The 56139-nt window shown below is 66.8% G+C and carries 53 protein-coding genes (2 of these 53 cut by a window edge); 28 read left to right on the top strand and 25 right to left on the bottom strand.

The window, feature by feature from the left end:
* From HB681_RS20035 to HB681_RS20020, 5 genes are all read left to right on the top strand, one after another.
* Positions 1-413, top strand: the 3' portion of a protein-coding gene (locus tag HB681_RS20035; RefSeq protein WP_213956626.1) for a sigma-70 family RNA polymerase sigma factor. It extends 193 nt beyond the left edge of the window; the window shows 413 of its 606 coding nt (coding positions 194-606); its start codon lies beyond the left edge, outside the window; it ends in the stop codon at positions 411-413.
* On the top strand, positions 410-1081 hold the full coding sequence (locus HB681_RS38160) for a zf-HC2 domain-containing protein (RefSeq protein WP_345944703.1): 672 nt from the start codon (positions 410-412) through the stop codon (positions 1079-1081). Before HB681_RS20035 ends, HB681_RS38160 begins: the two co-directional genes overlap by 4 nt.
* Positions 1078-2331 carry a S8 family serine peptidase gene (locus HB681_RS20030; RefSeq protein WP_345944702.1) on the top strand — a complete coding sequence of 418 codons (1254 nt, stop codon included), beginning with the start codon at positions 1078-1080 and terminating at the stop codon, positions 2329-2331. Before HB681_RS38160 ends, HB681_RS20030 begins: the two co-directional genes overlap by 4 nt.
* Before the next feature lies 1 nt (position 2332).
* Positions 2333-3025 (top strand): TorF family putative porin, encoded by a 693-nt coding sequence (locus tag HB681_RS20025; protein ID WP_213956624.1) that lies wholly within the window; start codon positions 2333-2335, stop codon positions 3023-3025.
* A gap of 216 nt (positions 3026-3241) precedes the next feature.
* Positions 3242-3766, top strand: a complete 525-nt coding sequence (locus tag HB681_RS20020) for a tetratricopeptide repeat protein (RefSeq protein ID WP_213956623.1) — start codon at positions 3242-3244, stop codon at positions 3764-3766.
* A gap of 18 nt (positions 3767-3784) precedes the next feature.
* Here the strand turns inward: HB681_RS20020 and HB681_RS20015 are convergent, their stop codons facing one another.
* The 9 genes from HB681_RS20015 to HB681_RS19975 form a co-directional block, all read right to left on the bottom strand.
* A complete protein-coding gene (locus HB681_RS20015; RefSeq protein ID WP_218628262.1) occupies positions 3785-4492 on the bottom strand; it encodes a hypothetical protein in 708 nt (235 codons plus the stop codon).
* The gene (locus HB681_RS20010) at positions 4492-4986 is read right to left on the bottom strand and encodes a hypothetical protein (RefSeq protein WP_213956622.1); all 495 of its coding nucleotides are present in this window, start codon (positions 4984-4986) and stop codon (positions 4492-4494) included. The genes HB681_RS20015 and HB681_RS20010 overlap by 1 nt, the downstream gene beginning before the upstream one ends.
* Positions 4983-5588 carry a hypothetical protein gene (locus HB681_RS20005; protein WP_213956621.1) on the bottom strand — a complete coding sequence of 202 codons (606 nt, stop codon included), beginning with the start codon at positions 5586-5588 and terminating at the stop codon, positions 4983-4985. Before HB681_RS20005 ends, HB681_RS20010 begins: the two co-directional genes overlap by 4 nt.
* Before the next feature lie 375 nt (positions 5589-5963).
* On the bottom strand, positions 5964-6647 hold the full coding sequence (locus HB681_RS20000; protein WP_213956620.1) for a MotA/TolQ/ExbB proton channel family protein: 684 nt from the start codon (positions 6645-6647) through the stop codon (positions 5964-5966).
* Complete coding sequence (locus HB681_RS19995; RefSeq protein WP_213956619.1) at positions 6620-6970, bottom strand: high-potential iron-sulfur protein; 351 nt, start codon at positions 6968-6970, stop codon at positions 6620-6622. The genes HB681_RS20000 and HB681_RS19995 overlap by 28 nt, the downstream gene beginning before the upstream one ends.
* A 10-nt stretch (positions 6971-6980) precedes the next feature.
* Entirely contained in the window at positions 6981-8780 is a 1800-nt protein-coding gene (locus HB681_RS19990) for a PQQ-dependent methanol/ethanol family dehydrogenase (protein WP_213956618.1), read from the bottom strand.
* 507 nt (positions 8781-9287) lie between these two features.
* A complete protein-coding gene (locus HB681_RS19985) occupies positions 9288-12113 on the bottom strand; it encodes an Hsp70 family protein (RefSeq protein WP_213956617.1) in 2826 nt (941 codons plus the stop codon).
* Positions 12114-12185: 72 nt separating this feature from the next.
* Entirely contained in the window at positions 12186-14039 is a 1854-nt protein-coding gene (locus HB681_RS19980; RefSeq protein WP_213956616.1) for an Hsp70 family protein, read from the bottom strand.
* Positions 14036-14632, bottom strand: coding sequence for a DUF2760 domain-containing protein (locus HB681_RS19975; protein WP_213956615.1), 597 nt, complete (start codon positions 14630-14632; stop codon positions 14036-14038). The genes HB681_RS19980 and HB681_RS19975 overlap by 4 nt, the downstream gene beginning before the upstream one ends.
* A 250-nt stretch (positions 14633-14882) precedes the next feature.
* Between HB681_RS19975 and HB681_RS19970 the strand changes: the two genes are divergently transcribed.
* A complete protein-coding gene (locus HB681_RS19970) occupies positions 14883-15101 on the top strand; it encodes a hypothetical protein (RefSeq protein WP_213956614.1) in 219 nt (72 codons plus the stop codon).
* Between the two features lie 89 nt (positions 15102-15190).
* Here the strand turns inward: HB681_RS19970 and HB681_RS19965 are convergent, their stop codons facing one another.
* Positions 15191-15658, bottom strand: a complete 468-nt coding sequence (locus HB681_RS19965; RefSeq protein WP_213956613.1) for a GAF domain-containing protein — start codon at positions 15656-15658, stop codon at positions 15191-15193.
* 257 nt (positions 15659-15915) lie between these two features.
* Here HB681_RS19965 and HB681_RS19960 point away from each other — a divergent pair, with 257 nt between their 5' ends.
* Positions 15916-16398 carry a C40 family peptidase gene (locus HB681_RS19960; RefSeq protein ID WP_213956612.1) on the top strand — a complete coding sequence of 161 codons (483 nt, stop codon included), beginning with the start codon at positions 15916-15918 and terminating at the stop codon, positions 16396-16398.
* A 21-nt stretch (positions 16399-16419) separates the two neighbouring features.
* On the opposite strand, the gene HB681_RS19955 is transcribed toward HB681_RS19960, so the two are convergent.
* Positions 16420-17721 (bottom strand): lytic murein transglycosylase, encoded by a 1302-nt coding sequence (locus HB681_RS19955; RefSeq protein ID WP_213956611.1) that lies wholly within the window; start codon positions 17719-17721, stop codon positions 16420-16422.
* Positions 17722-17892: 171 nt separating this feature from the next.
* Between HB681_RS19955 and HB681_RS19950 the strand changes: the two genes are divergently transcribed.
* Positions 17893-18105 (top strand): hypothetical protein, encoded by a 213-nt coding sequence (locus HB681_RS19950; protein ID WP_213956610.1) that lies wholly within the window; start codon positions 17893-17895, stop codon positions 18103-18105.
* A gap of 8 nt (positions 18106-18113) precedes the next feature.
* Here HB681_RS19950 and HB681_RS19945 read toward each other — a convergent pair whose 3' ends face one another.
* From HB681_RS19945 to HB681_RS19905, 9 genes are all read right to left on the bottom strand, one after another.
* Positions 18114-18767 (bottom strand): FHA domain-containing protein, encoded by a 654-nt coding sequence (locus HB681_RS19945; protein ID WP_213956609.1) that lies wholly within the window; start codon positions 18765-18767, stop codon positions 18114-18116.
* Between the two features lie 199 nt (positions 18768-18966).
* Positions 18967-20163, bottom strand: a complete 1197-nt coding sequence (locus HB681_RS19940) for a DUF1501 domain-containing protein (protein ID WP_213956608.1) — start codon at positions 20161-20163, stop codon at positions 18967-18969.
* The gene (locus HB681_RS19935) at positions 20160-21575 is read right to left on the bottom strand and encodes a DUF1800 domain-containing protein (protein WP_213956607.1); all 1416 of its coding nucleotides are present in this window, start codon (positions 21573-21575) and stop codon (positions 20160-20162) included. The genes HB681_RS19940 and HB681_RS19935 overlap by 4 nt, the downstream gene beginning before the upstream one ends.
* A gap of 28 nt (positions 21576-21603) precedes the next feature.
* Entirely contained in the window at positions 21604-22041 is a 438-nt protein-coding gene (locus HB681_RS19930) for a CBS domain-containing protein (protein WP_213956606.1), read from the bottom strand.
* A gap of 43 nt (positions 22042-22084) precedes the next feature.
* Positions 22085-23140 carry a 2-oxoacid:ferredoxin oxidoreductase subunit beta gene (locus HB681_RS19925; protein WP_213956605.1) on the bottom strand — a complete coding sequence of 352 codons (1056 nt, stop codon included), beginning with the start codon at positions 23138-23140 and terminating at the stop codon, positions 22085-22087.
* Positions 23137-24999: a 2-oxoacid:acceptor oxidoreductase subunit alpha gene (locus HB681_RS19920; RefSeq protein ID WP_213956641.1), complete on the bottom strand. Its 1863-nt coding sequence runs from the start codon at positions 24997-24999 to the stop codon at positions 23137-23139. The genes HB681_RS19925 and HB681_RS19920 overlap by 4 nt, the downstream gene beginning before the upstream one ends.
* 145 nt (positions 25000-25144) lie before the next feature.
* Positions 25145-26974, bottom strand: coding sequence for an FAD-dependent oxidoreductase (locus HB681_RS19915; RefSeq protein WP_213956604.1), 1830 nt, complete (start codon positions 26972-26974; stop codon positions 25145-25147).
* A 124-nt stretch (positions 26975-27098) separates the two neighbouring features.
* Entirely contained in the window at positions 27099-27512 is a 414-nt protein-coding gene (locus HB681_RS19910) for a thioesterase family protein (protein WP_213956603.1), read from the bottom strand.
* 79 nt (positions 27513-27591) lie between these two features.
* Entirely contained in the window at positions 27592-28878 is a 1287-nt protein-coding gene (locus HB681_RS19905; protein WP_213956602.1) for a LysR family transcriptional regulator, read from the bottom strand.
* A 155-nt stretch (positions 28879-29033) separates the two neighbouring features.
* On the opposite strand from HB681_RS19905, the gene HB681_RS19900 reads away from it, so the two are divergent.
* The 6 genes from HB681_RS19900 to HB681_RS19875 all read left to right on the top strand — a co-directional run bounded on the left by HB681_RS19900 (position 29034) and on the right by HB681_RS19875 (position 33945).
* The gene (locus HB681_RS19900; RefSeq protein ID WP_213956601.1) at positions 29034-30080 is read left to right on the top strand and encodes an amidohydrolase family protein; all 1047 of its coding nucleotides are present in this window, start codon (positions 29034-29036) and stop codon (positions 30078-30080) included.
* Between the two features lie 2 nt (positions 30081-30082).
* Positions 30083-30766, top strand: coding sequence for a 4-carboxy-4-hydroxy-2-oxoadipate aldolase/oxaloacetate decarboxylase (gene ligK / locus HB681_RS19895; protein ID WP_213956640.1), 684 nt, complete (start codon positions 30083-30085; stop codon positions 30764-30766).
* Between the two features lie 73 nt (positions 30767-30839).
* Positions 30840-31724, top strand: a complete 885-nt coding sequence (locus tag HB681_RS19890) for a gallate dioxygenase (RefSeq protein ID WP_213956600.1) — start codon at positions 30840-30842, stop codon at positions 31722-31724.
* Positions 31721-32080 carry a protocatechuate 3,4-dioxygenase gene (locus HB681_RS19885; protein ID WP_213956599.1) on the top strand — a complete coding sequence of 120 codons (360 nt, stop codon included), beginning with the start codon at positions 31721-31723 and terminating at the stop codon, positions 32078-32080. Before HB681_RS19890 ends, HB681_RS19885 begins: the two co-directional genes overlap by 4 nt.
* A gap of 587 nt (positions 32081-32667) precedes the next feature.
* Positions 32668-33498: a M12 family metallopeptidase gene (locus tag HB681_RS19880; RefSeq protein WP_213956598.1), complete on the top strand. Its 831-nt coding sequence runs from the start codon at positions 32668-32670 to the stop codon at positions 33496-33498.
* 60 nt (positions 33499-33558) lie between these two features.
* The gene (locus HB681_RS19875; RefSeq protein WP_213956597.1) at positions 33559-33945 is read left to right on the top strand and encodes a hypothetical protein; all 387 of its coding nucleotides are present in this window, start codon (positions 33559-33561) and stop codon (positions 33943-33945) included.
* Between the two features lie 147 nt (positions 33946-34092).
* On the opposite strand, the gene HB681_RS19870 is transcribed toward HB681_RS19875, so the two are convergent.
* On the bottom strand, positions 34093-34314 hold the full coding sequence (locus tag HB681_RS19870) for a hypothetical protein (RefSeq protein WP_213956596.1): 222 nt from the start codon (positions 34312-34314) through the stop codon (positions 34093-34095).
* Positions 34315-34742: 428 nt separating this feature from the next.
* Complete coding sequence (locus HB681_RS19865; RefSeq protein WP_256353976.1) at positions 34743-35918, bottom strand: acyl-CoA dehydrogenase family protein; 1176 nt, start codon at positions 35916-35918, stop codon at positions 34743-34745.
* A gap of 161 nt (positions 35919-36079) precedes the next feature.
* Here HB681_RS19865 and HB681_RS19860 point away from each other — a divergent pair, with 161 nt between their 5' ends.
* Positions 36080-37924 carry an acyclic terpene utilization AtuA family protein gene (locus HB681_RS19860; RefSeq protein ID WP_213956595.1) on the top strand — a complete coding sequence of 615 codons (1845 nt, stop codon included), beginning with the start codon at positions 36080-36082 and terminating at the stop codon, positions 37922-37924.
* 174 nt (positions 37925-38098) lie between these two features.
* Here the strand turns inward: HB681_RS19860 and HB681_RS19855 are convergent, their stop codons facing one another.
* A complete protein-coding gene (locus HB681_RS19855; RefSeq protein ID WP_213956594.1) occupies positions 38099-38404 on the bottom strand; it encodes a high-potential iron-sulfur protein in 306 nt (101 codons plus the stop codon).
* Between the two features lie 176 nt (positions 38405-38580).
* On the opposite strand from HB681_RS19855, the gene HB681_RS19850 reads away from it, so the two are divergent.
* The 8 genes from HB681_RS19850 to HB681_RS19815 all read left to right on the top strand — a co-directional run bounded on the left by HB681_RS19850 (position 38581) and on the right by HB681_RS19815 (position 47102).
* Positions 38581-41271: a bifunctional acetate--CoA ligase family protein/GNAT family N-acetyltransferase gene (locus HB681_RS19850; RefSeq protein WP_213956593.1), complete on the top strand. Its 2691-nt coding sequence runs from the start codon at positions 38581-38583 to the stop codon at positions 41269-41271.
* 49 nt (positions 41272-41320) lie between these two features.
* Entirely contained in the window at positions 41321-41707 is a 387-nt protein-coding gene (locus tag HB681_RS19845) for a DUF4345 domain-containing protein (protein ID WP_213956592.1), read from the top strand.
* Positions 41708-41789: 82 nt separating this feature from the next.
* The gene (locus HB681_RS19840) at positions 41790-42290 is read left to right on the top strand and encodes an STAS domain-containing protein (protein ID WP_213956591.1); all 501 of its coding nucleotides are present in this window, start codon (positions 41790-41792) and stop codon (positions 42288-42290) included.
* Positions 42290-42727, top strand: coding sequence for an ATP-binding protein (locus tag HB681_RS19835; protein WP_213956590.1), 438 nt, complete (start codon positions 42290-42292; stop codon positions 42725-42727). The genes HB681_RS19840 and HB681_RS19835 overlap by 1 nt, the downstream gene beginning before the upstream one ends.
* 84 nt (positions 42728-42811) lie before the next feature.
* Entirely contained in the window at positions 42812-43432 is a 621-nt protein-coding gene (locus HB681_RS19830; protein WP_213956589.1) for a hypothetical protein, read from the top strand.
* A gap of 67 nt (positions 43433-43499) precedes the next feature.
* A complete protein-coding gene (locus HB681_RS38765; protein ID WP_213956588.1) occupies positions 43500-45365 on the top strand; it encodes an OmpA family protein in 1866 nt (621 codons plus the stop codon).
* A gap of 16 nt (positions 45366-45381) precedes the next feature.
* Complete coding sequence (locus HB681_RS19820; RefSeq protein ID WP_213956587.1) at positions 45382-45876, top strand: Rab family GTPase; 495 nt, start codon at positions 45382-45384, stop codon at positions 45874-45876.
* Positions 45877-45881: 5 nt separating this feature from the next.
* The gene (locus HB681_RS19815; protein WP_213956586.1) at positions 45882-47102 is read left to right on the top strand and encodes a SpoIIE family protein phosphatase; all 1221 of its coding nucleotides are present in this window, start codon (positions 45882-45884) and stop codon (positions 47100-47102) included.
* A 47-nt stretch (positions 47103-47149) separates the two neighbouring features.
* Here HB681_RS19815 and HB681_RS19810 read toward each other — a convergent pair whose 3' ends face one another.
* Complete coding sequence (locus HB681_RS19810) at positions 47150-49387, bottom strand: NADP-dependent isocitrate dehydrogenase (protein WP_213956585.1); 2238 nt, start codon at positions 49385-49387, stop codon at positions 47150-47152.
* A 199-nt stretch (positions 49388-49586) separates the two neighbouring features.
* Here HB681_RS19810 and HB681_RS19805 point away from each other — a divergent pair, with 199 nt between their 5' ends.
* Complete coding sequence (locus tag HB681_RS19805) at positions 49587-50777, top strand: serine hydrolase domain-containing protein (RefSeq protein WP_213956584.1); 1191 nt, start codon at positions 49587-49589, stop codon at positions 50775-50777.
* On the opposite strand, the gene HB681_RS19800 is transcribed toward HB681_RS19805, so the two are convergent.
* The gene (locus HB681_RS19800; protein WP_213956583.1) at positions 50758-51162 is read right to left on the bottom strand and encodes a phasin family protein; all 405 of its coding nucleotides are present in this window, start codon (positions 51160-51162) and stop codon (positions 50758-50760) included. The two genes, HB681_RS19805 and HB681_RS19800, sit on opposite strands and share 20 nt — an antisense overlap.
* 130 nt (positions 51163-51292) lie before the next feature.
* On the opposite strand from HB681_RS19800, the gene HB681_RS19795 reads away from it, so the two are divergent.
* From HB681_RS19795 to HB681_RS19780, 4 genes are all read left to right on the top strand, one after another.
* Positions 51293-51757, top strand: coding sequence for a ferritin-like domain-containing protein (locus HB681_RS19795; RefSeq protein ID WP_213956582.1), 465 nt, complete (start codon positions 51293-51295; stop codon positions 51755-51757).
* 223 nt (positions 51758-51980) lie between these two features.
* A complete protein-coding gene (locus tag HB681_RS19790) occupies positions 51981-52640 on the top strand; it encodes a peroxiredoxin (protein ID WP_213956581.1) in 660 nt (219 codons plus the stop codon).
* A 6-nt stretch (positions 52641-52646) separates the two neighbouring features.
* Positions 52647-53687, top strand: coding sequence for an MBL fold metallo-hydrolase (locus HB681_RS38760; protein WP_213956580.1), 1041 nt, complete (start codon positions 52647-52649; stop codon positions 53685-53687).
* A 1-nt stretch (position 53688) separates the two neighbouring features.
* Positions 53689-56139: the beginning of a GAF domain-containing protein gene (locus HB681_RS19780; protein ID WP_213956579.1), read on the top strand. It continues 8625 nt past the right edge of the window; the window shows 2451 of its 11076 coding nt (coding positions 1-2451); the start codon lies at positions 53689-53691; its stop codon lies off the right edge, out of view.

Genomic DNA, 56139 nt, shown 5'->3' with positions numbered 1-56139 from the left:
AACTGCTCAACGACACGATGATGGTCGTCTGGAACCGGGCCGGTACCTACAACGGCCAGTGCAAGGTATCGACCTGGATCTTCGCGATCGCCTATCGCAACGCCATCAAGGCACTGAGCCGGTTGGACGAACCCGTGCCCGACGCGCCCGATGACGCGCATCCCGCACCGCAGGAAGCCGGGCCCGAGTACCGCGCCTCTCAATCGCAACTGCGCGCACACCTGGCAAAGGCACTGGACCATCTGTCGGTGGAACAACGTGCGGTGGTCCAGCTCACCTACTTCCACGGCATCGACTACCGCGAGATCGGCGAGATCGTCGGCTGCCCCGTCGACACCGTGAAGACGCGCATGTTCCACGCAAGGCGCCGCCTGAAGGCCATGCTGCCCGGCACGATGGAGGACTGGCTGTGAGTGGGCGCGTGGTCCATCTCGGCGGCGACGTGCACCAGCAGGTGCAGGCCCTGCTGCCCTGGTATGTCGGGCAAAGCCTCGATCAGGAGGAGCGCGCCCGCGTCGAGACGCACATTGCCGAATGCCCGCGCTGCCAGGCCGAACTGGCCTGGGAGCGGCAGCTCCAGGCGGAGTGCGCCGGTATCGAGGAAGTGCAGGGCAATGTCGAGCACGACCTTGCGCAACTGCGCGAGCGCATGGCCCGCGTTGCCGACCCGCACCGCCAACGCCGCGGCTTTGTCGCGCGCCTGAAGGATCACTGGCGCGCCAATCCGGCCTGGACACGCCGGGCATTGGCCGGGCAATTCGTGTTGATTGCGGTACTGGGCGGCGCGCTGCTCCTGTCGCTGCCTCCTGCGCCGCAATTCCGGGCACTCGGCGACGCTGCCTTGCCATCGGCGCAAGACGGCGCCGGTCGCCTGATCGTGCGATTCCGCCCGGACGCGACCGAGCAGGATATGCGGCGCGTGCTGCGCGACAGCAAGGCCCGCCTGGTCTACGGGCCGACGGCCACCGACGCCTGGTTGCTGAGCGTGCCCGCGGACCTCGAATCGGCTGCGGTGAAGCAACTGCGAGAAGAACGCTCGGTGCTGCTCGTCGAGTCGCTCGACGGTCGGGCGGTGCCGTGAAGCGGCTGTGGCTGGCCTGGCTGCTGTTGCTCGCGTTGGTGCAGCCGCATGCCCTCGCGGCGGAGGGCGACCCGGCCGGCGATCCGGTTGCGGCATCGGCTGTGGCCGGCCAGCAGGTCCTGCTGTTGCTGCGCTTGCCACCGGAGCATTTCCGGCCCGAGACCGCCTATTCAGGCGGCTATGGCGACGGCCCCGCCACCGGCGCAAGGCGGCGCGTGGCCATGGCGCTGGCTCGCGAACATGGACTGACTCTGGTCACCGACTGGGTCATGCCACTTCTGGGCGTGGATTGTTTCGTGATGACCGTGCCGGACGGCGAACTGCCCGAACGCGTGGCGCAAGCGCTGTCACGCGATGCCCGCGTGGCGTGGGCCCAGCCCATGAATGTCTACCGAGCCAACGGCGGTGGCGATCCGTTGTATACGCTGCAGCCCTCGGCACAAGCCTGGCACCTGCTGGATCTGCATGAAACGGCCACGGGCCGCAACGTCCGGGTGGCCGTGGTCGACAGCCGCGTCGACAAGCACCATCCGGACCTGGAAGGCCAGGTGGCATTGGAGGAGAACTTCGTCGATGGCCGCGGGGATCTCCCGGAGGACCACGGGACGGCGGTGGCCGGCATCATCGCAGCGCGCGCGGGCAATGGCGTCGGCATCGTGGGCGTGGCGCCGAATGCGCGCCTGCTGGCACTGCGCGCATGTTGGCAGGAGAACCCGCAGTCCACCGCCTGCACCAGCCTGAGCCTTGCCATGGCCCTGCATTTCGCGATTGCACACAACGCGGACGTCATCAACCTGAGCCTCAGCGGGCCGCCCGATCGCCTGCTCGACGAGCTGCTGAACGTGGCGCTGTCGCGCCGCATCAGCGTGGTCGGCGCCGTCGACAGGCATCGGGCGAATGGCGGGTTTCCCGCCTCGCATGCCGGTGTCGTCGCGGTGGCCGACGACGACGGCCAGCCGGCGCTGGAAGGCGCCTTGCTGGCACCGGGTCGCGACGTGCTCACGACCTTGCCCGATGGCCGCTGGAATCTGGTCTCGGGCGCGTCCTATGCGGCAGCCCACGTCACCGGGCTGGTCGCCTTGATGCGGGAGCGCTTGCCGGCGCAGGCTGCACCGGCTTCCATCGCCAGCATCGCCCTTTTCCCTGGCGGAGCCGTCGACGCCTGTGCCACACTGGCTCGCGTCGCCGGCAATGCTGCCTGCGTCCGCACCGTGACGCGTTCCTCGAATCCTCCCAACGATCGCCCGTGACATGCCGGCCACGGGTCTGCGTGTCGCGCTCGTTCCCCCGCTCGTCCTCGCCTGTGGCGCCGCGTTCGCGCAGGTCGGCTGGAACATCGCCTTCCTTTCCGACGATCGCTACCGCGGCGTGTCCCTGAGCGACGGACAACCCGCGGTGCGCCTGAGCGTCGGCTTCGATGCGCCGAGCGGATGGTTCGGCGGCGCGTCGCTGACGAGCGTGTCGCTGGGCCAGGATGAGCGGCAGTTGCAAATGCTTGGCTACGGCGGCTTCGTGGGCCGGCTGACGGACCGCCTCGGCTGGGAAGCGGGTGTGATCGCCGTCCACTACACGGCCGACACGCGCTACGACTACGGCGAGGCTTTTGCGGGCCTGACCGGCGAACGATGGAACCTGCGGGTGCACTACGCGCCGGACTATTTCGGCAGCGGTGCGCGCACCGTCTACACCGAGTTCAATGTCGGGCTGCCCCTCTCCCAGATGACACGCGCGACGGCTCACGCCGGCGCGCTGGTGCAAGTCGGAGGCGTTCCGGCTGCCGGCGAGCGGACGACGCTGGATGGAAGCCTGGGCCTGGCGGTGGGACGCGATGCGTGGGAAGTACGGCTTGAATGGGTCGCCGGCGGGCGTGCCCCGATCCATCCCATCGGCTATCGCCGCGCGGCAAGCAGCGCACTCGTGTTGAGCGCGTCCCTCGCGTTTTGAACTCGCAGTGAACCTTTAGTCCCGGGCGCGGAATTCACCGAGGCCCGACCGAAAGGAATCGCAGTGACTGCCTATCGCCCGACCTTGTGTGGGATCGCTTGTGCCAGTGCACTGGCGCTGCTTGCCTGCGGTGGCGGTGGTGGCTATGGCGGCGGCGGAAACCTCAATTTACGGCCGCATTGACGTCAAGTCCTCGATGCAAAGGAGAAATTCATCATGAGACGCACAGCAGTTGTCGTGTTCATTTCAGGCATTTCGCTGGTCCTCAGCCTGAGCGCCATGGCCGCGGGGGGTGGCAGTGGCGGCGGCAGTGGCGGCGGCGCCGGCGGCGGTTCTGGCGGGAGCGGCGCCGAGACGACCAACCCCGACCCCGACTTCCGCGCCGGCATGGCCGCGGTCCACAAGAACGACTGGCAACAGGTCGTGGTCTCCATGACCGCCTACACCGCCCGCGACCCCAACAACGCCGACGCCTGGAACGAACTCGGCCATGCGCACAGGCTGCTCGGCAACATGGATGCATCGCTGAATGAATACGCCAAGGCGCTGAAGATCAATCCGAAGCACCGGGACGCTCACGAGTACCTCGGCGAGGCCTACCTGCAGATGGGCGACCTGGCGCGCGCCGAACAGGAACTGAAGACGCTCGATTCGCTCTGTTTCCTGCCCTGCGAGCAGTACACCGACCTGAAGGGCGAGATCGCGAAGTACCGGAGCAAGCAGGCCAAGGCGGGGACGTGATCGCGACCTTTGCCGAGGTCATTGCCATGACTCCAGCTCCAGCGTCCGCGTGCCGCCGGTGACATACGCCAGGCGCTCGGCCGGCTCCTCGCGCTGCACGCGCACGAGGCCCACGCCGCGGCAGTACCACTCGGTGCTGGTGAGCGGCATGTCGCGCCACCCGCGCACCGCGTCGGCATAGAGGCGCAGCATGGCGGTGCCCTTGACGCGCAGGCAATGCTCGTAGTGCCCGGCGGGCACGTCGACCGCTTCGTCCTCCGCCTCGATCTGGTAGCTCATCGGGATGCTCGGATGCTCGTGGCGGATCTCGCGCGGGAAATCATTGCGCCGCATCAGCAGGTAGGCCGTGGTGCTGGCCTGCCACTGCGTGCCCGTGGTGAATGGCGCGCGCAGCACGAAGCGCTGGGGTTTGTCGGGCTTCGGTGAATCGTCGAGATCGCTCTTGCTGGCCACGCGGTAGATGCCGGTGTCGTCGGCGCGCAGCCAGTAGTCGACGCCGCTGTCGCTGCGGCGGCGCCAGGCCGGGCCGCCTTCGAGCCCTTCGTCCGACGAAGAACCGAGCGTGCGCAAGACGAGGGTCTCGCGCTCGGTAATGCCGTCCTCGCCCTGCGTGGTGACGCGGTAGGTCCAGCGATGGCCGCCTTCCAGCGGAAAGTATGAGTTCGACGGGCCGCCGGAGTGGCAGCCGGCGATGAAGGCAAGTATCACGACGAGGCCAGCGCGCATCACTTCTCCGGCAACTGCGGCACCGGCATGTCGCGCAGTTTGATCGCAGTCTCATCATTGCCGGGCCGCAGCCAGGCGAGCCCTTCCTTGCGCACCTTGGGCTCGGTCGTGCCAAGCTGCGTCACGCCTTCCCGCACTTTCTTCATGCCGTCGTTCAACAACGAGTGCAGGTCCTTGCTGTAGGGCAGCCGATAGGCGCGCGGCTGCGCAGCCGGCTTCCCATCCTCGATCGCATTGACCCACACGTAGAGACCGCCCGCGCGCTTGCTCGTCGGCTCGTCGATGACGGCAGCGAGCAGCACGAAGCGCTCGGGCATCGCGTCCGGACTCGGCCAGCCCCACATGCGGTGCACCACGTCGTCGGCATAGAAGTAGAAGCAGGTCACGCTGACCACCAGCACGCCCTTGAGCCACGCGGGCCAGCGCGACCACAGCAGCGACATCATCGCCAGCAGCACCAACGCCGTGAAGCTCAGCACAAGGCTCAAGGTCATGGTCGCTGCACCAGGTTCTTCGGCAAGGTGTTGATGTTGGCGACGCTGCCGTCGGCCAGGATGGTGAAGCGCGCGGCCGTTGCCTCGTCGCCGGGCCGCGCGAGCGTGACCTTGCCGTTGAAAACGATCTCGGCGCGGGGGTTGACCCTGGTGACCGCCACTGTGACCTCCACCGGCCGCCCGTCGCGCGACTGGTAGTACTGGACGTTGACGGTGAACTCGCCTGGAACGATGCCGCGGATGGTCACCACCTCCTCGCGGAAGGGGCTCATGATGCGGTGCCCGTCGATGAGGGTTGACGCATTGGCGTCGCCGCGGTCGTCGCGGTCGAGGTACATGAGGCCGGCCTCGCGCTGGCGGAACCAGACGAGGTTGCCGGACGGGTCCTGCACCCAGGTGTCGATATCGTTGGGGTTGCGGTCGGGCCAGTCGACGGTGATGAGGTATTCAGCCTTGGAGCGCACGTCACCGGCCTTGAGCGCCTTCGGGTTCATGGCCAGCAGCGCGACGATGAAGCAGAAGACGAAGGCGATCAGCATGTTGAACAACATGTCGTAGAAAGGGTCGACTTCGGGCTCGCGGCGGACGTGGCGGCGGCGCATGTCAGCGTTCCATTGGGCTGCGGGGCGCCTGAGGCTCGAACACGGACTCGGACTCGGTCCAGGGCGAGGGCCGAGGCCACCGGGTATTCCCCTCCGCGAATGTCCCCCGCCCTTCGGGCTCCTCCTTTATTTCGCTGCGGGGAACACCCGGCACCCTCAGCCCTGGACACGCTGGGTCGTGCAGGCTGGTGCGCGACCACGGTGTGTCTGGATCACGTCGATGGTGTGCTCCCCGCAGCGAAATAAAGGAGGAGTCGGCAGTCGAAGACTGACGGCGGGGGACATTCGCGGAGGGGAGTACGCCGTCGGCGTGAGCCCGCGCACAGTCCACACGATCGGCTGTCGGGGGTGAATATGGCAAGCGCCAAAGCTGGTTCACGGCGGCTCCCCCAATTGCCCCTGCCAGCGCGCCAACCCGACACGCTGGATATCGGCCACCAACTGGTCCGCATACCGGTCCAGCCGCGTCAACTGCAGCCCCAGCAGGATGTTCCCCACCAGCCCGACCATCGTCGTCAGCAACGCCACGCCCAACCCGGTCGTCAGGCTGCGCAACAGGTCCTGTGACTGCCCCGCATCGAAGCCCTGCATGTGGCCGATGTCGAGCGCGAGGATCGAGAAGCCGATCACCTTGCCGAGCAGTCCCAGCTTGAGCTGTACGGCGTTGACCCACCAGGCGGTGCCATGGGGCCCGTGCGTGTGCTCCATCAGCAGGTCGAGCGCGGTGTCGGAGTTCGCCTTGTCCTGCGACAGCGCGGCCCAGTAGTCCGCCGCCCATCCCGGCGCGGTGCGCCCAGCACCGAACGCGTTGCGCTGCACCTGCAGCACCCGCGCCCGCGCCCCGCACCACAGCGTCGAGGCCGCGAACACGATCACGATGACCAGCGTGATGCCGGTCGGGTCCGAGTTGAGCAGCAGTGCCCACACGCCGCGCGCGCCGAGCAGCCAGGTCGCGAAACCCAGCACGCCGGCCAGCGCCAGCCACTCGAGCCACAAGGGCTCGGGTGGTGCGCCAGCCCGGCGTCTCAGCGTCAGGCCGAGCCTGGCTTGGGTGCCCATGCCATGCACCAGCCTTCCGCCGCGATCTGCTTGCGGCCGAACATGGCGCAGCCGGCCCATGGGTCGGCCACGGCGCCCTGCCACATCGCGCAGTTGACGCAGCGCTGCGTGGCCGCATGCTTCGGATACTTCTTCTGGTCCACGCTCTTCGTGTCGTGCTTGTAGCCCAGCGCGATCGAGGTCTCGTCCGATTCCTCGGCATGCGGTGCAGCCCATGCGGTCACCGGCACCAAGGCCACGATGCCAACGCCTCCCGCCATGCGACCGGCGAAAGCCCTCCGCGTGACCCCGGCGGCCACGCCTTCGTCGTTGATCTGCTTCATCGTGCCGGCCTCAGTTGGATGCGACCTTGGCAACGCCGCCGGCCTGTGCCGTGCGCGACGTGCCACTCCCCGCACCCGGGATCTTGAAGACCCACACCATGCCGCCTTGCTCCAGCAGGTTGACCTTCTTGGCCACCTCGCCGCCCCATAGCGGCACCGCGCCGCCCCAGCCCGACACCACGCTCACGTACTGCTCGCCGCCCTGCATCCAGGTGATGGGCGGCGCGACGACGCCGGAGCCGGTCTGGAACTCCCAGACCACCTTGCCGGTCTTGGCGTCCGCCGCCTTCAGGTAGCCCTCCGGCGTGCCCCAGAACACGAGGTTGCCGCCGGTGGTCAGCACCCCGCCCCAGAGCGGCGCGCTGTTCTTCACTTCCCAAGCCATCTTGCCGGTCTTCGGGTCGATGGCGCGCAGCGAGCCGATGTAGTCCTCGTTGAGCGGCCTGATCGTGAAGCCCGCCCCAAGGTAGGCCGCACCTTTCTTGTAGGCGACCGGCTCGTTCCAGATGTCCATGCCCCACTCGTTGGAGGGCACATAGAACATCTTCGTGTCGGGGCTGTAGGCCATCGGCATCTGGTTCTTGCCGCCGAGGAAGCCCGGCGCGGCGAACACGGAACTTCCCTTCTTGCCGTCGGCGCCCGCTGTCGGATCACCGGGCCGGTTCTCGGGGATGAAGTTGGGGCGACCCGTCTTCAGGTCGATGCCGCTGGCCCAGGTGATCTTCTTGACGAACGGGAAGGCGTTGAGGAGCTGGCCGGTGCTGGCGTCGTTGACGTAGAAGAAGCCGTTGCGGTCGGCCTTGCCGCCGACGCGCTTGCCGTCCATGTCGAAGGTGACGAACTCGTTGACGCCGTCGAAGTCCCAGCTGTCGTTGGGCGTGCCCTGGTAGCTCCACTTGATCTGGCCGGTCTTCACGTCGATGGCCACGGTCGAGCACGAATAGAGGTTGTCGCCCTGGCGCAGATGGCTGTTCCACGGCGCCGGGTTGCCGGTGCCGAAATAGGCCAGGCCGGTCTTCGCGTCGTAGGTGCCGCCGAGCCAGGTGGCGGCGCCGCCGGTCTTCCAGAGGTCGCCGGGCCAGCTCTTGTTCACCGTGCCGGAGATGCCGTTCTCCTTCTTGTTTCCATCCTTGTCGAAGGTGTAGCCCATGTGGCCTTCGACGGTGGGACGCACCCACAGCAGCTTGCCGGTCTTGGGGTCGCGCGCCTCGACACGGCCGACCACGCCGAACTCGCCGCCCGAGACGCCGGTCAGCATCACGCCATTGGCAATGATGGGCGCGGCGGTGGCCGAGTAGCCCGCCGCATAGTCGTCGATCTTTTCCTTCCACACCACGTCGCCGGTGGCCTGGTCGAGCGCCACCAGTTGTGCATCGAGCGTCGCGAAGATCACGAGGTTGTCGTAGAGCGCGGCGCCGCGGTTGACCACGTCGCAGCAGGGCATGATGCCTTCCGGCAGGCGGTGCTCGTACTTCCAGAGCTTCTTGCCGGTGGTCGCGTCGAGCGCAAAGATGCGCGAGTACGACGCGGTGACGAACATCTTGCCGTTCATGATCACCGGCTGCGATTCCTGCCCGCGCTGCTTCTCGCCACCGAAGGAGAAGGCCCACACCGGCAGCAGCTTGCCCGCGTTGGCAGAGTTGACCTGCTTCAGCGGCGAATAGCGCTGGCCTTGGGTGTTGATGCCCCAGGTCAGGATGTTGCCGGTGGCCGTGGCCTCGGACTGGATCATCTTGTCGGTGACCTGCGCGTGGGCGCCGGCGGCGGCCAGGCCAATGGATATGAGCGCGGTTAAGAGCTTCAGTTGCATGGTGTCTCCTCGGGGTGGAACGTAGGTCTCGGACACGCTCGAAGAAGCGTGCCCTCCGCGTTCCAGGGGGCAAGGGCCATGCCATGCGCCGACACCGCCGATTGCGGCCTGGCGGAACGATTTGGCGCAGTGGTCGCGCGGGTTTTCCCGTTGCGTTGCTACAAGGTTGAACAGCTCACCCGTGACGGGCGTGGCATCGCGTCACAGTGCTCGCGTGCGTCGCCACAGACGGCGCGAACCAGCGCTCCGTAAGGTCATCCCGCCCTGTCTCGGCGCCGCATCAGGGTTTTCCCGACAATGAGCTCATCTCCCCTTCCGAAATCCTTGCATGTTGATCCTCCTGCTCGTCCTCGGCGCAGCCGTCGCCCTCGTTGTCCATGGCGTGAAGACGTCCCCGGCGGTCGACGAGTCCAACTGACTCTCTTGAGTCGATGTGGCCTCGCCATATCGACTCGATCGCCCGCGGGGAGCAGAGCAGGCCGGGCGTGGCTCCGGCCTTGGGGGCGCTCAGCTGATCAGCTTCAACCCGGGCGGCAGCGCCTCGCCGAACACCCCGCGCTCGCCGGCTTCGTCCAGGGCCACCACCTCGCGCACGCGGTCGATCCAGGACTGCGGCGCACGGTGGACCTTCAGCCGGGCCATGACTTTCTCGCGCACATCGAACGGCAGGTCGCGCGCGCGGTCGCCGCTCGCGCGAGCCAGGTTCGCTGCCGCGGCAGCGGCGCCATCGACACGTTTCCAATCCAGCGCGAGCAAGGCGTCGAGCCAGGCGACGGCCGTGGCCACCGGCACCACGCCGTGCGCGCTGCCGTACAGCGGCGCCCGCGCGCCGATGCGGCCGATGGCCCACAGCGTCCAGATATCGCGGGACGCTGAGCCCCCAGGGCCGGGCTGCACCCGACCTGCATCGATTTGCGCACCGCCAGCCGTGGCCGCCGACTGCTGCAGTCGCTCGACCAGCCAGTCGCCGATCTCCACCTTGTGCTCCACCGGGATGTGTTCCAGCGACGCCCCCATGCGCACCATGTCGTCCCAGCCGCCCTGCACCAGACGCGGGGGCCGTTCCTCGATGCCCGCTTCCGCACCCCGCAGGTTGATCGCGAAATCCTGAAGCAGTCGCTGCTGGGCCGATTCGTCCAGCCCGCCAGCCACGCGCCGCCACAGGGTCCACCATTCCGTGTTGACCTGTCGATCGCGACCGTGCTGCACCCCGAGTGCAAAGAGCGGCCACAACTGCCCGATGCGCCAGTCATCCAGCGGCGCGCCGAACCCTGGCCGCAGGCACCAGCCCGCCAGGCTGAGCCACAGGCGCTCATGGTCGGCCGTGCGATGGCGGCCGCGGGCGCGCTGCATCAGCGCGTCGAACAGCGGGCGCAGCAGGGGGGTCGGCCAGCGCTCGCGGCTGCCGAGCAGGCCCTCGAGCTGTGTGCGCAACTGCTTGACGGCCTTGGGGCCCACCGCGCGGTCGCGCGCGCCGAAGACCCGCTCGATGCACTCCACCGCTTCCTCGAAGCGCGGGGGCAGTCCGGCCGCCGCACCTGCGGGCTGCGCCGGATCGTCCTCGCGCAAGCGGAATTCCAGCTTCCAGCGCTGGGCCGGATCGTCGGCGGAGATGCAGTGCATCTGCAGCGTGCCAAGCTCCGTCAAGGTCGCGGCCAACTGCACCGGGATGCCGCGCGGGGCGCCGTGATTGCCTCCACGCACGATGGTGGCGACGGGCGGCAGCGATTGCACGTCCTGCCCGTCGAGGTCGACCAGTTCGCCGGCCAGCGGCGCGGGCCGCCCGCCGGATCCGCCCGTCGTCGATACCAGCCGGAACTGCACCGGCTCACCGACACGCAGCTCGAAGCTCCGGTCTTCCAGCCGGATCTCCCGGCCCTCCTCGCTGCCCTGCGGCAACACGCAGACGGCGCGACCCTGGCCATCGTCGAGCGGCAGGAAATAGCTGCGCGCCGAGCCGCCGCCGATCTTCGGCGCCAGGCCCCGCCGCGCCAGCGCGAAGGCGACCGCACCGCGCGCCACCGCGACATCCGGATCGGCGTTGTGCAGGCTGCGCAATGCCGCACCGCGCCAGTCGCCCAGCGTGGCTTGCAGGCGCGCGGCGATGGCGTCGGCACGGAACACCCCGCCATTGAGCAGCAGCGCATCGGGCCAGCCAGCCGCCGCGTGTTGTTGCAGGAACGCGGCGATGTGGCGCGTCACGGCCGGATCGCTGGCATACGGCAGGCCGAATGCGACCAGCCCGCTCGCTCGCTCGCGCCGCGGCAGTTCGCCGGCCGGCACCTGCGGGAAGAAACCGTCGAGCACCAGCCGCTCGACCTCCTCGCGGCCCAGCGTCACCGATCGCGCGCCGCCGACCAGGCGCGCGCCGGAGCCGAGCAGCGTGACCTGCGCGCTGTCCGGTGCGCCCGCCGCCAGCAGCCGCTCCTTGGCGGCGCGGCAGCGTTCGACCAATTGCGCGAACTGCCCGGCCGGCAGGCGCGCGGGGCGCTCCCCCGCGGGTGCCTGCAGCCGGGATTCGGCCAGGTGCGCGAGCGCCAGGTCCATGTTGTCGCCGCCGAGCATCAGGTGGCTCCCGACCGCGATGCGTTCGAAGCGTGGCTCGCCGCTCGCCTCGCGTTCGACGCGCACCAGGCTCAGGTCGGTGGTGCCGCCGCCGACATCGCACACCAGCACCAGCCGCGCATCCGCCAGTTCATCGGCCAGCGAAAGGCGGTGGCGAAAGAGCCAGTCGTACAACGCTGCCTGCGGTTCCTCGAGCAGCCGCAACCGAGGCAGGCCCGCGTCAGTGGCCGCGGCCAGGGTGAATGCGCGTGCCGCATCGTCGAAGGAGGCGGGGACCGTCAGCACCAGTTCCTGGTGTTCGAGCAGGGCTTGCGGAAAGCGGTGGTTCCAGGCCGCGCGCAAGTGCGCCAGGTAGCTCGCACTGGCCTCCACCGGCGAGACCTTCGGTACTTCCGCCGCCGCGCCCCAAGGCAGGATCGGCGCCATCCGGTCGACCGCCGCATGCGACAGCCAGCTCTTGGCGCTGGTCACGATCCGCCCCGGCACCTGCGCCCCGAGCCGGCGCGCCAGGGCGCCGATCACCACGCCTGCATCGTTGCCGGGCGCCGACCAGGGCAGCGTCAGTTCGCCCGGCGCCAGTTCGCCGGGCGCCGGGTGGTAGCGCATCGACGGCAGCAGCGGCCGCGCCGCCACCTCTCCGGGCGCAACCAGTTGCTCGATGTCGAACAGGCGGATGTCGTCATCCGCTACACCGCCCTGCGTCGGGGCATAGGCGACGACGGAGTGCGTCGTGCCGAGGTCGATGCCGACGGTCCAGGCAGCCGTCATGCGTCCTCGGCCAGCCGCCCATCGAGGTCGGCACTACGCCGAACGAGTCCAGGGGCCGCACGAGACACCGCCCTAAGCCTCCTGTCGCTCGCCACGCACGTCGAACTCGATCTTCCAGCGTTCGCCACCGCTGCGCGGCACCGCATCCAGTTCCAGCGTGCCGGCTTCCGTCACGCGGGCCTGCAGCCGGACCGGCACCACCTCGCCCGGTTGCCGGCCCTCGGGTGGCAGCGAGGCGGAGAGCTGGTCGAGTTCCTGCAATTCCCCGGTCGCCCAGCTGTCGAGCAAGGTGCCGACCGCATCCTGCCGCCGCACCGACGATGCAAAGAAGCGGAAATGCACCGGCTCGCCGACGACCAGGCCCAGTTCCAGCGCGGGCAGTTCGGCCTCGGTGCCCTCCTCCATGCCGAACGGCGCCACGCACAGCGCCTCCACCGGCGGCTCCATTCCCGGCACGGCGGGCATCGACGATTCGACGCCCAGGTAGTACGCGAAAGCCGTGCCGCCGCGGATGCGCACGCCGCGCCCGTGCCGCACATAGCCGTAGTACGCGGCGCCACGTGCCACGGCAAGGTCGAGGTCGGCGCCCTCCAGCAGCCGGGCAGGCGCCGCGCCCTCGGCCGCGAGCCAGCCGTTGACGGTGGCCAGCATGCGATCGGCCAGCAGCGGCGACTTGAACACGCCCCCGTTGAACAACACCGCCGTCGGATGGAGGAAGCTCGCGCCACCCGCGCCCTGCGGGTCGCCGAAGCCTTCCAATTCGGCCAGCGCGCCCAGTTGCCGCCCGAGGAATGCCGCCAGGTGCCGCGTGACGGCGGCGTCCTGCGCATACGGCAGGCCCAGTTGCGCCAGGCCGGCGCGCACGCGGGTCACCGGCCGCGCCGAAGCGTCGACCCGCGGGAAGAAGCCCTCGACGATCGTCGAGGCCACTTCTTCGGCCGTCAGCTCGGTGCGGATCGAACCGCCGATGAGCTTGCTGCCGCGGCTGGGCACGACGATGGGCTGGGCCGCGTCGCCGGCCGCGCCGAGCAGCTTTTCCTTGGCGCCGCGGCAGGCGTAGGTCAGCGCGCGCATCTGCCACGCATCCAGCGTGGTGCCCGCGGCAGCGAGCTTGCGCGCCACGACGTGCGCCAGCGTCAGGTCCATGTTGTCGCCGCCCAGCAGGATGTGTTCACCGACCGCGACCCGCCGCAACTCGAGGTTGCCCTCGCGTTCCAGCACGGCGATCAGCGAGAAGTCGCTGGTGCCGCCGCCCACGTCGATGACCAGGATGACGTCGCCCGGTTGCACCTGCTTGCGCCAATGGCCGCCGCTGGCCTCGATCCAGCTGTACAGCGCGGATTGCGGCTCCTCGAGCAGCGTGAGCGCCTTGCACCCGGCCGTCTTCGCGGCTTCGACCGTCAGCTCGCGTGCGGCGGGGTCGAACGAGGCGGGGATGGTCACCGTCACGTCCTGCTCGTCGAAGGGCGCCTCGGGGTGCGCGTGGTTCCATGCGTTGCGCACGTGTTCAAGGTAGTGCGTCGAGGCCTCCAACGGAGACACCCGCGCCACCTCGGCCGGTGCGTCGTGCGGCAGGATCGCGGCGCGACGGTCGACGCCCGGATGGCAGAGCCAGCTCTTGGCGCTGGACACCAGCCGGATCGGCGTCGTCGCGCCACGGCTGCGCGCCATTTCCCCGACGGCTTGCTGGCCGTCGGCTGCCCACGGAAGCGCCAAGGCGCCGGCCGGCATTTCGTCGGCATGCGGCAGGTACAGGAACGAGGGCAGCATCGGCATCGACTCGACGGAGCCGGGCGCGGTGAGCTGCGGGATGGGCAGCGTGCCATGCACCGTGGCCTCGCCGTCGCTGCCGGCGATGTCGACCCAGGCCAATGCGCTGTGCGTGGTGCCCAGGTCGATGCCGATGGCAAATCGCGGAGCGCTCACAACTCCACCTCCGCCGGCGCGACCACGCGCGCATCGTGCTGCTCGGCGGTCTTGGGCAGGCGCACATCGGTGACGCGCCAGCCGCGGTGGGTCAGGTTGCCGGCAAAGGGCGGCTGGCCGACCACGTTGCCGGTGAGGCGCACCGACGCGGCGTCGAAACCGGCCGGCAAGGTGACGCGGGCGCCTTCGGCCTCGTCGCGCACGGGCACGATGCTGAAGTGCTCGCGCAGCACCTTGGCGCAACCTTCATGCACCACGCGGGCTGCGGCGCCGACGTCGGCGTCCCCATAGGCGCCGATGTCCTCGCCGACGAAGTCGATCAGCCGAGCTTCCCGCTGCAAGAGGGCCAGCAGTTGCAGTGCCGCTTCGGGGCCGGCCTCCTTCAACACGGGCGGCGGCGGGGGCGGCATGACGGGGGCCGGCGGGGGTTGGACTGGCGCGGGAGCCGGTGGAGTGCCATCGCGCAGAGCGACATACCGTGCCGCCAGGTCGGCGTCGGCCAGCAAGCCGAACAAGGCGCCGAACGCGAGGGGGATGCGGCGCAACAGCGAGGGCTTGGCGCCATCGGACGATGGGGTTTGCGGATTGTTCATTGATTGTTCCAAGTCGGCCAATCGGTTGACCGAAAACAAGAAATCAGGTTGGGCGAGCGCAGTCCTAGCCAGCAGGACGGAGCCGGAAATTCGAATGATGCCATGCGCGCATGGTGCAGCGCAGCATTCGCGGGTGTAGGAGTTGCCGGAGCGCTTCGCGAGGTGGAAATGGGTGTATTCCTCTAAAGCGCCGACGGAAAGCGCACAGTATGCTGCGGCGCAACAAACATCGAACTACGATGCAAGCCATATGGCCCTCTCACTGTTTGCAGCGCAGGCACTCGTCGGAAGCTACCTCAACGGACGCCGATTGCCTGACTCGCTCCTCCTGTCCGTCGTGGATTCGGTGGAAGTCCGACTGAAAAGCGGGAGGGTTCCGGTGCTCGACGAGTCGCTGCGGGAACTGATCGACCGGGAAGCTGTCGAGGCGGAGCCACCCGCCGTCATCGGACGGTCGCGAGAGCACTGAAGCTCAGGAAGCGCCCAAGTCAGGGCCGCGGCCGACCTGACCTGCACGAGGGCCAAGTGACAAAACCCCATCCGTTCGGGGCCGCGGTTTCAGGGGTCCAGCTTCTGCAGATGGCCTCGCAGGATCTGCGCCGCCTGCTGGAGCAGTTCGAATTCCTCGTCGGGCAGTGCGTGGCCGACCATGTCGAAATGGCTCATGGTGCCCCACAACGCGCCCTCTTCGTTGGTCAAGGGAACGCTGTGGTAGGAAATCACCACGCCCTGGTACGGATGGCCATCCAGTCGCTTGTCCAGCCGCGAGTCCTCGGTACGGAATGCCTGGTCGCGCAGCACGAACTGGCAGAAGCTGTGCTTGAACGGCACGACCAGCAGGAAATCCGGCCGCACCTGGTCGAGCTTGTCATGCAGGGCGACGTTGCGAAGCAGCTCCCCCTCGAAGCGATAAATGGCCGTGAAGCGATGCGCGACGCCTTCATTCAGGTAGGCGAGCGCGGCAGCAAGGCCGCCCTCTTGCGAGAGAAGTCCGGAAAAGGTCGCTGCATCGCGTACTGATTGCATTGGTTCGGGTCCACATTGGGTTCCGCCGGCGTGGCGCGTCATGGCGCAATTGTGCTTGAACGTGAACTGCCTCTGTCAGCGCAGGAACACGCTGTTCATGGACCGCTCGATCGGGTATTGGACAGCTGCTTGCACGGCCGGTAGCGTCAGCGGGTGCACCAGAATCTCCTCGGCTCATCCCATGGTCCGCAGGGGTTGGGGCGCGGGGGGAATCCGGCTAAGGTTGCGGGCACCGTCAGCCTTCGATCGCATGCCCCATGAAGCGGTTCCTTCGTCTCCTCCTGCCGTGCGCCCTGCTCCTCGCGGCCGGCTGCGCCAATCGCCCCCCGGCGGCGCCGCCCTCGGCGCCGGCCGGCTACTCGACGCTTTCGCCGGAGCAGGCTGAGGACATCGCGATCCATGCGCTCGGCCTCGTCGGTGTGCCGTACCGCTATGGCGGCAACACGCCGGAAGGCGGCTTCGATTGCAGCGGACTCATCGGCTACGTGTACCGGGCGCGGATGGGCGCCGCGCCGCCGCGCACGGTGGCACAGCTCGCGGGCTTCGGGCAACCCGCGACGATCGGAGAGCTTCGCGCGGGTGACCTGGTGCTGTTCGGTGGCAGCAGGCCGACGCATGCGGGGATTTACGTGGGCGGCGGGCGATTCGTGCACGCGCCATCCAGCGGCGGCGACGTGCGAATGGACCGGCTCGACGGGCCCTACTGGTCGCGACAGCGCGTGGAGGTGCGCAGGTTGTAGCGAGGAGTCTGGCCGGCCGGTTTACCGTGGCTCTCGCAGCCGCTGCAGCACCGCCGCGGTCGGATACCCGTCCGCCGGCAACCCGACACTGCGCTGGTAGTCGCGCAGCCCGGCGCGCGTCGCCGGTCCCATCACGCCGTCGGGCGTGCCGCTGGCGAAGCCGCGCTGGTTGAGGGCCGTCTGCAGTTCGGTCATTTCGCTGCGCGTGAGGGCCCTCAGGTCGCGCGGCCAGGGCGATTGCACCCCGGGGCCGCCGGCCAGGCGCTGGGACAGCAACCCGACCGCCAGCGCGTAGCTCGTCGAGTTGTTGTAGCGCAGGATGGCGCGGAAGTTGGCGCCAATGAGGAAGGCCGGCCCGCGCGCGCCGGCCGGCAGCAGGATCGAGCTGTCCTGCAGCTCCGGCAGCGGCTGCCCGTCAGTGGACCGCACGCCTTCGGCAGCCCACTGCGCCGCCGGTTGCCGCGCGCTGGGATCTGCACGCCCGAAGTCGAATCCGGCGGGCAACTGCACCTCGGTACCCCAGGGCTTGCCCGCCTGCCAGCCCGAGCGCGCGAGGAAGTTGGCGGTCGAGGCGGTCACGTCGGCCATGCTGCCCCAGATGTCGCGCCGGCCGTCGCCATCGGCGTCCACTGCGTAGGCCAGGAAGTTCGACGGCATGAACTGGGTCTGGCCCATGGCGCCAGCCCAGGAACCGATCATGTGGGCGCTGTCGATGTCGCCCTTGTCGATGATCTTCAGCGCCGCGAGCAACTCGCCACGGGCCCATTCCTCGCGGCGGCCGTCGAAGCCCAGCGTGGCCAGCGCACCGACGGTCGGCGTGTTGCCATAGTTGCTGCCGTAGTTGCTCTCCATGCCCCAGATCGCGACGATGACGTTGGCCGGAACGCCGTAGCGCGCGGCCGCGGCATCGGCCTCCCGGCGGACTTCCTGGAGCTTTTCCTGCCCCGTGGCAATGCGCTGCGGCGACACGGCGTTGTCGAGGTAGTCCCAGACCGTGCGTGTGAACTCGGGCTGCGCGCGGTCGAGCGGGAGGATGTCGGGCAGGTATTGCGCGTTGTCCAGCGCGGAGCGCAAGGTGGCTTCGCTGATGCCGCTGGCGCGGGCCGTGCCCCGGAAGTCCGCGAGCCAGCGTGCGAAAGCCTGTCGTCGCGCCGCTTCGTCGGCACCGGCAAGAGCAGGTGACTTCAGGGTTGGCGCAGGGCGCATGTCCGGCGTCGCAGGGGATGACGACGGTGCTGAAGCGCAACTCGACAGGACTGCGGCCGCCAGCGCAGCCATCAGGCGCCGGGTGACGCGCGGCAGCGGGAAAGGGGCGGGTTGCATGGGGCGATTCTCTCCTCCGCGGGAACTTGGGCGCCCCGGCGTTCGTCTGAAGTCTCGGCAGGCGCGCGTTTGCGAGTTTCCGAAGCCCTGTGGTCGAAGAAGCGGCCGCGATCGTCTGTTTCTTTCACCGTGCCATTGACGCCGGCCTGACCGGCTCCGAAGGAGTGAAAAATGCTTGCACTACGCGGCCTTTTCTTCAGCGGCCTGATCGCCATTTCCGGCGCTGCATTGGCGGCCCAGCCGACCACTGAAACTTCACGCGAGGACCGCATGAATGCTGCCCAAATGGATTACCAATCCGGCAAGCCCGCCATGACCTCCGCGACCCCGGCGCCGAAGTCCATGCACAGCCAGTCGAAGCATCACCCCGAGACGAAGAAATAAGAAGCCGATCAGGCCTCGAAATCAGAGTTCCGGATCCGGATCGGCTCGCGGCCGGTCTCGTCGAAGATCTTCCAGGCCACGACATTGATCGCGACATAGTTCTCTTCGTAGGCTTCGACGGCGCGCGTCGGACCATCCGGGCCGTACACCAGCACGTCGAAGTGCACCAGGAGCGCGTCCGCCGATATGAACGCCTGGATATCACGCCCCCTGGCGGCGATGGTGAAGGCAACCGCATCGCCCGCCCACGTGGCGCCACCGGGGCCGCCGATGCGAGGCTGCGTTCGCACGAGCGGGTGCAACTCACCGGGCCCCGTTGTCGCGCCGGCCGCCGTGTCCTCCTCGCGCGGGGGTTGAGGCAGCTCTTCCGCATCGGGCAGGACCCTGGGAACGTACTCCATCTCGACATCGGCGATCTTGATGATGTCGCCACTCGTGAGCGGCGTGACCGACGTCGCCTTTCCGTTCACCAGCGTGCCGTTCCTGCTTTCGAGGTCGCGCAAAAGCGCGGCGCCGTCGCCCCGGCACACGATCACGGCGTGATGCTTGCTCACAGCCGCGCGCTCCAGCACGAGGTTGCATTCGGGATCGCGTCCGACCAAGGTCTCGCCTTCCAGCAGCCGCACGGTTCGGAAGGGTTGACCTTCGATGGTGAGGATCAAGCTGGCCATGTCTCTCCCAGTACAAAGTACAAAACGGTGATGGGCCGGGTGGCCGCAAGCTTTGTGCCACGCGCGGCATGGTGGCGTAGGCGAGGACCGACGACCCCTGTCCGGCGATGCCCCCGGGTGCAGTTCCGCTGGCCAATAGCGCGCCGGCTGGAAGCGCATCGAGGAAGGCGTTGCAGCGCAGCGAGTGTGCTCAGCGGATCAGGCGAGGCAGCGCGTACCCGGCGGCGCCAGGCCCCGCGCCGCCCTTCGGGAACAGGCTGCGCCCGAGCCGTTGCGGATCGATCCCGAAGCACTCGCCGGACGCTTGCGCAATGAGGGCATCGAGGGCCGTCGTCGGCCGGAGGTCGCGGTTTTCAAGCAGTTGGCCGCTTGCGAGCCCTGGCCAGTCGGCCAGCACGCAGCCGCCTTGCACCGCACCGCCGAGCAGCATGGCCACGGCGCCCGTGCCGTGATCGGTGCCATTGGTGCCATTGGCCGCCGCGGTGCGGCCGAACTCGGTGGCGACCAGCACCACGGTGTCGGACCACCCGCCGCCCATGCCATCGCGCAATGCGGCGATCATGGCGTCGAGGTTGCGCAACTGGGCCGCCAATCGGGCGTTCTGCGCGCTGTGGGTGTCCCAGCCGCCGGTCTCGATCATGGCGATGCGCGGGCCGTCCGGGCGCGCCAGGAAGCCGGCCGCGAGCTTGCCGATGCTGGCGCCATCCTGGCGCGGTCGCACAGCGCCACCCTCCCCGCCCATCGCGATGTCGCGCGTGTCCATGGCCGAGGTCCAGAGCGCGTGCAACTGCGCATCGTTCTGGTAGAGCTGCGTCACGCGCAGCATCAGGTCGTCGGTGGCTTGCGGCAATGCGGAGGGTGCGTACGAGGCCACTTCCGCCGGGCCGCGCAAGGCCACCGGCACGGTCGCGGAGAACGCGATGGCCTCCTTGTCGGCACGCGGCAGCAGGCCGACCAGGCGATTGAGCCAGCCGTCCTTGAGTTGGTAGGGCGTCACGCCCCCGGTTTCCAGCACGTTCTGGCCGTCGAAATGCGAACGGTCGCGGTAGGGCGACGCGACGGCGTGCACAAACAGGGCCTCCCTGGCGGCATGCAACCTGGCGATTTCGACCAGCGCAGGGTGCAGCGCGAAGCTGCCGTCGAGGTGGATGGCCGTGCCGGGGTCCAGCGCCATGGCGCCGCGAAGGCGTGCGTAGCCTGGGTCGGCATAGGGCAACAAGGTGTCGAGTCCGTCGGCCGCGCCACGCTGGATGACGAAGACGAAGCGGCGTTCGGCCGCAGCCTTGGCCAACGCGAGGTGGGGTGCGACGAAGGTCAGCGCGGCGCCGCTGGCCGCCATGCGCAAGAAGTCGCGGCGAGGGTATCGGCGATCGGTCATGACGCTCATCTCCGCAGGAATTCGGGGCACACGAGCAGCAGCGCCAGCCCGGTGCTTGCGCTTTCGGCCCGGGCGATGGCCTGGGCGCTGGCGTCGCTCAGCGCGTCCCCCGGCAGCAGGCGCGGCGCGAGCGCGCGCGGGTCGATGCTGTTGCCGGCCAACAAGGCGAGGCGCTGCGCCAGTTCGACGCGGCGCACCAGTGCGTCAGGCGCGGCCCAACTGGCCGCAATGTCGTCGTAGCCCGCCGGAGAGCCGGGGCGCCAGACCGGCTGGCCCAACTGGTTGAGCAATTGCGCGCCTTCGGCGTTCTTCAGTTCGTGGCGTCCCAGTGCACGCAGGGACGACACCGTCCAGTCCCATGGCGTCTTGAACTTGCCCTGGCCGGCGAGCCAGCTTTCGGGCGATTCGATCAGCGTGCGATAGACGCTCGGCAGGTCGCCACCGCTGCGCTGGAAGGTCGCGGCAAGCCGGTCGACCAGCGCGGGCGGAGGTTCGTCGGCGACGAAATGGCGGGCGAGCTTGGTCGCGACATGGCGGGCGGTCGCGGGCGAGACGGCAAGGTCTCGAAGGATCGCCACCCCCTGTGCCTCGCCGCCCTCGGGATAGCGGCGGCCCAGCAGGGTGCGCGGGCCGGGTTCATGCAGTGCCGGGCGGAACTGGAAGCCGCCGGTGGGTGCATCGCCGGCCGTGCCCATGGGCTGGGTTGCACCCTGCCCACCCTGCCCCGCGCCCGCCGGCCCCGCCAGGCTCCAGCCGGTGAGCGCCCGCGCGAACTCGGTCACCTCGGCCTGCGTGTAGCCGCTGCGTACGCCCAGGGTGTGCAGTTCGAGGATCTCGCGCGCCAGGTTTTCGTTCAGGCCACGCTGGAGCTGCGGGTTGCGTTCAGCCACGCGACGCGCGGCCACGCTGTTCGGCCCGACCGATTGCGCCTGGTCGAGGTAGACCAGCATGGCCGGATGGCGCACCGCGGCCAGCAGCAGGTCGTCGAAGCGGCCCAGCACATGGGGGCGGATCGCCTCTGTTTCATACGCCCCGGCCAGGTCGAGCACCAGGGGTTTCTCGACAGAGATGGCGAAATGATTGGCCCAGAAATGCACCAGCCGTTCGACGAAAGCCGCGGGCGTGTCGAGCGCGCTGGCCAGCCGGGCGTTGACCGCCGCGACGTAGTCCTCGCGCGCGTCGCGGCGCAGCGTCTGGCGTGCGGCCTGCTTGTCGGCCTCGGAGGCGTCGCGCACCTTGCGTTGCTCGGCCTGGTAGTCCGCCAGCAGCAGTTCCGCGCCGCGCCGGCCCTGCCACGCGGCGGGCTGTGCCTGGTAGCGATCGAACTGGTCGAGCAGCCAGCGCCGAGGCGCGGACGGCAGCGCTTCATCGGGCCGGGCGCCGAGCCCGAATCGGTTGAGGGCAATGGCGGCGGGGGTCATCGACGAAATCCGATGGATTCAGACCTTCTCATCCAAGGGCGTCGTTGACCTGCTCATGAAACTCGGTCTGGCTCAGCGCCGTTCCGATTTCCCGCGGCAGCGCGTCGCGCACCGAGAACACGCCCAGGATCTTCTGGCCCGAGACGAGCGGAATATGCCGGAACCCCCGTTCCAGCATCAGCACCACGGCGTCGGATACGAGCGTCTCCGGCGGCACGCAAATGGGATTGGGCGTCATGACCTCGCGTGCCGTGGTGCGTTCGGGATCGAGACCTTTGGCCAGCACGCGCGTCATCAGGTCGCGCTCGGTGAGGATGCCCAGCAGCAGGTCCGGCGGCTCCATGATGAGCACGCTGCCGCAGTTGGCGCGCGTCATCATGCAGGCTGCATCGCGCACGCTGGCCTGCGGGCCGATGCTGACCACGTGCTTGCGCGGAATGGACTGGAAAACGGTACGTTCAGCCATGGGACGCCTCCTCGATCGGCTCTATGTTGCGGCCGGTTCCTTTTCAACGCAAGGAGGCATTGAGCCGCTCGAGCGCCCGCGCGCCCGGGCAAAGCTCCGTCGGACCCAGCGCGTTGAGCGGCCGGTCGCTGGTGTTGAGCGCGGTGTGCAGGTCGGTGGCCAGCGGATCGACATAGAGCAGGCCCGTCACCACCTCGCCCATCTGCTGGTGCTTCTGCATGTGGGCCATGGCGGCGTAGCGGTCGCCGGGGTTGTAGCCAGGGTGCAGGCTGCGCAGGCGCAGCAGCGTGCCGTCATGCTGGCGCACGTCCATCACTTCGCCCGGCGCCATGCTCACGGTGATCTCGTCGCGGCTGCTGATGAAGTCGATGCGGCTGACCGCCTCGTTGTGCTCGCGCACGTAGTCGTAGCTCTTGGTGCTGCCGGGGTGGTTGTTGAAGGCGACGCAGGGGCTGATGACGTCGATGAAGGCGGCGCCGCCGTGGCTGATGGCGCCCTTGATCAAGGGCACGAGCTGCGCCTTGTTGCCGGAGAAGCCGCGCCCGACGTAGGTGGCGCCCAGTTGCAGGGCCATCGCCACCAGGTCCACCGGGCTGTCGGAATTGATGACGCCCTTCTTGCTTTTCGAGCCCTGGTCCGCCGTGGCGGAGAACTGGCCCTTGGTGAGGCCATAGACGCCGTTGTTCTCCACGATGTAGGCCATGTTCACGCCGCGGCGCATCGCATGGGCGAATTGGCCGAGGCCGATGGAGGCGGAGTCGCCGTCGCCGGAGACGCCGAGGTAGAGCAGGTCGCGATTGGCCAGGTTGGCGCCGGTCAGCACGCTGGGCATGCGGCCATGCACCGTGTTGAAGCCGTGCGATGCGCCGAGGAAATAGTCGGGTGTCTTCGAACTGCAGCCGATGCCGCTGAGCTTGGCCACGCGATGCGGCTCGATGTCCAGCTCCCAGCAGGCCTCGATGATGGCCGCCGAGATCGAGTCGTGGCCGCAACCGGCGCACAGCGTGGAGATCTTGCCCTCGTAGTCGCGCCGCGTGTAGCCGACCTTGTTGGTGGCCAGCGTCGGATGGCGCAGCCGGGGCTTGGTGATGTAGGTCATGCAGAACCCCTTGGGTCGGTGGCGTGGGCGCGGACATGCGTGCCGATGGACTGGACGATGAAGCGCGCCGTGATGGGCGTGCCGTCGAAATGCAGCACCTTGATGAGCTTGGCCGGGTCGATCTCCAGCTCGTTGACGAGCAGGCTGCGCATCTGCGCATCGCGGTTCTGCTCGACCACGTAGACACGCGAATGCCGGGCCAGGAATTCCGGCACGCTGTCAGGGAACGGGAAGGCGCGCAGGCGCATCGCGTCGAGATGGATGCCACCGGCTTCGAGTTCCTCCAGCGCCTCGTTCATCGACGGGCTGGTGGAGCCGAAATAGATCACGCCGATGTCCGTCTCTTTCCTGGACGGAAGCAGCACGGGCTGCGGCACCATCGCCGCGGCGGTCGCGAACTTCTTCAGCAGCCGCTCCACGTTGTAGATGTAGTCGGGGCCGCGCTCCGAATAGCGGGCATACGGGTCGCGCGTGGTGCCGCGGGTGAAATAGCTGCCCTTGGTCGGGTGCGTGCCCGGCAGCGTGCGCCAGGGAATGCCGTCACCGTCGACGTCCTTGTAGCGGCCGAAATCCTTGCCGGCCTCCAGCTCCTCGGCGCTCATGACCTTGCCGCGGTCGTAGGCCTTGCTGTCGTCCCATTCGAAAGGCTTGCACAGGCGCTGGTTCATGCCGATGTCCAGGTCGGTCATCAGGAACACGGGCGTCTGCAGCCGGTCGGCCAGGTCCAGCGCCGCCGCCGCATGCTCGAAGCATTCGTGCGGGTCCTCCGGGAACAGCAGCACGTGCTTGGTGTCGCCATGCGAGGCATAGGCGCAGCAGAGGATGTCGGCCTGCTGCGTGCGCGTGGGCATGCCGGTGGAGGGGCCGCCACGCTGCACGTTGATGAGCGTGACCGGAATCTCCGCGAAGTAGGCGAGCCCGATGAACTCGGTCATCAGCGACACCCCCGGCCCCGAGGTGGCGGTAAAGGCCCGGGCGCCGTTCCACCCCGCGCCGACCACCATGCCGATGGAGGCGATCTCGTCTTCCGCCTGCACGATGGCGAAGCGGTGCTGGCCGGTGCTGGCGTCAACCCGGAACTTGCCGCAGTACTTCTGGAAGGCCTCGGCCACCGAGGACGACGGCGTGATCGGATACCAGGCCGCCACGGTGGCGCCGCCGTACACGCAACCCAGGGCGGCGGCGCTGTTGCCGTCCACGAAGATCTGGTTGCCGACGCGGTCGGCCCGCCGCACCTGCAGGCCGACGGGCTGGTCGCGCAAGTTCTCGCGCGCGAAGTCGCAACCGAGGTGCAGCGCCTGAACGTTGGAGGCAAGAAGCCTTTCCTTGCCCTTGTATTGCTCGCCGAACAGCTTCTCGACCACGGCGGGATCGATGCCCAGCAGGATGGCCAACGCGCCGACGTAGACGATGTTCTTGAACAGCTGGCGCTGGCGCGGATCGTTGTAGACCGCATTGCAGATCTCGGTCAGCGGCATGCCGATGACGTGGATGTCGTCGCGGAACTTCGAGGGCGGCAGCGGGCGCGTGCTGTCGTAGAAGAGGTAGCCGCCGGGCGCCAGTTCGGCCACGTCGGCATCCCAGGTCTGCGGGTTCATCGCGACCATCATGTCGGTGCCGCCGCGCCGGCCCAGGTGGCCCTGCTCGGTCACGCGCACCTCGTACCAGGTCGGCAGGCCCTGGATGTTGCTGGGGAAGATGTTGCGCGGGCTCACCGGCACGCCCATTCGCAGGATGGCCTTGGCGAACAGTTCGTTGGCCGAGGCGGAGCCGGAGCCGTTGACGTTGGCGAACTTGATGACGAAGTCGTTGACCGCTTCGATCCGGGCGATGACCGGCCGTGCGGCGGCGCGCTCCATCGGTTCCGGGGCGCCCTTGGGCGGCAAGGTGGCGCTCATTGGAAAACCTCCGCGCTCCGCGCGACGGCGCGAACGCCTTCGGGCGGCCGTGCGGCGTTCATTGAAAAACCTCCGCGCTGCGCGCTGCGGCGCAAACGTGCGGCGTTCATGCCGGCACTCCTTGCGGCACGTGCTTGGCGTCACGGCATGCCGGGCCAGCCGGCGTCATCTTCAGCAGGAACTTCTGCATGTCCCAGGCGCCGGTCGGACAGCGCTCGGCGCAGAGGCCGCAGTGCAGGCAGACGTCCTCGTCCTTGACCATCACCCTGCCCGTCTTGAGCCCACCGGAGACATACAGGTCTTGCGCCAGGTTCAGGGCCGGCGCCTTCAGGCGCGGCCGCACCTCCGCTTCGTCGCCGTTGGTGGTGAAGGTGATGCAGTCCATCGGGCAGATGTCCACGCAGGCGTCGCATTCGATGCAGGCGCTTTCGACGAAAACGGTCTGCACATCACAGTTGAGGCAGCGTTCGGCCTCCTTGAAGGCGGTGGCGGCGTCGAAGCCAAGTTCCACTTCCACGCGGATGCTGGCCAACGCCTTCTCTGCCTTGGCCCACGGCACCTTGTAGCGCAGGTCGTTCGAGGTGTCGTTGTCGTAGCTCCACTCGTGGATGCCCATCTTCTGCGACACCAGGTTGGTCATCGGCGCAGGGCGCACGTAGATCGCCTCCGCATGCAGCAGCTTGTCGATGGACACAGCAGCCTCATGGCCGTGGGCGACCGCCGTGATGATGTTCTTGGGACCGAAGGCTGCATCGCCACCGAAAAAGACGTTGGTCACGCTCGACTGGAAAGTGTTCTTGTCGAGCTTTGGCAGTCCCCATTTGTCGAAGTCGATGCCGCAGTCGCGCTCGATCCACGGGAACGAGTTCTCCTGGCCGACGGCGACCAGCACCTCGTCGCATTCGAAGAAGGCGTCGGGCTCGCCGGTGGGCACCAGCTTGCGGTTGCCCTTGTCGTCGTACTCGGCATGCACGATCTCGAAGCGCATGCCGACCAGCTTGCCGCCCTCGTGCACGAAGGCCTTGGGCACATGGAAGTTGATGATCGGAATCCCCTCGTGCTGCGCGTCTTCCTTTTCCCAGGGCGAGGCCTTCATCTCCTCGAAGCCGCTGCGCACGATCACCTTCACGTCGGTGCCGCCGAGGCGGCGGGCCGAGCGGCAGCAATCCATCGCCGTGTTGCCGCCGCCCAGCACGATCACGCGCTGGCCGATCTTCGTGATGTGGCCGAAGGAGACGGAACTGAGCCAGTCGATGCCGATGTGGATAGCGGCCGCGGCCTCTCGCCGGCCGGGCAGTTCCAGGTCACGCCCGCGCGGTGCGCCGCAGCCGACGAAGACCGCATCCCAGCCTTGCGCCATCAGCGCCTTCATCGAGTCGATGCGCTCGCCGCTGCGGAAGTTCACGCCCAGGTCGAGGATGTAGCCCGTCTCTTCGTCGATCACCGATTCGGGCAGCCGGAAGCGCGGGATCTGCGTGCGGATGAAGCCGCCCGCCTTGGCGTCGCCGTCGAACACCGTCACCTCATAGCCGAGCGGCGCGAGGTCGCGCGCGACGGTCAGCGACGACGGGCCCGCGCCGATGCAGGCAATGCGCTTGCCATTCTTCGGCGCGATCTTGGGCATGCGCCCGCGCACGTCCTCCTTCATGTCGGCGGCGACGCGCTTGAGCCGGCAGATGGCCACCGGCTCGGGGTCCTGCGCGTTGCTCTGCTCGACGCGTCCGCGCCGGCAGGCGGGCTCGCACGGCCGGTCGCACGTGCGGCCGAGGATGCCGGGAAAGACGTTGGAAACCCAGTTGATCATGTAGGCATCGCCGTAGCGGCGCTGCGCGATCAGTCGGATGTATTCCGGGACGGGCGTGTGCGCCGGACACGCATACTGGCAATCGACCACCTTGTGGAAATAGGTGGGATCGGCGAGGTTTGTTCGCTGCAAGAGTTTCTCCTGGTCTCCCGCCCGCGGCCTGTTCGTGGGGTCGTCGCGGGTCGGACATCAGTATGCGCCGCGGAGCGCGTCGTAAAACCTTGGTGGATTCCCGCAGCGAATCAGTTCCCGGGATTCAAGCGCAGGCGTCAAGAATGAACTGGGGAACGGGAATGGCCTTCAGTCGCCCGCCTTCCAGCTTGACGCAGAGCGCGCGCGTCTCACGGCCCTCGCAGATCAAGGTGTCGCCACGCATCACGCGGTGCCGCTGGACGAAGACCTTGCCGCGCCATTCCTCGACCTGGGTCTCGATGTCGAGTTGCTCCCCGGAGGTGGCCGAGGTCACGAAGCGGGTGTGGATCTCCAGCAACGGGCAGCCGATGCAGCCGGGCAATTCGGTCATCGAATGCCAGGGCGGCAGTCCGCACTGGACGAAGTAGTTGTGCGAGGCCGCATCCATCCAGCGCGAGAAGTTTGGAAAGAAGACGATCCCCGCAGGATCGCAATCGCCGAAGGTCACGCTGACGCGATGGATGATGGTTTTGCTCATGGGGCGGCGAGGCTAACACCGCCCTCGTGGCACGCGCAATCGCCGAGCCTGCCGCGCCTGGTCAACGAAAGGCGCCGGGTCAATGGCTCGGCAGGCTCTGGTCGACCACCTTCCTGAGTTCCGCCATGAGCGCGAGCGCACCCGGCGAGGCGAGCGCGCCGCAGCGCTGCGTGAGGCCGATCTTCCGGTCCGACTTCCGAAGGGGAAGGTTCAACACGGCCAATGTGCCGGCCTCGATCTCGTAGTGCAGTTGATGCGCGGAAATGGCGGTCACCATGTCGCTCTGGAACAGCAGGCCGCGCAGGATGGCCAGGTCGCCCGTTTCCACCGTCGGCACGGGCGCAGGCTGCGCCGATTCGCGGAACGATTGCTCCAGCAGCTCGCGCGTCGGCGAGCCCAGCCGCGACAGGACCCATTGCGCCTGCCGCAGGTCATCGAAGCCGATGGCAGCACGCCCTGCGAGCGGATGACCCGCGCGCGCGATCAATGAAATGCAATCGTCGAACAGCGCTTCCTGCGTCAGGTCCGCCTCGCGTCCCGAAGGGCGCAATGCACCCAGGATGAAGTCGACATCGCCGCTACGCAGTTGCGCCGCCAGCGCCTCGTAGGGACTCTCGACCGTGCTCACGTGCAGGCGTGGATGCTGCCCGACCAGCGCCGCGATGGCCGAGGGCAGTATCAGCGTCCGGCCCAGCGGCAACGCACCGACGACCACCCTGCCCTGCACCACCCCGCCGATGGCCGCGATGTCCGAATCGATGCTGCGCAACTCCGCCAGCGCCCGCTTGAAGCGGAACGCCAGCGCGAGCCCGGCGCGCGTCGGCGTCACGCCGCGCGCGGAACGCACGAAGAGTTCGCGGCCGCAGCGGGCCTCGAGTTCGCCGACCAGGGTGCTGACGGCCGGCTGGGTGATGCCGAAAGCGCGGGCCGTGGCGGGCATGTTCTGCATCTCCGACAAGCCCGCGAACACCGCCAGGCGACGCCCGCTGAACATCGCGGCCATGAGCGTCCTGGCGTCGAGCCGGGCCGCATTGGCGCCGCGCTGCACCGGCTCCGCGGGCGCGAGTTCCTGGCACGCGGCGGCGAATTCGTCCTCCACGCGTTGTGCCCTCGCGCGAACGGCCTCGCCAAAGGCGTTGAGCAGCATGCCGCGGGCCTTGCGCTCGAAGAGCGGCGTGCCGAGGCTCTCTTCCAGCTCGGCCACCGCGCGCGTGATGGCGGATGCCACCCGGAACAGGCTCTCCGCCGCGCGCGTCACGCTGCCATGCGCCGCAACCGCGGAGAAGGCCTGCAGATGGCGCAGGTTGATGCGCGCTGCCGTGGCGTCCACGGTGGGTGGGATGTCGATAGCTTTCCTTGCTGCCATGGGACCCTGTTTTACGCCAGCGTCGAAGCATCGAGCGCCGTCGGCGATCTGGGGAAAAGCCTGTTCAATCAATTAGTCAGAACGCAGAATAAGCAGAACTGAAGCCGTTTCGCCCCGGCTTTGCGGACACTTGCATCATGACTGGAGACACGCAAATGATCATCGACTGCCACGGCCACTACACCACGGCTCCCAAGGCGCTGGAAGACTGGCGCAACCGCCAGATTCAGGGCATCGCCGACCCGCCCCTGATGCCCAGGGCCAGCGCGCTGCGCATCAGCGACGACGAGTTGCGCGAATCGATTGAAGGCAACCAACTGCGCCTCATGAACGAGCGCGGGCTCGATCTCACGCTGTTTTCGCCGCGCGCCAGTTTCATGGCGCATCACATCGGCGACTTCAATGTGTCGGCCAACTGGGCCGCCATCTGCAACGAGCTCTGCTATCGCGTGTCGCAACTCTTTCCGGCGCATTTCGTGCCGGTCGCGATGCTGCCGCAGTCGCCCGGCGTCGACGCCGCCACCTGCATTCCCGAACTGGAAAGGTGCGTGCGCGAATACGGCAACGTCGGCATCAACCTGAACCCCGATCCGTCGGGCGGCCACTGGACCTCGCCGCCGCTGTCGGACAGGCACTGGTATCCCATCTACGAGAAGATGGTCGAGCACGACATCCCCGCGATGATCCATGTGTCGACCAGCTGCAATGCCTGCTTCCACACCACCGGCGCGCACTACCTGAACGCCGACACCACGGCCTTCATGCAGTGCCTGACCTCGAACCTGTTCAAGGACTTCCCGACCCTGCGCTTTCTCATTCCGCACGGTGGCGGCGCGGTGCCCTACCACTGGGGGCGCTTCCGCGGACTTGCGCAGGAGATGAAGAAGCCGCCGCTGCAGGAGCACCTGCTGAAGAACATCTTCTTCGACACCTGCGTGTACCACCAGCCCGGCATCGACCTGCTGACGAAGGTCATACCGGTCGACAACATCCTGTTCGCGAGCGAGATGATCGGCGCGGTGCGGGGCATCGATCCCGAGACGGGTCATTACTTCGATGACACGAAGCGCTACATCGCGGCGTCGGCGCTGGATGCGGCCTCGCGCCAGAAGATCTATGAAGGCAATGCGCGCCGCGTGTTTCCTCGCCTGGACGCGCTGCTCAAGGCGCGTGCGAACGAACCCGCCACGGAGCAAGCATGAGCATGAACAACCTGGGCATCGTCAAGCGCAACATCGTGCGCGCCGATGCGGAAGCCGTCGAACACCTGTCGCGCTTCGGCTCCGCGACCGTGCATGAAGCCATGGGCCGCGTTGGCCTGCTGAAGCCGTACATGCGGCCGATCTTCGTCGGCGCACACGCGTGCGGCACGGCCCTCACGGTGCTGCTGCAGCCCGGCGACAACTGGATGCTGCACGTGGCCGCCGAGCAGGTGAGGCCCGGCGACATCGTCATCGCAGCCTGCACCGCCGACAGCACCGACGGCTTCTTCGGCGACCTGCTCGCCACCTCGTTCAAGTCGCGCGGCGCACGTGGCCTGGTAATCGACGGCGGCTGCCGCGACGTGAAGGAACTGACGGCCATGGACTTCCCGGTGTGGAGCCGCGCGGTCAGCGCCAAGGGCTGCGTCAAGTCCACGCTGGGCTCGGTCAACATCCCTGTCGTGTGCGCCGGCGCTTCGGTGAACCCCGGCGATGTGGTCCTGGCCGACGACGATGGCGTCGTGGTGATCCCGGCCGCCCTCGCGCGCCAGGTGGCCGATGCCGCACAGGCGCGCGAAGACAACGAGGCCGCCAAGCGCGCCAAGCTCGCGTCCGGCGTGCTCGGGCTCGACATGTACAACATGCGCGGCCCGCTGGAGCAGGCCGGCCTGCGCTATATCGACTAGCACTGACGCTGCGCGCGCTGCACGACCGGGCCGCGGCGCAAGCGCGCTACGACATCCAAGGAGAGACATGGACATGGCAAAGATCATCGGCTGCATCGGCACCTCGCACGTGCCCACCATCGGCGTCGCCTACGACAAGGGCAAGCAGCAGGACCCGGCCTGGAAGCCGTTGTTCGACGGCTACCTGCCCGTCGCCAAATGGCTCGAGGAACAGAAGGCCGACGTGCTGGTCATGTTCTACAACGACCACTGCACCAGTCTCTTCTTCGACCTGTACCCGACCTTTGCGATCGGCGTGGGCAAGGAGTTCCAGGTGGCCGACGAAGGCGCGGGCCTGCGCGACCTGCCCACGATCAAGGGCAACGTCGACCTGCAGGCCCACATCGCCGAATCGCTGGTCAACGACGAGTTCGACATGACCGTCTTCCAGGACAAGCCGATCGACCACGGCTGCGCCTCTCCCCTGCCCCTGCTCTGGCCGCACAAGCCCGACTGGCCCGGCACGGTGGTGCCGATCGCCATCAACGTGCTGCAGTTCCCGCTGCCGACGCCGCGCCGTTGCTGGCGGCTCGGCCAGGCGGTGCGTCGCGCGATCGAGTCGTATCCGGAGGACCTGCGCGTGGTCGTCGTCGGGACCGGCGGCCTCTCGCACCAGGTGCATGGCGAGCGAACCGGCTTCAACAACGAGGAATGGGACATGAAGTTCCTCGAGCTGCTGGAGCACGACCCGGAGCAACTCACGCGGATGAAGCATGCCGACTTCGTACGCCTGGGCGGCGCGGAAAGCGTCGAGCAGATCATGTGGCTCGCGATGCGCGGCGCCATGGGCAAGACGGTGCGCAAGCTGCACCAGAACTACTATCTCGCGACCACCACCGCGATGACGGTCGTGCTGTTCGAGGATGGCACGGCCACGGCCAAAGCCGGCGCAAGCAAAGCCGACAAGGTGGCCGCATGAACCCGCAACTCGCCGGCGTCGAGGACATCCCCGGCACCTACATCTTCGACATCCGCACCAGCAACCGCACGCTGAAGCTCAATCGCTTCTTCTGGCAGATGATCGGCAAGCCCTGGCGCGACCGCTTCGAGGCCGACCCGGAGCAACTGATGACCGAAGCCGGCCTGAACGAGCGCGAGAAGGAACTCGTGCGCAAGCGCGACTGGCTGGGCCTGATCCAGTACGGCGCCAACTTCTTCGTGCTCGAGAAATTCGCGCGCGTCTCGAAGACCACCAATCTCGAGGTCTACGCCATCTTCCGCGGCGAGAGCTTCGAGGAATTCATGAAGACGCGGCGCGTGCCTGATGCGCGCTGACGCGCGCCGACGGCCGTCGGGGCTTTTTTCCGGGGTAGCGCGAGCCACTTTTCCGAGCTTTCCAAGGATCGTTCACGCCATGGGCGCGGCCTGTATGCGGGACACGCCGAACAGACGCCCGCGCGCAACAACGGCCGAGGTCACTTCGTCTGGAAGAACGACCCGACTCCCGATCGTTCCAGATCGACTCCCTTACTCCGCGAGATTCTTGAAGACGCGCAGCGCAGGCTGCCGCGCCTTCGGCCCGGCATCGCGCGGCCGTCGACACGCGGTTTGACGATCAGGTTGTCGCACAGCGCGGCGCTCGCCTGGCGAAGCCGACGAGCGCATCCCACGTTTTGCGGATATTCAGGACGTCCATCTCAGTCCCTCCCATTTGATTTATTCAATTAAAAGCGCGCATACACGCACCGCGCAATCTTGGCAATTCCCCAAAAGTGCTTTCCGGCGGTCGCTCGGAACGTTGCCAGTCACAGCAGGAGAAATATCACTGCGCAATAAAAAGTTCGCGCACTGGCTTGCAACAGCCACAGTCGTGCGGTAAATTCTGTAACAAGGGGAGACGCACAATTAAAATGAACATGTCAATGTTTTTTACACGCTTTTTTGCAATTGTTGCAATATTGTTGGCAAGTGGTTGCGGGGGCTCCGAAGACAGCGGTTTGGCGTCCACATCCGCCACGGCAGCTTCGAGCAATGCTGCATCGCCCGCGGTCACACAGGCCGAAGCAGGAAATTCAACGCCAAACCGCAATGCCCGATTGGAGGGTTATGCCAAGGCAACCTCCATTTGGCCAACCAAGACGATCAAGGTCTGCTGGGTCATGGAAGTCGCGGATTTTGCGAGCAGCGAGGAACAAAGACTCGTGGTTCAGCGAGCAGTCGCGCAAACATGGTCGAGCGTCTCCCAGGTTCGCTTTACCAGTTGGGCACGATGCACGGGTTCCTATGCGGACGGCGATATAAAGATCGCCGTCGAGGATAACTATTTTGCCGGCCCACGTGCATACATCGGCACCCAGGGCTATCCCTCTTCACCCACGATGTGGCTCAATTTCAAATTCCAGAGCTGGCCTTGTTATCTGGGAATCAATGAGTGCACCCGGCTGGTTGCCGTGCACGAATTCGGCCATGCGCTGGGCTTTGTTCATGAACAACTCCGGCCTGATACACCGTCAACGCCACCCCCCGGCGCCGCAATCTCGCAGGATGTCTGGGATGATTGCCGAGCCCCCAGAAACGATCCGACCGGGGACGCGATGATCGGAGCATGGGACCTGAGTTCCGTAATGAACTATTGCAATCCCGAATGGATGGGCGAAGGCAAACTAAGCACAACCGATATTGCAATGGTCCAGAAATACTATGGCGTGCCCGTCAATATCGTTCCGGTCCTCATCACGCTGCTGGACGACTGAGTCGCTCAAGAACCAATCAAATCAAGCCATTCCAACTCAAATCAAGAAAACGCGATTGTCATGAAATTTCCTGAACAACCCACTGGCGCGCCACGCAAGAACAGCGGCAGCGCCCTTCCACTGCGCCGCTTCGCAACGGGCGTGCTCGCTGCGATCGGTCTCTGCGGCGCCAATGCCAGCATGGCACAGACGACCTACTTCACCGAAGGCACGAGGACAATCGCCAAATTGGGCGTCCAGGGCAACCAAGCCTATATTGGCTTCGTGGAGGCGTTGACCGCCAATTGCAAATGGGGCTACCTTTACATCGCACCCGATCGCAAGGTGATGTACGCGGAATTCCTCGCGGCAAAAATCGCCAACAAAAAAGTCAGCCGGGTCGACTATAGCCAACCCGGTGGCACCGGAACCCAATGCGTGGCCGAGATCGTGGAATTGAGCGAATAATTAGATACTCCGAAAATCGGACGCGAGTGTTCGAATCGTTGAATTACTGAGTTACTGAGTTACTGAGTTACTGAGTTCTGAGTTACTGAGTTCTGAGTTACTGAGTTACTGAGTTACTGAGTTACCCAGATATTCAACTATCCATCGTCAGAAAATCGAAGACGAACTTTCAGCAAGCGCATCCTGATCCTGCTGCACGAGTCGTGTGGCGTGATTCGGCAATCGATCGACGCTTTCCAAAGGACGTGCAAAGTGGCCTGCCCTCCCCTGTATCACTTGCGCGCGACTTCCGGAAATGGCTACGAGAAATTGCTTGTCGCCGGCCTTGCCGAATACCGGTCGCGGATTTTCAAGATATGACAGCCTCATGCAAACGCTCGTTAATCGGGTGCAATTGTGCGAGTTTTGTTGCCTGCTGTGCGCGAGGTTCACAGACCCTGTAACTGCTGAATCGCGCCAGTTTTCGATTTCTGCCGTTGCTCCGAAAATTGAAGTCATAAGAACAAGGCCGCCTCACTGCCATTGAGCAAGGGCGCAACGGTTGCCAAGGTCTTAAGTACGTTCAACTGAAAAAAAGAGACGACCTGCCGAGCAGCAGGCAACCGATGGCTTGCCCGCATTCACCCGCTGGCGCGCTGGCAATCGTCTCGCTTTCTCAAGTCGCCCGCCGAATACCAAAGTCATTCAAATGTGCGATGGACTCAATGGCTTCATCCTCGCTGGAACTTGATACATGCGAGTTGCTTGCATCAAGTTACCTGCGGGCCAATGATTTCGTTTAAGCGATTTACTTTGACTCAAACGCCAAACTGCCGCGCGGCCAGATCCTTCATCACCTCCTCGGACCCGCCGCCGATCATCATCACCTTCACCTCCCGGTAGATGCGTTCTGTCCGCGTCCCCCGCATGAAGCCCATGCCGCCGAGCAACTGCACGGCGTGGTCGGCGCAGAACTGCATGGCCTGCGTGGCCAGTACCTTGGCCAGGCACACGCGGGCCACCAACTGCGCCGGGTCGGCAAGCTTGTGCTCGATGCGGTAGGACAGGTCGTAGACCAGCGCGCGGGCCGCGTCGATGCGCAGCGTCATGTCCATCAGCTTGTGCCGCACCACCTGTCGCTCCGACAAGGGACTGCCGGCGATCGTGCGTTGCCGCGCCCAGTCGACCGCCTCTTCCAGGCAGACCTCGGCATAGCCGTACGCCAGCGCCGACATCATCAGTCGCTCGTTGTTGAAGTTCTGCATGAATGTCTTGAAGCCCTTGTTCTCCTCGCCGATCAGGTTGGCAACGGGCACGCGGCAGTTGTCGAAGCGCAGGTGCGCAGTGTCGGAACTCCACCAGCCCATCTTCTTGAGCGGCGTGCGCGTGAGGCCGGGCGTGTCTCCTTCGACCAGCAACGCCGAGATGCCGCTGGCGCCCTTGGCCGCCGGGTTGGTACGCACCGCGACCGTCAGGTAGTCGGCGCGGATGCCCGAGGTGATGAAAGTCTTCTCGCCATTCAGCACGTAGTGGTCGCCATCGCGCACCGCGGTGGTCCGCAGGTTGGCGACATCCGAGCCGCCGGAGGGCTCGGTCACGGCGAGCGCCGCGATCTTCTCCCCGCGCAGCACAGGCGGAATGACGCGCTGCTTGATGGCCTCGCTGCCGGCCTTGAGGATGGGCGGCAGCCCGATGCTGTGCGACAGCAGCGAGGCCTGCATGCCGCCGCAGCCGGCGCGCGCAAATTCCTCGGCGAGGATCAGCGAATAGAAGGTGTCGGCCGGCGTCCCGCCGTATTCCTCCGGATAACCCAGGCCGAGCACTCCGACATCGGCCGCACGGGCGTAAAGCGAGCGCGGGAAGGTCTCGGCCTCGTCCCATTCGTTGACGAAGGGACGGATCTCGCGTGAGACGAAATCGCGCAGGCTGGAACGAAACTGCTCGTGCTCGGGCGTGAAATAGAACGGCAGCGGCGGCGTGTCAAGAAACTCCATGGTCATCATCTCCTGGGTTCGAGCGAGGCTAGTCCCACCGTCCGGGGGCGTCTTGTGCCCAGTGGCTACTGCCAGCCCGCCGGCCAGCGAGTTGGCGCAAGCCGTGGCCTGCGGGGCTGGCTAAGCTGCGGCGCAGTACCACCCATCGACGAGACAATCCCATGGCCACCCACTCTTCCACTCAAGACCCGTCCCCATCCAAGGTCGTGCGCATCGGCGGCGCCTCCGGCTTCTGGGGCGACAGCATGGTCGCCGCCCCGCAACTCGTGAAGCTGGGCCGGCTCGACTACCTGGTGTTCGACTACCTGGCCGAGACCACCATGGCCATCCTTGCCGCCGCACGCGCCAAGAAGCCGGAGATGGGCTACGCCACCGATTTCGTCGACATCGCGATGAAGTCCGTGCTGGCCGAGGTCAAGCGCCAGGGCATCAAGGTCATCAGCAATGCCGGCGGCATCAACCCCCACGCCTGCGCGGAGGCGCTGCGGGCGCTGGCGGCGGCGGAAGGCATTTCGCTCAGGATCGCGGTGGTCGAAGGCGACGACGTATCCGCCCGCATGCCTGAATTGCGCGCCAACGGCGCCAGGGACATGTTCACCGGGGAGTCACTGCCCGAGAAGGTGCTGAGCGCCAACGCCTACCTCGGCGCCACGCCCATTGCGGCGGCGCTCGCGGCCGGCGCAGAGGTCGTCATCACCGGCCGCTGCGTCGACAGCGCCGTCACGCTCGGCGCCTTGATGCACGAGTTCGGCTGGGGTCCGGACCAGTACGACCAGCTCGCCTCCGGCAGCCTCGCCGGCCACATCATCGAATGCGGCTGCCAGGCCACCGGCGGCCTGCACACCGATTGGGAAGACATCCCCGACTGGGCCAACATGGGCTATCCCGTCATCGAGTGCCATGCCGACGGCAGCTTCATCGTGACCAAGCCCGAGCCCAGCGGCGGCAAGGTGATCCGCGCCAACATCGTCGAGCAGATGCTCTACGAGATCGGCGACCCCGGCGCCTACCTGCTGCCCGACGTGAGCTGCGACTTCCGCGACGTGGTCATCGAGCAGCAAGGCGACAACCGCGTGCGCGTGGGACCGGCCAAGGGTCGCGCACCCACACCCTCCTACAAGGTGTCGGCCACGCAGCTGGACGGATTCCGTTGCGCCGGCAGCATGGTCATCATCGGCATCGACGCGGAGAAGAAAGCGCGCCGGACCGCCGAGGCGATCATCGAGCGCACCAGCAACATCCTGCGCCAGCTCGGCATGCCGCCTTTCACCTCGACGCACATCGAGGTCCTCGGCGCCGAGACGCTCTACGGCCCGCATGCGCGCACGCGCCAGGCGCGCGAAGTCATGATGCGCGTGATCGTGAACCATCCGCAGAAGGCCGCGCTGGCAATGTTCGCGCGCGAGATTTCGCCGGCGGGCACTTCGTGGTCGCCCGGCACCACCGGCCCCGGCGGCGGCAGGCCCGCGGTGTCGCCACTGATCAAGCCCTTCTCTTTCACGCTCGACAAGCAGACGGTGCCGGTGTCCTTCGTCATGGACGAGGTGCGTCATCCGGTGGCGATGGCCAGCGGCACGGGCGATGGCGCCGCAACCGACGCCACGACACCGGCCGAATGGAAGGACGAGGCCGGCGAGCCGATGCGCGAGGTGCGGCTGATCGACCTGGCCTGGGCGCGCAGCGGCGACAAGGGCAACCTCTCGAATATCGGCATCGTCGCGCGCAAGCCCGAGTGGCTGCCGCTGCTGTGGGATCGCGTCAGCGAGTCCGCGGTCGGCAGCTACTTCGCCCACATGGTGCACGGCAAGGTCGAGCGCTTCCACCTGCCCGGGACGGCATCGATGAACCTGCTGCTGCATGACGCGCTCGACGGCGGCGGCCCGTCGTCGATGCGCCTGGACCCACTGGGCAAGGGCATGGCGCAGATGCTGCTCGACATGAGCATCAGCGTACCCGCCTCGGTCGCGGCGCAACTCGCACCCGCCTCGCGCTACAGCACGGCCTGAAAAAGGCGTGAAGATTTCGTAGCGAGGGCGCCAGCCAGGAGGCCGGTTCGCGGAACGCAGCCGTACTCCAGTACGGCGACAACGAAGTTGCGGCGAGGCTGACAACTGCGCGAAGCGCTTGTCATGCCGGAGCCAACGCCGCAGGCCCGAGATCGGCGTCCGCAGCGGAAAGATTCAAGCCTTCTTCGACCAGGCGCTGCACCAGCCCTTGGCCTGCACCTTCTTGCCGGCGAACAACGCGCAATCGCCAACCGTCTCGCCCGGTTTGGCCATCCACAGCGTGCACCCGTCGCAATGCTGCGCGTTGTCATGCTTGGGGTACTTCTTGCCGTCGGCCTTGGTGGTGTCGGACACATAGCCGAGGGCCACGGCGGTGGGATCCTTCTCGTCGACAGGCGCCTGCGCTGAGGCCGTGGTGGCGCTCAGGCTCGCGCCCGAAGCCGCGAGCACCATGAGGAAGGTTCGTCGGTCTTGTCTCATCGTGGGTTCCTTTTTATGGGGGTGACTTCGATCGGACCCTGCAGTGCCGCAAGCGCACCTGGGGCCGCAGCAGGATTCTGCGCGTACCGGCCGCTTGATGCAGCGAGTCGAAAACGGTCCCCGGGGCTCGGTATATGCTCGCTTTCCCCCGGACGAAGAACTGGCGCCCCGCACTCATGCAAAAGCACTACCTCACACCATTGTTCGCTCCCGAATCGGTCGTGGTGTTCGCCGGGGCGATCCGGCAGGCGGAAGACGACCACTGGCATTCGACCGCGATTCGCCGTGCGCTGGAAGCCGGCGGCTTCGAAGGAACCCTGGAATACCTGGACGTGCACACCAGCGGAACGCTGGGCGACCTGGTACAGGCGCGCGCGGACCTGGCGATCATCGCCCTGCCGAGCCGGGACATTCCGGCGGCACTGGGCATTGCCGGCCGCCTGAGTTGCCGTTCCGCACTGGTCATCTCGTCCGGCATCGGCCCTGACGAAGCAGCCGATTTGCGAAGGGTCGCAAGCCGCGAGGGCATCCACCTGCTGGGGCCAAATTCGCTGGGCCACCAGCGGCCTGCGTTGCGCCTCAACGCCAGCACGGTCGGCCCGCTCGCAGCGACCGGCCCGTTGGCGCTGGTCTCGCAATCCGGCGCGTTGACAGCCGCCATGCTGGACTGGGCGCGCCAGAACGCGGTGGGCTTCTCCAGCGTGGTCTCGCTCGGCCCCCATACCGCGCTCGACATCGCGGACGTGCTGGACTTCCTGGCCGACGACAGCGCGACGCACAGCATCGTCGTGTACCTCGAAGGCATCTCGGAGGCCCGTCCCTTCATCAGTGCACTCCGCTCGGCCTCGCATGCCAAGCCGGTCGTGGTGCTCAAGGCCGGACGCAAGCCCGCGGGCAACGAGGCCGCGCACACGCACAGCGCAGCAACCGTCGGCAGCGACGACGTGTTCGACGCGGCATTGCGGCGGGCCGGGGCGGTCCGGGTGCGCTCGTTCGTCGAGTTGTTCTCGGCGGCCAAGTGCCTGGCGTCGCGCTATCGGCCGGTGGGTCAGCGGCTGGCCATCGTCACCAACGGCGGCGGTCCGGGCGTGCTTGCGGCGGACTGGGTCAACGAGATCGGCCTGGAGCTGGGCAAGCTCTCTGCCGAGTCGATCGACAAGTTGAGGCCGCAGCTGCCACCCCATGCCACGCTGACCGACCTGATCGACCTGTCCGAAGAAGCCGACGCCACGCACTACCACGCCGCCATCACCGCCGCCGCGGCCGACAAGCAGGTCGATGGCGTGCTGGCCATCTATTCGCCCAAGGCCGGCGCCGACGCAGCAGCCGTCGCGCACACGTTGACCGAATTCCCGCGCCCGATGCGCAAGCCTTTGCTGGCATGCTGGATGGGCGACGCCACCGTCGGCAATGCGCGCAAGGTGCTGTCCGATGCGCTCATCCCGACTTTCCGCACGCCGGAAGCGGCCGTCGGCGCCTTCGGCAACATCGCATCCTTCTATCAGAACCAGTTGCTGCTGCAGCAGACGCCGCCGCCGCTGTCGCCGCTGGCCAAGCCCGACATCGAGGGCGCCCGCCTGCTGATCGACAGCGTGCTGTCCGAGCGCCGCACCGTGCTGACCGAGATGGAGTCGAAGACGCTGCTTTCGTCCTTTCACATCCCGATCACCCGCACCGTGCTGGCTCGCACCGCCAACGAGGCCATGATGCTGGCGACGCAGATCGGCTTTCCGGTGGCGCTCAAGATCGACTCGCCCGACATCAGCCACAAGACCGACGTCGAGGGCGTGGCGCTCAACATCCTGAACGGCGCCGGTGCGCGCGACATGTTCAATGAACTGATGGAACGCGTGAAGCGCCTGGCGCCGGCGGCGCGCATCCATGGCGTGACCGTCCAGAAGATGGCGTCGGCGCGGCGCGGCCGGGAGATCTATGTGGGGCTGGTCACCGACGACCCGTTCGGCCCGGTGATCGTGTTCGGCGCCGGCGGCACCATGATCGAGTTGCTGAACGACCGCGCCATGGAACTGCCGCCGCTCAACCAGTTTCTCGCACGCCGCCTGATCGAACGCTCCCGCGTGGCGGAGACCCTGCGCGAATGGCGCGGCGCCCCGCCGGTCGACATGGAGGCGCTGGAGCATGTGCTGCTGCGCGTGTCGGAGATGGTCTGCGAACTGCCCGAGCTGCGGGAGATGGACATCAACCCCATCATCGTGGACGAGGCCGGCGCCATCGCGGTCGATGCGCGCATCGTCGTTGGCAGCACGCCGCAGGCGCTCAGCGGCTATGCCCGCGGCTACCAGCACCTGGCGATCCTGCCCTACCCCGCGCGCTACCAGCGCGAGTTCGTCATGGGCGGCGGCGGCACCTGCACGATCCGACCAGTGCACCCGGACGATGCGGACATGCTGCAGAACTTCGTGCGGGAACTCTCGCCGGAGAGCCGCTGGTTCCGCTTCGTCTCGCAGTTCCACGAGCTGCCGGCCACGATGCTGTCGCGCTTCACGCTGATCGACTATGACCGGGACATGGCGCTGGTCGCGGTCGTCCAGGAGCGTGTCCTTTCCGACGACGGTACCGTCAAGGAGATGGAGTACATCGTCGGCGTGTCGCGCTACGCCATCAATCCGGACAAGATCAGCTGCGAGTTCTCGCTGGTGATCGCCGACGCCTACAAGCGCAAGGGCCTGGGCTCGCGGCTCATGGAGGGGATCATGGACGTGGCCCGGGACAAGGGCCTGTCCGAAATGGACGGGCTGGTGCTGACCAACAACCACGACATGCTGAAGCTCATGCGGCACATTGGCTTCACCGTGAAGATGTTCGCCGAAGATCCGGAGTTCCGGCTGGTGACGTACAGCCTGTAGCAATAGCTGCCTGGCGCGCCATGCGCCGACTTGTCCGAGGAGGTGTCCCATGAAGCGCGCCCTTCAGTCGATCGTCCTGCTGCTGAGCCTGTTGCCGCTCGCGGTCGGCACGCTCGGCTTGCTCTTCGGTGTCGAGTTCTACATTCCCGCCGCAGCCGCATCGCCGAATCTCGACAGCCAGTTCCGCTTCATGTCCGGCTGGGATGTGGGCCTGGCCATCATCATCTGGTGGATCGTCCCGCAAATCGAGCGTCAGACCGCCCTGTTCAGGATCGTGAGCATGGCCGTCTTCCTGGGCGGCCTCGGCCGGCTCGCCGCGTGGCACGTGACTGGCAGACCCGCGACGGCAGTGGTGCTGGTCGCGGTCATCGAGTTGCTGGTTCCCCTGCTGATTCCGTGGCAGGCCCGCATCGCGTCCGCCCACCAGACAAGCTGAGCATCCGGCACCGATTCAGTTGCCCCCATCGCGAGTTTTAACGATACCAAGTTATCGACGTAGTAATACTTTGCGCGTATGCTTGACGACGATCCTGCTTGTTGATCGCAAGACGCACAAATCCCGGTTTTTATTCTGTACAAGAAGACCGACGGATCAGGCGATTCTTGTGTCGGAGGCTCCTGCTGGCTCAACGTTCGACATCGACATCCTCTGCGGAGATCGTATGGACCTGAGACGGGAACAACTGGCTGATGGCATCGAGAAGATCAGCCTGGTTGGGCGCATGGACAGTATCGGCGGGCACGACATCGACAACCGCTTCAAGGCGATGGTCGGGTCCCGCAAGCTTCTTGCCGTGGTGGACATGTCCGAGGTGTCTTTCCTGGCGTCCATCGGTATCCGCACGCTGGTGATCAATGCGCGGGCCCAGTCCTCGCGCGGCGGCGGCATGGTCCTCGCCAGCCCGCAACCCCTTGTGGCGGAGGTGCTCAAGATGGCAGGCATCGACACGATCATCCCGGTCTATCCCGATGTCGATTCCGCCTTCAGTGCGCTGATGGCCTCCTCCGAAAGCCGTTGATGTCATCGAACGGCGGGGAGCCGGAGGCTTCCCTGATCGTCGACAGCGAGCTGCGCGAACTCCCGCGGGTGAACGCCTGGGTGCACGACTGGGCCGAGCGCCAGCACCTGCCGGAAAAGATTGCGCACAACCTCGATCTCTGCTCGACCGAGGTCGTCACGAACATCATGACCCATGCCTGCGGCGATGGCGCGCAACGCATCCTCCTGCGCCTGGGCTGGCAGGGCGACGAAATCGCGCTGGAAGTCGAGGATGAAGGCCACAAGTTCGATCCGCGGCAGGTCGTTGCCCCGACGCACGCCACCAGCCTGCAGGACGCACGGATCGGCGGCTGGGGCATCCCCATCGTTCGACGTTTTTCCGACGGTGTGCAGTACCGCTACGAAGACGGCCGCAATTGCCTGACGCTCCTGTTCCGGCCGACGGCGCCGCCCTGACAAGCCCCCGACCACGCCATTTGCCTTTGCATCGCGGCGCCGGCGTCTCCGGCGTAACCAGTCAACCACCCCAGGAGTTTCCCAATGGCACAAGCAGGCAAACCAATACCGACCATCGACGTGCAGACCGCCATGGCGGCGCAGGCAGCGATGGGCGGCCAGACCAATGGCAACGGCAGCGAGACATCCGGCGTCGACAAGATGCGCGAGCTGCTGTTCGGCAACCAGATGCAGGACTACGACAAGCGCTTCTCCATCATGGAAGAGCGCTTTCAACTGCGGCTTCGCGACATGGAAGCGGAGTCGTCGCGCAGCCTGAGCAATCTGGAATCCACGATCAAGAAGCAGCTCGAATCGGTCGCTGGCCAGTTCCGCGAGGAAAAGGACTTGCGTGCCGATGCCGACAAGGAGCTGGAACGCAGCCTGCGCGACCACACCCAGGCACTGGAAAAGCGCCTGGCCCAGCTGTCCGACCAGCTTGCGCGCCACGAGCGCGACTTCACCGACCGCCTGGGTCATGAAGTGCAGGGCCTGCGCGACGAGATGCGCAAGCGCCAGGACGACTCCCGCGCCACCATGGAGCGCATGTTCTCCGAGCTCAGCAACGTCAAGACCGATCGCAACCTGCTCGCCGGGCTGTTCGTCGAGATTGCCAAATGCCTGAACCAGGACGTGACGCCGAAGGGCGCCAACGGCGGCGGTTGATCGACACCGCGCGTCCGCCGCTTGAGTCGATGTGGCCCATGCGGTCGGACGCAGGGGCGGCCACGCCGTGAACGCACGCCTGTCGCTTGCCGCGACGAGCGCGTACCGCAGCGAGGCCGAGCAGGACCAGAGCCGCCGCCTCGCCGGGCTGTTGCTGGAATTGGCGCGTTGCGTCAATCCGGACATCGCGATCGAGCTTCCGCCAGCGCGGCTGGAGGACGATCCGCGCATGGATGCGCTGCGCGACGTCCTGATGGAGCGCGAGAAGGCGGCGCTGGCACGGCTGCAGCAGAAGTTCGACGATCCGCGCGAGTTTGCCGATGCGGTGGGCTCGGTGTTGCCGGCCGCCTTCACGCTGGCGGCCTCGCGCAGCGACCACCTCGGCCAGGTCATTGCACCCACGGTCGAGCGCGCAACCCAGGCGTCGATCCGCAAGAACCCGCGCACCATGGTCGACATCCTGTACCCGGTGATGGGGCCGGCCATCCGGAAGGCCATCGCCGAGACCCTCGACGGCTCGCTGCAATCGCTCAACCAGGCGCTCAAGTACAGCCTGTCGTGGCGCGGGCTCACGTGGCGCATCGAGGCCATGCGCAGCGGCACGACTTTCGGTGACGTGGTGCTCAAGCACACGGCGGTGTACCGGGTCGACCACATCTTCATGATCCATCGCAAGACGGGCCTGCTGATCTCGCATGTGTCCCGCGACGATGCGACGACGCAGGACCCGCAACTGGTGTCGGCGATGCTCTCCGCCATCCAGGATTTCGTGCGCGACTCGTTCGACGAATCGGCCAGCGGCGGCACCAACAGCGGTGGCATCGACACCCTGCGCCTGGGCGATCTGCTGTTGTGGATCGAAGAAGGACCATCGGCCTTCCTGGCCGCGGTGGTGCACGGCAATCCACCGCCTTCGTTGCGGATTCGCCTGCGCGAATCGCTGGCCGCGGTGCACGAGGAATGGCGCGCGCCGCTGGAGGAATTCGAAGGCGACACCGAAGGCCTCGAAGCGGCGGGGGAACGGCTGCGGCCCTGCCTCATCTCGCAGGACGCCGAGCATCACAAGAAGTTCTCGCCGCTGCTCTGGATCATTCCGTTGGCGCTGCTGATCGCGCTGGGCTACTGGCTCACGCTGCGCGTCATCGAAAGCCGGCGCGTGGACAGCTACGTCGAGTCGCTGCAGGCACAACCCGGCATCGTCGTGACGAATGCCGACCGCCGCGGCGGCAAGTGGCTGGTGTCCGGCCTGCGCGACCCACTCGCGGCACAGCCGGAAGACCTGCTCGCGAAGACCAAGCTGGACCCGACCCGCGTCATCGGCCGCTGGGAGCCCTACCAGGCGCTGCATCCGGCCATCATCCTCAAGCGCATGCAGGCGACCCTGAACCCGCCGGCCACGGTCACGCTGACGCAGGATGCCAGCGGCGTGCGCGCCAGCGGCACGGCGCCCCAATACTGGATGGACAAGGCGCGCGCCTTCCTGCTCACACTGCCCGCCGGCGCGCCAAAGATCGACCTGAGCGCGCTCCAGGACGTCCAGGACCCGGACTACCTGCGCCTGCACGACGCCATCGAGGCGCGGCTCATCCACTTCGAGAACAACGTGGCGCGCCCCTCGGCCAGCCAGGAGGAGACGCTCGACGGCGCCGCCGCGGAAATGCGCGACCTGATCCAGGTGTCGCGCACCCACGGCTTCCCGGTGAAGGTGACCATCGTCGGCCACGCCGACGCCACCGGCAAGGAAAACTCCAATCTTGCCCTCAGCCTGGGCCGCGCCGAAGTCGTGCGCTCCATGCTGCGGGCCCGCGGTGTCGATCCGCTCATGCTCGCCGTCCGTGGCGCCGGTCCGCTGGAGCCATTGAAGCCCGGCGCCAGCGTGGACGAGTTGTCGATGAACCGGCGTGTGTCTTTCGTCGTCAGCACTGGCGAATAGGAATAAACGAGTCCCGATGCTTCAGAAAAAAATCTGCCTCCTGGGCGCTTTCGGCGTGGGCAAGACCAGCCTCGTGCGCCGCTACGTCGACACCATCTTCTCGGATGCCTACCTCACCACCGTCGGCGTGAAGATCGACAAGAAGGTGATGACGGTTGGCTCCGAGCAGATGGCCTTGATCCTCTGGGACATCGCCGGCGAGGACGCGGTCGCGGCCGTGCGCGTGAGCTACCTGCGCGGCGCCGCCGGCTACCTGCTGGTGATCGACGGCACGCGGCCTGAGACGCTGGACACCGCCGCGTCGATCCAGTCGCGCATCACTGCCGAGATCGGCGCGGTGCCCTTCCTCGCCCTGCTCAACAAGGCCGACCTGGTGGAGGACTGGGCCCTCGCGCCGGAGCGGGTCGAGCAACTGGAGGCGGCAGGCTGGACCTTCAGGCGCACCAGCGCCAAGACCGGCGACAGCGTCGAGGCGGCGTTCGAGGAATTGGCGACACGCCTGGCGAAGTAGCCCCCATGCTGGACCTCCCCGCGCGGATCTCCGACTCGTTGTTGCTGCTGATCGATGCGCAGCGCATGCTCGCGCACCTGGTCGTCGACGACACGCAGAACCTCGTGCAGGCCGGCGGCCACCTGGAGCACTACGGGCTGTCGGACCTCGAATTCGGCGTACCCGCGGGCGACCAGATCCCTTTGCTCGAAGGCATGCTGCCGCTGGTGGAGACACCCTTCCTGATCCGCTCCATGGCCATGCCCAGCGGACGCGTGGCCGACATCCACTTCTTCGCGGACGACGGCGACGGCACCGTCTGGGTGCTGCTGCTCGACGTGACGGCCGAGTGGGAAGAGACGCGATTGGTTCAGCAGAAGGCCTACGACATGACCTTGCTGAGCCAGCGCGAGGCGAGGCTCATCGCACAGCTCGAAGCGGCAAACCAGGAACTGACGCGCGCCCACACCGACCTGGCCGCGTCCCGCGAAGCCTTGCAGCTCACCCACGACCGCCTGCAACTGGAACTGCGCGACGCAGAGCGCTATGTCCGCGCCGTGCTGCCTGACCCGCTGTCGGAACCCTTCACGGTCGACTGGCGCTTCGTGCCTTCGACCGAACTGGGCGGCGACTCGTTCGGCTATCACTGGGTGGACAGCGAGCACCTGGCGATCTACCTCATCGACGTCTGCGGCCATGGCGTGGGCTCTGCCCTGCTGTCGGTCGCGGTCGCAGACACGCTGCGCTCCGAGGCGCTGCAGAAGACCGACTTCCGCAGCCCGGCTGCCGTGCTCACCGCGCTCAACCAGGCCTATCAGATGGAGCGGCACGGCGAGTTGTTCAGCACCGTCTGGTACGGCGTCTATCACCGCGCAACGGGTGCGCTGCGCTACGGCTCCGCAGGCCATCCCCCGGCCATCGCAGTGAGCGGGTCTGGCGATGCGACAGGGGAAGCCCGGCCTTTGCAGGCTTCAGGTGCCTGCATCGGCATCTCACCGGCTGCGCGCTTCACGGAACAGCAATGCGTATTGCAGTCCCCTGCCCGCCTGTTCGTCTTCAGCGACGGCGCCTACGAGATCACGCGGCCGGATGGGTCGATGCTCGCGTTCTCCGAATTCACCGAGATCCTCACGCGGTCGGTCAGCAACGGGAAGTCGGAACTGGACGGGCTGCTGGACTTTGCGCGGGAGGCGCATGGGCCAGGGGCGTTGGAGGACGACTTCACCATCATCAAGTTGGCGTTGTGAAGTCGCGGAGCGCGGCCAAACGCTGAAGCGCGGGCCGCGCACAGGCGCTACGCCCCCACCGTCTCCAACGCCGCATTGAACGTCGGGCTCGGCCGCATCACCGCCGCCAGCTTCGCCATGTCCGGCTTGAAGTAGCCGCCGATATCCGCGGGCTTGCCCTGCACGTCCTTCAGTTCGCCGACGATCTTGTTCTCGTTTTCCGCCAATGCCCTGGCCAGCGGCGCGAAGTGGGCCTGCAGTTCCTTGTCCTCGGTCTGCGCGGCCAGCGCTTGCGCCCAGTACATCGCCAGGTAGAAGTGACTGCCGCGGTTGTCGAGTTCGCCGACGCGCGTCGACGGGCCCTTGCCGTTGTCGAGCAGCATGCCGGTGGCGGCATCCAGCGTCTTGGCCAGGATCAGCGACTTGGCATTGCCGGTCTTCTGGCCAAGGTCTTCCAGCGAGACCGCCAGCGCGAGGAACTCGCCCAGCGAATCCCAGCGCAGGTGGTTTTCCTCGACCAGTTGCTGCACGTGCTTCGGCGCCGAACCGCCTGCCCCGGTCTCGAACATCGCGCCGCCAGCCATGAGCGGCACGATCGAGAGCATCTTGGCGCTGGTGCCCAGTTCCATGATCGGGAACAGGTCGGTCAGGTAGTCGCGCAGGATGTTGCCGGTGACCGAGATGGTGTCCTTGCCGCGGATCACGCGCTCCAGCGTGTAGCGCATCGCGCGCACCTGCGACATGATCTGGATGTCCAGGCCCTTGGTGTCGTAGTCCTTCAGGTAGGTCTTGACCTTCTTGATGAGTTCCATCTCGTGCGGGCGGTATTCGTCGAGCCAGAACACGGCCGGCATGCCCGACAGGCGCGCGCGGTTCACGGCCAGCTTGACCCAGTCGCGGATCGGCGCATCCTTGGTCTGGCACATGCGCCAGATGTCGCCTTCCTCGACCTTCTGCTCCAGCAGCACTTCGCCGGTGTCGATGTCCACGATGCGGGCCACGCCGGGCTCGGGAATCTCGAAGGTCTTGTCGTGCGAGCCGTATTCCTCGGCCTTCTGCGCCATCAGGCCGACGTTGGGCACGGTGCCCATGGTCACCGGATCGAAGGCGCCGTTGGTCTTGCAGAAGTTGATCATCTCCTGGTAGATGCGGGCGAAGGTGCTCTCGGGCATCACGGCCTTGGTGTCCTTCGGACGGCCGTCCGGGCCCCACATCTTGCCGCCCTGGCGGATCATGGCGGGCATCGACGCATCGACGATCACGTCGTTGGGCGCGTGCAGGTTGGTGATGCCCTTGGCCGAGTCGACCATCGCCAGCTCGGGCCGGTGCTCGTGGCAGGCGTGCATGTCCTTGATGATCTGCTCGCGCTGCGAGGTGGGCAGCTTCTCGATCTTCTCGTAGACGCTGCTCACGCCGTTGTTGACGTTGACGCCGAGTTCCTCGAACAGCTTGCCGTGCTTGGCGAAGGCGTCCTTGTAGAACACCTTGACCGCGTGGCCGAACACGATCGGGTGCGACACCTTCATCATGGTCGCCTTCACGTGCAGCGAGAACATGACGCCGGTCTCGCGCGCGTCCTCCATCTCGTCCTCGTAGAACTTCACGAGCGCCTTCTTGCTCATGAACATGCTGTCGATGACTTCGCCGTCCAGCAGCGCGACCTTCTTCTTCAGCAGGATGGTCTTCCCGCTTGCCGTGACCAGGTCCATCTTCACGTCGCGCGCCTTGTCGAGCGTCATCGACTTCTCACCGTGATAGAAGTCGCCGTCGTGCATGTGCGAGACGTGCGTGCGCGAGGCCGGGCTCCACTTGCTCATCGCATGCGGCTTCTTGCGGACGTTGTTCTTGACGGCGGCCGGCGCGCGGCGGTCGGAATTGCCTTCGCGCAGGACCGGGTTCACGGCGCTGCCCAGGGCCTTGGCGTATTTCGCGGCGACGGCCTTGTCTTCGTCGGTCTTCGGGTCTTCCGGGAAGTCCGGCAGGTCGTAGCCCTTGGCCTGCAGTTCCCGGATGGTGGCCACGAGTTGCGGCACCGACGCGCTGATGTTGGGCAGCTTGATGATGTTGGTGTCGGGGAACTGGGTCAGGCGCCCGAGTTCGCCGAGGTTGTCGGGCACGCGCTGGGCCTCGGTCAGGCGCTCGGGAAACTCGGCCAGCACGCGGGCCGCGACGGAGACGTCGCTGGTGACGACATCGATGCCCGCGGGCGCCGCGAAGGTCTGGATCACGGGAAGAAAGGATGCGGTCGCCAGCAGCGGCGCCTCGTCGGTGAGCGTGTAGATGATGCGGGATTTTCCGGCGGTCATTGTGGGCCTCAGGGTACGTTGAACAGGCGTGGATCGGGAATTGGGTGCGCGTATTGTCCACGGGCTTCGCCGGCACGTTCATGCGTCCGATCAAGATCCCGTCGGGAAGGCAGGCCCTATCCATCGGCGCATCCGACAACGCTTGTCAAGGCGTGGAAAAGAGGCGCAAAGTTCGCATCCCAACAACAGGAGACAAAGCATGAATGAGTTTGATCGCGTCCTCCAGGATGCCGTGTCGCGCAAGGACCTGCCCTTCGTGGTCGCGACGCTGGGCAACAGCGACGGCGTGTTGTGGAGCGGCGCCGCCGGCGACGCCAGCCCGGGCCATCCCGCGACCATCGACACGGTGTTCCGGATCTTCTCGATGACCAAGGCCGTGGGCAGCACCGCCGCCATGATCCTGATGGACCGCGGCAAGCTCGGCCCGGACGCCACGGTCGAGAGCATCCTGCCGGAGTTCGCCGAGATGAAGGTGCTCGAATCGGTGGGCCCGGACGGCCCGGTGTTTCGTGCACCCAGGACCCAGGCCACGGTGCGCCACCTGGCCACGCACACGTCGGGGCTGGCCTACGAGTTCTGGAATGCCAATGTCGCGAAGTACATGGAGGCGACGCAGTTTCCGTCGATCCTGTCGGGCCTCAGGCAGTCGCTGAAATATCCGCTGCAGTTCGACCCCGGCACGCAATGGGACTACGGCATCGGCATCGACTGGTTGGGCCAGGTGGTCGAGAAGGTGGATGGCCGGCCGGTCGACCAGTTCGTTCGCGAGGAGATCCTGGAGCCGCTGGGCATGCGCGACACGCGCTTCGAGCCGGACCCGGCCTGGGGCAGCCGGCTCGCGGGCGTGAAGATCCGTGGGGCCGATGGCGAGTTCGCCGACTTCGACATCGCGCCGCCGCCCAAGCCCGAGTTCTACGGCATGGGCCATGCGCTGTATTCGACGGCGCCGGACTACCTGCGCTTCCTGCGCATGTACCTCAACGGCGGGGAACTGGACGGCAGGCGCATCCTGCGCCGCGAAACCATCGACAAGCTGCTGCAGAACCAGATCGGCTCGGTGCAAATCCCGATCCTGAAGTCGGCCAACCCCGCAGTCACGGCGGACGTGGAGTTGTTCCCCGGCCTGAAGAAGTCGCACAGCATGGCCTTCATGCGTGTCGACGAAGATGTGCCGGGCGCCCGCTCCGCCGGCTCCCAGACCTGGGCCGGCGTGCTGAACACGCATTTCTGGTTCGACCGGAGCGCCGACCTGGCGGGCTTGATCATGACGCAGGCACTGCCCTTCGCCGACCCGCGCTTCATGCAGACCTACGCGGCCTTCGAGCAGGCCGCTTATGCGAAGGAAGCTGCGAAGGAGCCCGCGAAGGAACTCAGCCGATCAGCTTCTTGATTTCGGCCATGTGCTCGTTGGCCCGCTCGGTGATGTGGGCCATCGCGGCCGATTGCGAGTCGCGCGCCATCTCGGCGAGTTCCTTCATGTCGGCCAGCGTCTTCTCGATGGCCTGGCGCACCAGCTCGCCCTGCTTGGCCGGGTCCAGCCCGGCGGCGACGGCGCTCTTGGCATGTTCCTGCACGCCCTGCACGGCTTGCTGAAGCATCTCGGTCTGCTTCTGCACCATCGCCTGCATGGACTCGAAGGCCGACTTGTTGGCCGCGACCAACGCCTCGACATCCTTGCGCCGTCCCTCGACGAGGGAAGACATGTCCACGCCCGGCAGCTTGAACTGCTCGAACATCTTGGTCAAATCGCCAAACGGGTTCACTGGGTCGGCCATAACTGTCTCTCCTGTGTGGGGTGCGCGGCGCGGAAATCGCGGCAGCGGCGCGGATCATTGCACATCAGGTGGTCGTTGCGGCGCCAGCCGCGCATAATCGCGCCCCCACATGAGACGAACGGGTGCTGCCATGGAACAGCTCGATCAGGCGAAGGTAGTCGCGGTGCTCAACCGCATCCTGGAAGACGAACTGGCCGGCGTGGTGCGCTACACGCACTATTCCTTCCTGGTGTTCGGCTTCGGGCGCATACCCATCGTGTCCTGGTTGCGCAGCCAGGCCGACGAATCCTTGCTGCATGCCCAGCAGGTCGGCGAATGGATCACCACGCTGGGCGCCTATCCCTCGCTCGCGATCGGCTCCCTGCTCGACTCGCACCAGACCGACATCGGCGCCATGCTGCGCGAATCGCTGGAGGCCGAGAGCCGCACGCTGCAGCTCTACCGCGACTTGCTCGGCGTGGTGGAAGGCCGCTCCGTTGCGCTGGAAGAGTTCGCGCGGCAGATGGTGCAGGTCGAGGAACTGCATGCCGCGGACGTCGACAAGATGCTGCGCAAGCCGGGCGACCTGGCCAGCTTCTCGTCGGCCTCTCGCTGAACATCCATCCCGCTGCGGTTCGCGCCCTCGCCGCGGCATGTTCCGCGCCTCCCGGGTGCCAGGAGGCTCGCCCGCGGGGCGGATGACCCCGCTTGTTTCCGCCTGCGGAAAGTGGTGTACTTTGGTGTACTTCTTTGCGGACCAGGCGATGGCGAATTGCTGAATGCCCGGATCCGCACAGCCGGCAAAACGTGTCTCCTCGACCTCTGCCCAAGGAACTGGAATGTCATTGCGCATCAACGATATCGCTCCCGACTTCACGGCCAACACCACGCAGGGCCCGATCAAGTTCCATGACTGGATCGGCGACAAGTGGGCCATCCTGTTCTCGCATCCCAAGGATTTCACGCCCGTCTGCACCACCGAGCTGGGGTACATGGCCAGGATCGAGCCGGAGTTCACCAAGCGCAATGCCAAGCTCATCGGACTGAGCATCGACCCGGTCGACGCGCATGACCGCTGGGCCAAGGACATCGAGGAGACGCAGGGCTTCCTGCCGAAGTACCCGATGATCGGCGACACCGACCTGGCCGTGGCCAAGCTCTACAACATGCTGCCGGCCGAGGAGGCCGGTACGTCGGAGGGTCGCACCGCCGCCACCAACGCCACCGTGCGCTCGGTCTTCATCGTCGGCCCCGACAAGAAGATCAAGCTGATGCTGACCTACCCCATGACCACGGGCCGCAACTTCGACGAGATCCTGCGGGTGCTCGACTCGATGCAGCTCACCGCCGCGCACAAGGTCGCGACGCCGGTCAACTGGAAGAAGGGCGAGGACGTGATCATTGCCGGCTCGGTGTCCGACGACGACGCGAAGAAGCTGTTCCCCGACGGCTGGAAGGCGCCCAAGCCGTACCTGCGCGTGGTGAAACAGCCAGGCTGAGCCGGGGTGGTCTTCGAGCAGATTGCGACCGGCGGCTGCCAGTCGTACCTCATCGGCTGCGACGACACCTGCGCTGCCGCGCTGATCGATCCGGAGCTGAGCCAGATCGACCACTACATCGCCCTCGCCTCGCGCGACGGCGTGCGCATCCGCTACCTGATCGACACGCACACGCATGCCGATCACTTCTCCGCGACCAAGGAACTGGCACGGCAATTGAACGTGCCGGTCATCATGCACCGCAAGAGCCCGGCCCCCTTCGTCGACATGCGGCTGGCCGACGGCGAGATGGTCGTGCTCGGCAAGCTGCGGCTGCGTGCGCTGCACACGCCGGGCCACACGGCCGACTCGATGTGCCTGCAGGTGGGCGACCGCGTCTTCACCGGCGACACGCTGCTCATCGGCGGCACCGGCCGCACCGACCTGCCCAGCGGCGACCCCGAGCAACTGCATGACAGCCTGTTCAACAGACTGCTGAAGCTCGACGCCGCGCTCAAGGTCTATCCCGCGCACGACTACAAGGGCCGCAGCCATTCCACCATCGCCGACGAACTCGCGAACAACCCGCGCCTGCAGAAGCGCGACCGCGCCGAGTTCGTCGAGATGATGCGCACGCTCAACCTCACGATGCCCACGCACATCACCGAGGCGCTGCGCACCAACATGAGCGGCGGCAAGACGGTGGCGCACCTGCTGGCCGCGGCCACCGCCACCGTGCCCTTCATGTCACTGGGCGAACTCAAGTCGCGCGTGGAGGCGAAGGAAGACGACCTCATCGTCCTCGATGTGCGCGAGCGCGACGCCTACGAGGCGGGCCACGTGCCCGGCGCACGCCTGCTGCCGCGCGGCCAGCTGGAGCTGCGCGTCAACACCGAGCTGCCCGATCCGACACGGCGCATCCTGGCCTGCTGCGAGCTGGGCTACATCTCCACGCTGGCCGCGGCCACGCTGCGCGAGATGGGCTTCGCGCATGCGGTCGCGCTGGACGGCGGCATGAAGGCCTGGCGCGAAAGCGGCTACCCGCTGACCACCGGGCGCGAACCCTGAAATGCACAAGACCCTGTCGGGGCCAGCCTCGTTGGATGCGCGCCTGTTCGAGAGCGGCCTGCGGCTGGCCGGCTTGAGCCGCGAGGACGAATGGCGCAACGCGCTGGTCGATGAGGCCGTGGCGCTCATCGGCGCACAGCGCGCGCTGCTGGTGCTCGATTGCGAGAACACCTTGCACATCGCGGGGGCGAAGCTGCCGGAGGGTGAAGAGGCAGCAACCCTGCTGGGCGCCATCGAGCCCTGGCTTGCCACGGCCCGACGCTCGCGCAAGCCCAGCCTGCGACACGGCCCCGAGGGCGCCGGTCCTTCCGAGCAGCGCTCCTGCCTGATCGCGCCCCTCGTCGACAAGAGGAACCTGCTCGGCTATCTCTACGCCGACATCGAAGGCACGCACGGACGTTTCGACAACACGCACCGCGACGCGCTCGCCCTGCTGGCGCGCCAAGCCGCCGCAACCCTGGCCGGCATCCGCCGCCAGGAGGCCCTGGAACGCACGCTTGCCGAAGGCGCCGACGCACTCGCGCAGCGCGCCAGCGAGCTTGCGCTCATCCACAGCATCCAGCAGGGCGTGGCAGCCCGCATGTCCTTCCAGGACATCATCAACCTGGCGGGCGACAAGCTGCGCGAAGTGCTCCGGTCCGGCGACATCTCCATCATGTGGCGCGACGAGAAGACCGGGCTGGTCCAGGCGCTGTATCGCTACGAGCACAACCAGCCGCTGCCCCTGCTGCCGGCACGCGCGCTGAAGCCGGGGGATCCGGTGACGCGCATTTTTGTGGCGGGCGAGGTGGGCTTGGCGAACACGCGCGCGGAGCAGACGCAGGCCGGCATGGGGCCCTCGCCGGGCACCGACTGGGCGCACTCGATCGTCGGCGTGCCCATCATCGGAACCGAGCGCGTGCTCGGCGCCATCGGCCTGCAGAACCACGAGCGCGAATACGCCTTCGGCCCGCACGAGATCCGGCTGCTGCAGACCGTGGCGGCGAGCATGGGCGGCGCCCTGGAGAACGCCCGCCTGTTCGACGAAACCCAGCGGCTCCTGAAGGAGACCGAGGCACGCAATGCCGAACTGGCCATCATTGCCGCGGTGCAGGACGCGCTGGCCGGCGAGCTCAACCTGCAAGGCGTGTACGACGCGGTCGGCGACAAGCTGAGCCAGGTGTTCCCATGGGCCGATGTCGGCATCCGCATCTACGACGCCGCCACCAACCTGTTGCACTACCCCTTCATCGGGCGCCAGGGCGAGCGCTTCCGCATGGAGTCGATGGCGCCGACCGGCTTCGGCGCCCAGGTGCTGCGCACGAAGCGCACGCTGCTGGTCGACGAGAACCTGGAGGCCGAAGCCGTGAAGGCCGGCTCGGTGCGGCTGTCGTATCACCCCAGCTACCCCAAGTCGCAGGTGCTGGTGCCGCTGGTGGTGGCCGACAAGGCGGTCGGGATGATCTCGCTGGCCGACCTGCAGCACGAGCATGCGTTCAGCGCTTCCGACATCCGGCTGCTGGAAACGCTGGCCGGCAGCATGAGCGCGGCGCTGGACAACGCACGGCTGTTCGCCGAGACGCAACGCGCGCTGGCGCACCAGACCGCCGCTTCCGAGGTGCTGCAGGTCATCGGCCAGTCGGTCGCGGACACCGGGCCGGTGTTCGACAAGATCCTCGAATGCTGCGACCGCCTGTTCAATGCCTCTTCGTTCGGCCTGTACATGGTCGACGCGCAAGGGCTGCTCAACGTCACGCGCTGGCGCATGTCGAGGACCGGCCGCGCAGCGATCGGCGATGAGCGTGCGGATGAACTCGCCGTTCAGTTGCGGTCGGTCTACCCGCGGCCGCTGGCCGATACCTCCGCCGAACTCGCCTTCCAGCGCCGCGACCTGGTCGAGATCGCAGACGTGCTCAACGACCCGGACGCGCCGCCGTCCCTGCGCCGCAACGCGCAGATCGCGGGCCTCAACTACTCGAACCTGGCCGCGCCGCTCATGTGGGAAGGCCGGGGCCTCGGCATCCTCAGCATGCAGCGCACCGACGTGGGCCCCTTCGAGCCGAGCGATCGCGCGCTGCTCAAGACCTTCGCCGAGCAGGCCGTGATCGCTATCCACAATGCCTGGCTGTTCGACGAGACGCAGGAGTCGCTGGCGCACCAGACGGCAGCCGCCGAGGTGCTGCAGGTCATCGGCAAGTCGGTCGCCGACACCGGGCCGGTCTTCGACAAGATCCTGGAGCGCTGCGAGCGCCTGTTCGACGCCAGCGGCTTCGGCCTGATGATGCTCGACGCCAACGGCCAGCTCGAACTGACGCGCTGGGTCGTCACGGCCGCCGGCCATGCCGAGATCGCGCAGGAGCGCATCGATGCGATCGGGCCGTTGATGAAGGCCAGCTACCCGATGTCGTTGGTCGGCACGGCCGCAGAGGCCTCTTTCCGCACCGGCGAACTGGTCGAATACGCCGATGTGCTG

Source organism: Variovorax sp. dw_954, from assembly GCF_018449755.1.
Taxonomy (GTDB): domain Bacteria; phylum Pseudomonadota; class Gammaproteobacteria; order Burkholderiales; family Burkholderiaceae_C; genus Variovorax.
This window is presented reverse-complemented; position numbering and strand designations above follow the sequence as displayed.

Excerpts from the sequence above, each read along its gene's own strand:
- HB681_RS19880 (WP_213956598.1), top strand. The coding sequence starts at position 32,668 with ATGTTTTTTACACGCTTTTTTGCAATTGTTGCAATATTGTTGGCAAGT.
- HB681_RS19970 (WP_213956614.1), top strand. The coding sequence starts at position 14,883 with ATGGCCCTCTCACTGTTTGCAGCGCAGGCACTCGTCGGAAGCTACCTC.
- HB681_RS20020 (WP_213956623.1), top strand. The coding sequence starts at position 3,242 with ATGAGACGCACAGCAGTTGTCGTGTTCATTTCAGGCATTTCGCTGGTC.
- HB681_RS20005 (WP_213956621.1), bottom strand. The coding sequence starts at position 5,588 with ATGCGCCGCCGCCACGTCCGCCGCGAGCCCGAAGTCGACCCTTTCTAC.
- HB681_RS19855 (WP_213956594.1), bottom strand. The coding sequence starts at position 38,404 with ATGAGACAAGACCGACGAACCTTCCTCATGGTGCTCGCGGCTTCGGGC.
- HB681_RS19885 (WP_213956599.1), top strand. The coding sequence starts at position 31,721 with ATGAACCCGCAACTCGCCGGCGTCGAGGACATCCCCGGCACCTACATC.
- HB681_RS19875 (WP_213956597.1), top strand. The coding sequence starts at position 33,559 with ATGAAATTTCCTGAACAACCCACTGGCGCGCCACGCAAGAACAGCGGC.
- HB681_RS19910 (WP_213956603.1), bottom strand. The coding sequence starts at position 27,512 with ATGAGCAAAACCATCATCCATCGCGTCAGCGTGACCTTCGGCGATTGC.
- HB681_RS19815 (WP_213956586.1), top strand. The coding sequence starts at position 45,882 with ATGCTGGACCTCCCCGCGCGGATCTCCGACTCGTTGTTGCTGCTGATC.
- HB681_RS19835 (WP_213956590.1), top strand. The coding sequence starts at position 42,290 with ATGTCATCGAACGGCGGGGAGCCGGAGGCTTCCCTGATCGTCGACAGC.
- HB681_RS19960 (WP_213956612.1), top strand. The coding sequence starts at position 15,916 with ATGAAGCGGTTCCTTCGTCTCCTCCTGCCGTGCGCCCTGCTCCTCGCG.
- HB681_RS19810 (WP_213956585.1), bottom strand. The coding sequence starts at position 49,387 with ATGACCGCCGGAAAATCCCGCATCATCTACACGCTCACCGACGAGGCG.
- HB681_RS19790 (WP_213956581.1), top strand. The coding sequence starts at position 51,981 with ATGTCATTGCGCATCAACGATATCGCTCCCGACTTCACGGCCAACACC.
- HB681_RS19830 (WP_213956589.1), top strand. The coding sequence starts at position 42,812 with ATGGCACAAGCAGGCAAACCAATACCGACCATCGACGTGCAGACCGCC.
- HB681_RS19985 (WP_213956617.1), bottom strand. The coding sequence starts at position 12,113 with ATGACGGCTGCCTGGACCGTCGGCATCGACCTCGGCACGACGCACTCC.
- HB681_RS20025 (WP_213956624.1), top strand. The coding sequence starts at position 2,333 with ATGCCGGCCACGGGTCTGCGTGTCGCGCTCGTTCCCCCGCTCGTCCTC.
- HB681_RS19850 (WP_213956593.1), top strand. The coding sequence starts at position 38,581 with ATGCAAAAGCACTACCTCACACCATTGTTCGCTCCCGAATCGGTCGTG.
- HB681_RS20015 (WP_218628262.1), bottom strand. The coding sequence starts at position 4,492 with ATGCGCGCTGGCCTCGTCGTGATACTTGCCTTCATCGCCGGCTGCCAC.
- HB681_RS19955 (WP_213956611.1), bottom strand. The coding sequence starts at position 17,721 with ATGCAACCCGCCCCTTTCCCGCTGCCGCGCGTCACCCGGCGCCTGATG.
- HB681_RS19965 (WP_213956613.1), bottom strand. The coding sequence starts at position 15,658 with ATGCAATCAGTACGCGATGCAGCGACCTTTTCCGGACTTCTCTCGCAA.
- HB681_RS20010 (WP_213956622.1), bottom strand. The coding sequence starts at position 4,986 with ATGACCTTGAGCCTTGTGCTGAGCTTCACGGCGTTGGTGCTGCTGGCG.
- HB681_RS19975 (WP_213956615.1), bottom strand. The coding sequence starts at position 14,632 with ATGAACAATCCGCAAACCCCATCGTCCGATGGCGCCAAGCCCTCGCTG.
- HB681_RS19865 (WP_256353976.1), bottom strand. The coding sequence starts at position 35,918 with ATGGAGTTTCTTGACACGCCGCCGCTGCCGTTCTATTTCACGCCCGAG.
- HB681_RS19820 (WP_213956587.1), top strand. The coding sequence starts at position 45,382 with ATGCTTCAGAAAAAAATCTGCCTCCTGGGCGCTTTCGGCGTGGGCAAG.
- HB681_RS19900 (WP_213956601.1), top strand. The coding sequence starts at position 29,034 with ATGATCATCGACTGCCACGGCCACTACACCACGGCTCCCAAGGCGCTG.
- HB681_RS19800 (WP_213956583.1), bottom strand. The coding sequence starts at position 51,162 with ATGGCCGACCCAGTGAACCCGTTTGGCGATTTGACCAAGATGTTCGAG.
- HB681_RS19935 (WP_213956607.1), bottom strand. The coding sequence starts at position 21,575 with ATGACCCCCGCCGCCATTGCCCTCAACCGATTCGGGCTCGGCGCCCGG.
- HB681_RS19990 (WP_213956618.1), bottom strand. The coding sequence starts at position 8,780 with ATGCAACTGAAGCTCTTAACCGCGCTCATATCCATTGGCCTGGCCGCC.
- HB681_RS20000 (WP_213956620.1), bottom strand. The coding sequence starts at position 6,647 with ATGGGCACCCAAGCCAGGCTCGGCCTGACGCTGAGACGCCGGGCTGGC.
- HB681_RS19890 (WP_213956600.1), top strand. The coding sequence starts at position 30,840 with ATGGCAAAGATCATCGGCTGCATCGGCACCTCGCACGTGCCCACCATC.
- HB681_RS19805 (WP_213956584.1), top strand. The coding sequence starts at position 49,587 with ATGAATGAGTTTGATCGCGTCCTCCAGGATGCCGTGTCGCGCAAGGAC.
- HB681_RS19925 (WP_213956605.1), bottom strand. The coding sequence starts at position 23,140 with ATGACCTACATCACCAAGCCCCGGCTGCGCCATCCGACGCTGGCCACC.
- HB681_RS19930 (WP_213956606.1), bottom strand. The coding sequence starts at position 22,041 with ATGGCTGAACGTACCGTTTTCCAGTCCATTCCGCGCAAGCACGTGGTC.
- HB681_RS19920 (WP_213956641.1), bottom strand. The coding sequence starts at position 24,999 with ATGGAGCGCGCCGCCGCACGGCCGGTCATCGCCCGGATCGAAGCGGTC.
- HB681_RS19905 (WP_213956602.1), bottom strand. The coding sequence starts at position 28,878 with ATGGCAGCAAGGAAAGCTATCGACATCCCACCCACCGTGGACGCCACG.
- HB681_RS19860 (WP_213956595.1), top strand. The coding sequence starts at position 36,080 with ATGGCCACCCACTCTTCCACTCAAGACCCGTCCCCATCCAAGGTCGTG.
- ligK (WP_213956640.1), top strand. The coding sequence starts at position 30,083 with ATGAACAACCTGGGCATCGTCAAGCGCAACATCGTGCGCGCCGATGCG.
- HB681_RS19950 (WP_213956610.1), top strand. The coding sequence starts at position 17,893 with ATGCTTGCACTACGCGGCCTTTTCTTCAGCGGCCTGATCGCCATTTCC.
- HB681_RS19870 (WP_213956596.1), bottom strand. The coding sequence starts at position 34,314 with ATGAGGCTGTCATATCTTGAAAATCCGCGACCGGTATTCGGCAAGGCC.
- HB681_RS19845 (WP_213956592.1), top strand. The coding sequence starts at position 41,321 with ATGAAGCGCGCCCTTCAGTCGATCGTCCTGCTGCTGAGCCTGTTGCCG.
- HB681_RS19795 (WP_213956582.1), top strand. The coding sequence starts at position 51,293 with ATGGAACAGCTCGATCAGGCGAAGGTAGTCGCGGTGCTCAACCGCATC.
- HB681_RS19940 (WP_213956608.1), bottom strand. The coding sequence starts at position 20,163 with ATGAGCGTCATGACCGATCGCCGATACCCTCGCCGCGACTTCTTGCGC.
- HB681_RS19995 (WP_213956619.1), bottom strand. The coding sequence starts at position 6,970 with ATGAAGCAGATCAACGACGAAGGCGTGGCCGCCGGGGTCACGCGGAGG.